The organism is Paenibacillus sp. 1781tsa1, from assembly GCF_024159265.1.
Taxonomy (GTDB): Bacteria; Bacillota; Bacilli; order Paenibacillales; family Paenibacillaceae; genus Paenibacillus.
In genome coordinates this window covers 2,076,170-2,133,840 of sequence record NZ_JAMYWY010000001.1, presented here as the reverse complement: position 1 = coordinate 2,133,840, position 57,671 = coordinate 2,076,170, and the positions used below count along the sequence as shown (strand labels likewise).

55 protein-coding genes (2 of these 55 running past the window's edge) are annotated in these 57,671 nt (G+C 46.4%); 17 read left to right on the top strand and 38 right to left on the bottom strand.

What is annotated here, in order from left to right; all coding sequences use genetic code 11:
• From pnpS to NKT06_RS09630, 3 genes are all read right to left on the bottom strand, one after another.
• A protein-coding gene (gene pnpS / locus NKT06_RS09640) for a two-component system histidine kinase PnpS (protein WP_253433075.1) crosses the window boundary here: on the bottom strand, window positions 1–41 show its start. 1,780 nt of this gene lie to the left of the window's left edge; 41 of the gene's 1,821 nt are visible here — the first part of the coding sequence; the start codon lies at window positions 39–41; its stop codon lies off the left edge, out of view.
• Window positions 42–84: 43 nt separating this feature from the next.
• Complete coding sequence (locus tag NKT06_RS09635) at window positions 85–432, bottom strand: cupin domain-containing protein (protein WP_253433072.1); 348 nt, start codon at window positions 430–432, stop codon at window positions 85–87.
• A 251-nt stretch (window positions 433–683) separates the two neighbouring features.
• Window positions 684–1,553 carry an SDR family oxidoreductase gene (locus tag NKT06_RS09630; RefSeq protein ID WP_253433068.1) on the bottom strand — a complete coding sequence of 290 codons (870 nt, stop codon included), beginning with the start codon at window positions 1,551–1,553 and terminating at the stop codon, window positions 684–686.
• A 390-nt stretch (window positions 1,554–1,943) separates the two neighbouring features.
• On the opposite strand from NKT06_RS09630, the gene NKT06_RS09625 reads away from it, so the two are divergent.
• On the top strand, window positions 1,944–3,503 hold the full coding sequence (locus tag NKT06_RS09625; protein ID WP_253433065.1) for a histidine kinase N-terminal 7TM domain-containing diguanylate cyclase: 1,560 nt from the start codon (window positions 1,944–1,946) through the stop codon (window positions 3,501–3,503).
• Window positions 3,504–3,769: 266 nt separating this feature from the next.
• Here NKT06_RS09625 and NKT06_RS09620 read toward each other — a convergent pair whose 3' ends face one another.
• The 4 genes from NKT06_RS09620 to citZ form a co-directional block, all read right to left on the bottom strand.
• Entirely contained in the window at window positions 3,770–4,195 is a 426-nt protein-coding gene (locus NKT06_RS09620) for a hypothetical protein (protein WP_017689485.1), read from the bottom strand.
• 134 nt (window positions 4,196–4,329) lie between these two features.
• On the bottom strand, window positions 4,330–5,271 hold the full coding sequence (mdh, locus tag NKT06_RS09615; RefSeq protein WP_253433061.1) for a malate dehydrogenase: 942 nt from the start codon (window positions 5,269–5,271) through the stop codon (window positions 4,330–4,332).
• Between the two features lie 15 nt (window positions 5,272–5,286).
• Entirely contained in the window at window positions 5,287–6,579 is a 1,293-nt protein-coding gene (gene icd / locus NKT06_RS09610; protein WP_076330335.1) for an NADP-dependent isocitrate dehydrogenase, read from the bottom strand.
• Window positions 6,580–6,726: 147 nt separating this feature from the next.
• A complete protein-coding gene (citZ, locus tag NKT06_RS09605) occupies window positions 6,727–7,839 on the bottom strand; it encodes a citrate synthase (RefSeq protein WP_017689488.1) in 1,113 nt (370 codons plus the stop codon).
• Window positions 7,840–8,370: 531 nt separating this feature from the next.
• Between citZ and ytvI the strand changes: the two genes are divergently transcribed.
• On the top strand, window positions 8,371–9,489 hold the full coding sequence (gene ytvI, locus NKT06_RS09600) for a sporulation integral membrane protein YtvI (protein WP_253433059.1): 1,119 nt from the start codon (window positions 8,371–8,373) through the stop codon (window positions 9,487–9,489).
• A 102-nt stretch (window positions 9,490–9,591) separates the two neighbouring features.
• Here ytvI and NKT06_RS09595 read toward each other — a convergent pair whose 3' ends face one another.
• From NKT06_RS09595 to NKT06_RS09560, 8 genes are all read right to left on the bottom strand, one after another.
• Window positions 9,592–9,990: an FxsA family protein gene (locus tag NKT06_RS09595; protein ID WP_036609835.1), complete on the bottom strand. Its 399-nt coding sequence runs from the start codon at window positions 9,988–9,990 to the stop codon at window positions 9,592–9,594.
• Window positions 9,991–9,997: 7 nt separating this feature from the next.
• On the bottom strand, window positions 9,998–10,534 hold the full coding sequence (locus NKT06_RS09590; RefSeq protein ID WP_253433056.1) for an acyl-CoA thioesterase: 537 nt from the start codon (window positions 10,532–10,534) through the stop codon (window positions 9,998–10,000).
• A gap of 101 nt (window positions 10,535–10,635) precedes the next feature.
• Window positions 10,636–12,063: a pyruvate kinase gene (pyk, locus tag NKT06_RS09585; RefSeq protein ID WP_062833547.1), complete on the bottom strand. Its 1,428-nt coding sequence runs from the start codon at window positions 12,061–12,063 to the stop codon at window positions 10,636–10,638.
• 105 nt (window positions 12,064–12,168) lie between these two features.
• On the bottom strand, window positions 12,169–13,200 hold the full coding sequence (locus NKT06_RS09580) for an acetyl-CoA carboxylase carboxyltransferase subunit alpha (RefSeq protein ID WP_253433053.1): 1,032 nt from the start codon (window positions 13,198–13,200) through the stop codon (window positions 12,169–12,171).
• Window positions 13,201–14,094, bottom strand: coding sequence for an acetyl-CoA carboxylase, carboxyltransferase subunit beta (gene accD / locus NKT06_RS09575; RefSeq protein WP_036609844.1), 894 nt, complete (start codon window positions 14,092–14,094; stop codon window positions 13,201–13,203).
• Window positions 14,095–14,500: 406 nt separating this feature from the next.
• Window positions 14,501–14,689: a hypothetical protein gene (locus tag NKT06_RS09570; RefSeq protein WP_017689496.1), complete on the bottom strand. Its 189-nt coding sequence runs from the start codon at window positions 14,687–14,689 to the stop codon at window positions 14,501–14,503.
• A gap of 284 nt (window positions 14,690–14,973) precedes the next feature.
• Complete coding sequence (locus tag NKT06_RS09565; RefSeq protein WP_253433050.1) at window positions 14,974–15,465, bottom strand: phosphatidylglycerophosphatase A family protein; 492 nt, start codon at window positions 15,463–15,465, stop codon at window positions 14,974–14,976.
• Between the two features lie 208 nt (window positions 15,466–15,673).
• Window positions 15,674–19,693 carry a DNA polymerase III subunit alpha gene (locus NKT06_RS09560; protein ID WP_253433047.1) on the bottom strand — a complete coding sequence of 1,340 codons (4,020 nt, stop codon included), beginning with the start codon at window positions 19,691–19,693 and terminating at the stop codon, window positions 15,674–15,676.
• Window positions 19,694–19,960: 267 nt separating this feature from the next.
• Here NKT06_RS09560 and NKT06_RS09555 point away from each other — a divergent pair, with 267 nt between their 5' ends.
• The 3 genes from NKT06_RS09555 to NKT06_RS09545 all read left to right on the top strand — a co-directional run bounded on the left by NKT06_RS09555 (window position 19,961) and on the right by NKT06_RS09545 (window position 21,224).
• Window positions 19,961–20,290: a YtrH family sporulation protein gene (locus NKT06_RS09555; RefSeq protein ID WP_026081169.1), complete on the top strand. Its 330-nt coding sequence runs from the start codon at window positions 19,961–19,963 to the stop codon at window positions 20,288–20,290.
• A gap of 21 nt (window positions 20,291–20,311) precedes the next feature.
• Complete coding sequence (locus tag NKT06_RS09550) at window positions 20,312–20,800, top strand: sporulation membrane protein YtrI (RefSeq protein WP_253433044.1); 489 nt, start codon at window positions 20,312–20,314, stop codon at window positions 20,798–20,800.
• 82 nt (window positions 20,801–20,882) lie between these two features.
• Window positions 20,883–21,224, top strand: a complete 342-nt coding sequence (locus NKT06_RS09545; RefSeq protein ID WP_253433042.1) for a YtpI family protein — start codon at window positions 20,883–20,885, stop codon at window positions 21,222–21,224.
• Between the two features lie 143 nt (window positions 21,225–21,367).
• On the opposite strand, the gene NKT06_RS09540 is transcribed toward NKT06_RS09545, so the two are convergent.
• The 3 genes from NKT06_RS09540 to NKT06_RS09530 all read right to left on the bottom strand — a co-directional run bounded on the left by NKT06_RS09540 (window position 21,368) and on the right by NKT06_RS09530 (window position 23,695).
• A complete protein-coding gene (locus NKT06_RS09540; RefSeq protein ID WP_253433039.1) occupies window positions 21,368–22,702 on the bottom strand; it encodes a DRTGG domain-containing protein in 1,335 nt (444 codons plus the stop codon).
• A gap of 210 nt (window positions 22,703–22,912) precedes the next feature.
• Entirely contained in the window at window positions 22,913–23,197 is a 285-nt protein-coding gene (locus NKT06_RS09535; RefSeq protein ID WP_085981456.1) for a hypothetical protein, read from the bottom strand.
• Window positions 23,198–23,347: 150 nt separating this feature from the next.
• On the bottom strand, window positions 23,348–23,695 hold the full coding sequence (locus tag NKT06_RS09530; RefSeq protein ID WP_036609862.1) for a YlbF/YmcA family competence regulator: 348 nt from the start codon (window positions 23,693–23,695) through the stop codon (window positions 23,348–23,350).
• Window positions 23,696–23,931: 236 nt separating this feature from the next.
• Here NKT06_RS09530 and NKT06_RS09525 point away from each other — a divergent pair, with 236 nt between their 5' ends.
• The 5 genes from NKT06_RS09525 to NKT06_RS09505 are packed head-to-tail and all read left to right on the top strand — an operon-like array spanning window position 23,932 to window position 30,295.
• Window positions 23,932–25,299 carry a YheC/YheD family endospore coat-associated protein gene (locus NKT06_RS09525; protein ID WP_253433036.1) on the top strand — a complete coding sequence of 456 codons (1,368 nt, stop codon included), beginning with the start codon at window positions 23,932–23,934 and terminating at the stop codon, window positions 25,297–25,299.
• A 51-nt stretch (window positions 25,300–25,350) separates the two neighbouring features.
• Window positions 25,351–26,541 (top strand): YheC/YheD family endospore coat-associated protein, encoded by a 1,191-nt coding sequence (locus NKT06_RS09520; RefSeq protein WP_253433033.1) that lies wholly within the window; start codon window positions 25,351–25,353, stop codon window positions 26,539–26,541.
• A 60-nt stretch (window positions 26,542–26,601) separates the two neighbouring features.
• Window positions 26,602–27,975 carry a YheC/YheD family endospore coat-associated protein gene (locus NKT06_RS09515; protein ID WP_253433030.1) on the top strand — a complete coding sequence of 458 codons (1,374 nt, stop codon included), beginning with the start codon at window positions 26,602–26,604 and terminating at the stop codon, window positions 27,973–27,975.
• A complete protein-coding gene (locus tag NKT06_RS09510) occupies window positions 27,975–29,081 on the top strand; it encodes a YheC/YheD family endospore coat-associated protein (RefSeq protein WP_253433027.1) in 1,107 nt (368 codons plus the stop codon). Before NKT06_RS09515 ends, NKT06_RS09510 begins: the two co-directional genes overlap by 1 nt.
• 35 nt (window positions 29,082–29,116) lie before the next feature.
• On the top strand, window positions 29,117–30,295 hold the full coding sequence (locus NKT06_RS09505) for a YheC/YheD family endospore coat-associated protein (RefSeq protein ID WP_253433024.1): 1,179 nt from the start codon (window positions 29,117–29,119) through the stop codon (window positions 30,293–30,295).
• 95 nt (window positions 30,296–30,390) lie between these two features.
• Here NKT06_RS09505 and NKT06_RS09500 read toward each other — a convergent pair whose 3' ends face one another.
• Window positions 30,391–31,077, bottom strand: a complete 687-nt coding sequence (locus NKT06_RS09500; protein WP_253433021.1) for an HAD family hydrolase — start codon at window positions 31,075–31,077, stop codon at window positions 30,391–30,393.
• A gap of 294 nt (window positions 31,078–31,371) precedes the next feature.
• On the opposite strand from NKT06_RS09500, the gene NKT06_RS09495 reads away from it, so the two are divergent.
• A complete protein-coding gene (locus tag NKT06_RS09495) occupies window positions 31,372–33,090 on the top strand; it encodes a methyl-accepting chemotaxis protein (RefSeq protein WP_253433018.1) in 1,719 nt (572 codons plus the stop codon).
• A gap of 153 nt (window positions 33,091–33,243) precedes the next feature.
• Here the strand turns inward: NKT06_RS09495 and NKT06_RS09490 are convergent, their stop codons facing one another.
• From NKT06_RS09490 to NKT06_RS09480, 3 genes are all read right to left on the bottom strand, one after another.
• Window positions 33,244–33,693 carry a hypothetical protein gene (locus NKT06_RS09490; RefSeq protein ID WP_253433014.1) on the bottom strand — a complete coding sequence of 150 codons (450 nt, stop codon included), beginning with the start codon at window positions 33,691–33,693 and terminating at the stop codon, window positions 33,244–33,246.
• A gap of 24 nt (window positions 33,694–33,717) precedes the next feature.
• Window positions 33,718–34,617, bottom strand: coding sequence for a hypothetical protein (locus tag NKT06_RS09485; protein WP_253433011.1), 900 nt, complete (start codon window positions 34,615–34,617; stop codon window positions 33,718–33,720).
• A gap of 101 nt (window positions 34,618–34,718) precedes the next feature.
• Window positions 34,719–35,684 carry a Gfo/Idh/MocA family protein gene (locus tag NKT06_RS09480; protein WP_253433008.1) on the bottom strand — a complete coding sequence of 322 codons (966 nt, stop codon included), beginning with the start codon at window positions 35,682–35,684 and terminating at the stop codon, window positions 34,719–34,721.
• A 413-nt stretch (window positions 35,685–36,097) separates the two neighbouring features.
• On the opposite strand from NKT06_RS09480, the gene NKT06_RS31880 reads away from it, so the two are divergent.
• From NKT06_RS31880 to NKT06_RS09460, 4 genes are all read left to right on the top strand, one after another.
• Entirely contained in the window at window positions 36,098–37,729 is a 1,632-nt protein-coding gene (locus NKT06_RS31880; protein ID WP_253433005.1) for a thiamine pyrophosphate-binding protein, read from the top strand.
• Window positions 37,730–37,741: 12 nt separating this feature from the next.
• Window positions 37,742–38,110, top strand: a complete 369-nt coding sequence (locus NKT06_RS09470) for a carboxymuconolactone decarboxylase family protein (RefSeq protein WP_017689521.1) — start codon at window positions 37,742–37,744, stop codon at window positions 38,108–38,110.
• Between the two features lie 187 nt (window positions 38,111–38,297).
• Window positions 38,298–38,648: a hypothetical protein gene (locus NKT06_RS09465; RefSeq protein WP_062833535.1), complete on the top strand. Its 351-nt coding sequence runs from the start codon at window positions 38,298–38,300 to the stop codon at window positions 38,646–38,648.
• Window positions 38,649–38,702: 54 nt separating this feature from the next.
• A complete protein-coding gene (locus NKT06_RS09460; RefSeq protein WP_253433003.1) occupies window positions 38,703–39,695 on the top strand; it encodes a 3-oxoacyl-[acyl-carrier-protein] synthase III C-terminal domain-containing protein in 993 nt (330 codons plus the stop codon).
• 169 nt (window positions 39,696–39,864) lie between these two features.
• Here NKT06_RS09460 and NKT06_RS09455 read toward each other — a convergent pair whose 3' ends face one another.
• The 7 genes from NKT06_RS09455 to NKT06_RS09425 form a co-directional block, all read right to left on the bottom strand.
• A complete protein-coding gene (locus NKT06_RS09455) occupies window positions 39,865–40,434 on the bottom strand; it encodes a manganese catalase family protein (RefSeq protein ID WP_091014606.1) in 570 nt (189 codons plus the stop codon).
• A 92-nt stretch (window positions 40,435–40,526) separates the two neighbouring features.
• Window positions 40,527–40,802 carry a spore coat protein CotJB gene (locus NKT06_RS09450; RefSeq protein WP_253433000.1) on the bottom strand — a complete coding sequence of 92 codons (276 nt, stop codon included), beginning with the start codon at window positions 40,800–40,802 and terminating at the stop codon, window positions 40,527–40,529.
• Window positions 40,792–41,031 (bottom strand): spore coat associated protein CotJA, encoded by a 240-nt coding sequence (locus NKT06_RS09445; protein WP_253432997.1) that lies wholly within the window; start codon window positions 41,029–41,031, stop codon window positions 40,792–40,794. Before NKT06_RS09445 ends, NKT06_RS09450 begins: the two co-directional genes overlap by 11 nt.
• Window positions 41,032–41,199: 168 nt before the next feature.
• A complete protein-coding gene (locus NKT06_RS09440) occupies window positions 41,200–42,555 on the bottom strand; it encodes a hemolysin family protein (RefSeq protein WP_253432994.1) in 1,356 nt (451 codons plus the stop codon).
• Window positions 42,556–42,601: 46 nt separating this feature from the next.
• A complete protein-coding gene (yfkAB, locus tag NKT06_RS09435) occupies window positions 42,602–43,738 on the bottom strand; it encodes a radical SAM/CxCxxxxC motif protein YfkAB (protein ID WP_091032604.1) in 1,137 nt (378 codons plus the stop codon).
• A 220-nt stretch (window positions 43,739–43,958) separates the two neighbouring features.
• Window positions 43,959–45,080 (bottom strand): HD-GYP domain-containing protein, encoded by a 1,122-nt coding sequence (locus NKT06_RS09430; protein ID WP_253432991.1) that lies wholly within the window; start codon window positions 45,078–45,080, stop codon window positions 43,959–43,961.
• 67 nt (window positions 45,081–45,147) lie between these two features.
• Window positions 45,148–46,584: a bifunctional metallophosphatase/5'-nucleotidase gene (locus NKT06_RS09425; protein WP_253432988.1), complete on the bottom strand. Its 1,437-nt coding sequence runs from the start codon at window positions 46,582–46,584 to the stop codon at window positions 45,148–45,150.
• A 120-nt stretch (window positions 46,585–46,704) separates the two neighbouring features.
• On the opposite strand from NKT06_RS09425, the gene NKT06_RS09420 reads away from it, so the two are divergent.
• Both NKT06_RS09420 and NKT06_RS09415 read left to right on the top strand, forming a co-directional pair.
• Window positions 46,705–47,451: a molybdenum cofactor biosynthesis protein gene (locus NKT06_RS09420; RefSeq protein ID WP_253432984.1), complete on the top strand. Its 747-nt coding sequence runs from the start codon at window positions 46,705–46,707 to the stop codon at window positions 47,449–47,451.
• A 125-nt stretch (window positions 47,452–47,576) separates the two neighbouring features.
• Window positions 47,577–48,626 carry an HD-GYP domain-containing protein gene (locus tag NKT06_RS09415; RefSeq protein WP_253432981.1) on the top strand — a complete coding sequence of 350 codons (1,050 nt, stop codon included), beginning with the start codon at window positions 47,577–47,579 and terminating at the stop codon, window positions 48,624–48,626.
• A 133-nt stretch (window positions 48,627–48,759) separates the two neighbouring features.
• Here the strand turns inward: NKT06_RS09415 and NKT06_RS09410 are convergent, their stop codons facing one another.
• The 9 genes from NKT06_RS09410 to NKT06_RS09370 all read right to left on the bottom strand — a co-directional run.
• Window positions 48,760–48,900: a hypothetical protein gene (locus NKT06_RS09410; protein ID WP_017689533.1), complete on the bottom strand. Its 141-nt coding sequence runs from the start codon at window positions 48,898–48,900 to the stop codon at window positions 48,760–48,762.
• 151 nt (window positions 48,901–49,051) lie between these two features.
• Window positions 49,052–49,771: a M23 family metallopeptidase gene (locus NKT06_RS09405; RefSeq protein ID WP_253432979.1), complete on the bottom strand. Its 720-nt coding sequence runs from the start codon at window positions 49,769–49,771 to the stop codon at window positions 49,052–49,054.
• A gap of 208 nt (window positions 49,772–49,979) precedes the next feature.
• Complete coding sequence (locus NKT06_RS09400) at window positions 49,980–51,329, bottom strand: jacalin-like lectin (protein WP_253432976.1); 1,350 nt, start codon at window positions 51,327–51,329, stop codon at window positions 49,980–49,982.
• 284 nt (window positions 51,330–51,613) lie between these two features.
• Entirely contained in the window at window positions 51,614–53,011 is a 1,398-nt protein-coding gene (sufB, locus tag NKT06_RS09395) for a Fe-S cluster assembly protein SufB (protein WP_053780522.1), read from the bottom strand.
• Window positions 53,012–53,031: 20 nt separating this feature from the next.
• Window positions 53,032–53,463 (bottom strand): Fe-S cluster assembly sulfur transfer protein SufU, encoded by a 432-nt coding sequence (gene sufU, locus NKT06_RS09390; RefSeq protein ID WP_017689537.1) that lies wholly within the window; start codon window positions 53,461–53,463, stop codon window positions 53,032–53,034.
• A complete protein-coding gene (locus NKT06_RS09385) occupies window positions 53,453–54,673 on the bottom strand; it encodes a cysteine desulfurase (RefSeq protein WP_091032625.1) in 1,221 nt (406 codons plus the stop codon). Before NKT06_RS09385 ends, sufU begins: the two co-directional genes overlap by 11 nt.
• The gene (gene sufD, locus NKT06_RS09380; RefSeq protein ID WP_091014617.1) at window positions 54,670–55,974 is read right to left on the bottom strand and encodes a Fe-S cluster assembly protein SufD; all 1,305 of its coding nucleotides are present in this window, start codon (window positions 55,972–55,974) and stop codon (window positions 54,670–54,672) included. Before sufD ends, NKT06_RS09385 begins: the two co-directional genes overlap by 4 nt.
• 25 nt (window positions 55,975–55,999) lie before the next feature.
• On the bottom strand, window positions 56,000–56,782 hold the full coding sequence (sufC, locus tag NKT06_RS09375; protein WP_062833524.1) for a Fe-S cluster assembly ATPase SufC: 783 nt from the start codon (window positions 56,780–56,782) through the stop codon (window positions 56,000–56,002).
• 371 nt (window positions 56,783–57,153) lie between these two features.
• Window positions 57,154–57,671, bottom strand: the 3' portion of a protein-coding gene (locus tag NKT06_RS09370) for a DUF1802 family protein (RefSeq protein WP_253432973.1). It continues 58 nt past the right edge of the window; only the last 518 of its 576 coding nucleotides appear in the window; the start codon falls outside the window, past its right edge; its stop codon occupies window positions 57,154–57,156.

Genomic DNA, 57,671 nt, shown 5'->3' with positions numbered 1-57,671 from the left:
ACCATCATAATGATGGCAAGGCGAATTCGGAACGGTCTCATCTATCTCTTCCTTTATGATCAGATTAATATCTAATGACTTGTTCTACATTGAATCCAGTTCAATTCGATCCCCACGGGTACCGGGATTGGAAATAACGAGAAACTCCACTTCTTCGTTGCTCCGATTCATCATCTGATGCGGCCTTCCGGGTGCAATCTCTATTCCTTCATGGGTCTCAAGCATAAACATTTCACCATCAAGTTCCATACATGCTTCACCGCTGAGGATGAAAAAAAACTGACGGCTTACCGAATGGTAATGTCGTGTTTCAGCCGTTCCTGCAGGCATTCGCTCATGAATGATGCTCAATTTATCGTTTTGAACAAGGTGCCAGCCATCGCACTGTCCACCCCATATATAATGCGCTGCATTCTGTTTGCTAATTTTCATATGACTTATCCCTCCGAGTATAATTGCTCGATCTATCATATCACAGATTAGGGAGATTCCAGTCAGGTAAGGCTATTCGTACAATATCATATATGTATCAACGCAGATGCAGACTTTTGTAAACAGGTGCTAAACCCGCATCTTTGACTTACACATTCCCCTGATATCAAAAAGGCGCACCGCTCAGCCATGCTGAAAGCGATACGCCTCTCTATATCTAATAACCCAAACCTGCGTTAACCTTTTACGAATTACCCGTTCACCACTTCGCCGCCGTTCACATGCATCACCTGTCCACTCACATACGATGAGTCATCCGAAGCCAGATACACGTACGCGGGAGCCAGTTCATCCGGTTGCCCCGGCCGCTTCATCGGCTGCGTTGCGCCAAACTCACTTACCTTTTTCTCATCAAATGTGGATGGAATGAGTGGTGTCCAGATTGGTCCCGGTGCAACAGCATTCACACGAATTCCCTTCTCAATCACATTCATCGATAAAGAACGAGTGAACGAAGTTATTGCTCCTTTGGTAGATGAATAGTCAAGCAAGGTCGGGCTGCCGCGGTAAGCTGTGATGGATGTCGTGTTAATAATCGTACTGCCTTTCTTCAGATGTGGCAGAGCCGCCTGCGTCACATAGAACATGCCGAAGATATTGGTACGGAATGTTCGCTCCAGTTGTTCTGGTGTAATATCCTCCAGATTCTGTTGTGGGTGCTGTTCCGCTGCGTTATTCACGACTATGTCCAGTTTACCTAGTTCATCTACGGTCTGCTGAACCGACTTCTTGGCAAAGGTATCGTCACCAATATCTCCGGCTATCAAGATACACTTGCGTCCTTCCTGTTCGACCTGTCGCTTCGTTTCCTTGGCATCTTCGTGCTCGCTCAGGTATACAATCGCGACATCCGCGCCTTCCTTGGCGTATGTAACGGCTACAGCACGACCAATTCCACTGTCACCCCCTGTAATGAGCGCCACCTTTCCCGTCAGTTTACCTGCTGCCTTGTATTCAGGCTTCTCAAATTCGGGTCTGGGATGCATCTCCGACTCGATTCCAGGTCGTTGATCCTGATGCTGCGCTGGCATTGTTTTTTGGTTTTGTGGTGTGGTTGACATCTAACATTCTCCTCTCAAAATGTGAACATATTTGGATTACAGAAGACATGGACCTTAGCTATAACCTTCCTTGTCTTTCGTTCTCTGAAAAAGTCTCATTCTGTAGGATGGCATGAACAGTCCAGATTATTCTTCTGCGATCACAGCAACTCAAATCTCAGCGTGCTGTCTCTATTCGTTATTTACCACTCTCTTTAGATATCAAACAACCTTTCTCCATCAATACTTGTTATACCGAAAATTCGAAATTTATTCGAAATTAGACTGTTTCATGATACAAAGTGTATTCCTATGCCGCTTGGGCTGATGTACAATGTACAGTATACAGATGTGCTTTAACTATCATTTTTCACTGGTTTAACCATCCTAACCTAACATGGAGACCTGACAATGGAATCGCATATTAATTCATATATAACACTCGTAGCCACTTCAGCCGTGCTGAATGTCTTTTTGTGTTTATATACCTATTTCAGAAGATCCGAGATCCCCAGTTCCAAAATATTCATCCTCTACACAGCAGCACTCTCCATATATACTTTTGGATATGCAATTGAGCTGGCCAGCAACACGCTCGAGCAGATGAAGTTTTGGACCACCGTGGAGTATATAGGCATGCCCTTCTCTGCATCTCTTGGCCTCATGTTGATGATAAAGTACACAGGTAAAACGTTATCCAAAAAGGTAACTACCGCTTTGTTTGTAATCCCTTCCATTACACTATGTATGGTAGCAACCAATGATTTTCATCATCTCTTTTATAAGAAAGTATGGCTGAGAGAAAATAGTCCCGTACCTCTGATGGATATCGCAGTGGGTCAATGGTATGTTGTTCACGGCGCATTCACGTTCTCTTGTCTGTTGTGTGCCTGCCTCATTCTAATCGGACAATGGAAACACACCAAGAAGATGTACCGTCGTCAATTACTTACACTGATTACTTCACAGATTATTCCTATGGTCGCAGCTTTTCTGTATTTGCTTGGCTTGACACCTGGCGGGATGGACCCCGTGCCGGTTCTCATGTGTATTACATCTGCCATGTATATCTGGGCCATTCTATCCTCTCGTCTCCTGACCATCGTGCCGATTGCAAAAGACAGTATTTTCGAGAGCATGCGCGAAGGCGTTATTGTACTGGATAGTTCCAATCGCCTGGTTGATTACAATCGATCACTTCGTGACATGTTGCCAGAACTTAATCTGACCATGATTGGACAACCCTTGGATGAGATATGGCTTAATCTTGCCGGAGAGACTTTTCCCGTTCAATACGAGAGGGAAGGATTGCAAACGGATCTGTACTGGCAGTTAGCAGGTGAAACCGTCTGTTATCAGGTCAGAACGTCTTATGTTTATAACAAAGATGCGCAGATCGTGGGTAGTCTCATTATGCTCATTGATATAACAGAACAACGTTTCTTGCAAGAACAGCTAAAACAGCTGGCTTATTTCGATGGTCTGACCAAAATCTATAATCGCACTCATTTTTTGCATAAAGGTCGGGAGATGTTGAGCGAAGCTCATCTTAACCTGCAGCCTGTCTCCTTTATTTTATTTGATATCGATTATTTTAAACGCATTAATGATACCTATGGACATGATGTGGGCGATCAGGCCATTATTCATGTGGTCTCTATATGTAATCGATATTTGAGCCCTGAGATGTTGTTCGCCCGTTATGGAGGAGAAGAATTCGTCATCGCTCTTCCTAATACCTCGCTTCAAGAAGCCGAAGAACTCGCAGAGCAACTGAGAGTTGCCTTGTTGAATCAACCTTTAGATGTTCATGGATTACCTATAACACTGACCTCAAGCTTTGGAATCTCCCAGTACAATGGAGGGATTGATTCGCTGGAGTCCTTGTTGCGCGACGCTGACACGGCTCTGTATGAATCCAAGCGGAATGGTCGAAATAAAGTGCATGTTCATGCTGTGAGTACAACCTAGTCAATGCAGCCCCAATTTGATGAGATATGTACGGTGACATGTAAGTAATTATTCATAGTTCCCATTCGAATAGGCTGAGGACTCCGATCTCAGCTTAGCAACAACAAAAACAGACAGCCAATGAGGCTGTCTGTTTTTGTTATTCTTTATAACGCAATACCATTATACATGTTGACACAGGTCATCCAGCTTGTCCTAATTACGTGTGCAAACGCTTAAACGATGACTATTAATACATCCTCATAGGGATGAATCAACCGGCACAACTAGATAACCTGATTATTCACCATCAGATACACCATAATCAGCAAGAATACAGCAAGCAGTGTGCTAAACATACGGATCTTGCTTTGTTCGGGTCCTACATCACGCTTGTTTTTCACACCTTCTGCAGCGAGTCGCAGCGGTTTGCCCATAATTCCTCCAATAGCGGCAATAGCCAAGAGAAGAACAACAACGACAGCCATCCAAACATGAGAATACTCACCTTTTGTCATCAGGTAACCACCCGTTAGAAGTTGGATTACAAGTCCATACTGCGCGACTTTGTTCAAAGAACGAAGTGACGCAAATGCTCCCTCTTGTGCTGCAGCATTCAAGGTACGGATTTTACCGACCACGAATGGCAGAATCAAATAGAATCCCATCGCCAGTGCTCCAACAATATGGAGCAGATACATAATCATTGTCAAAATTTTCATCCTCCTCAACATTTTCGGTGTGCTATACATCACATCCCATTATACTGGGGATCTTATCCAAAGAAAAGAAAACCTCCGGGTTACCGGAGGTTTTCTTTTAGCTTCTGTTCAAAAAGTTCTCAAACTTACAGGTTTACTACCGAAATGACGTTACGAACCGAATCAGCAGATTTATCCAAGCCTGCTTTTTCTTCCGTTGTCAGCTCAAGTTCAAATATTTTCTCAATGCCGTTACCACCCAGAATGGTTGGTACACCGAGGAACAGATCATGATAGCCATATTCACCTTCAAGATAAGCGATCACTGGAATGATACGTTTCTTGTCCTTCAAAATCGCTTCGGTCATCTGAACAAGTGAAGCCGCCGGTGCATAATATGCACTGCCATTACCAAGCAGATTCACAATCTCACCACCGCCAACACGGGTGCGCTGAACGATGGATTCGATCCGGTCAGCCGGAATCAGTGTATCGATTGGAATGCCCCCCACGCTCGAATAACGAACGAGAGGCACCATATCGTCTCCGTGACCACCAAGAACGAATCCACGAACATCTTCAACAGATACGTTCAACTCTTGCGCAATGAAGGTACAATAACGTGCTGTATCCAGAACACCTGACTGACCAATAACACGGTTTTTAGGAAAACCAAGGGTCTGATAAGCTGCATAAGTCATCGCATCCACCGGGTTGCTTAGAATAATGACGATGGAATCAGGGCAATATTTTTTCACATTTTCACAAACGGACTTCACGATACCCGCATTCGTATTAACCAGATCGTCGCGGCTCATACCCGGTTTACGGGCGATACCAGCGGTGATGATTACAATCTCAGAACCTGCAGTATCTTCGTAGTTGGAAGTACCGACGATATGACTGTCAAATCCTTGAACAGGACTTGCTTCCATCATATCGAGTGCTTTCCCCTTCGTCGGGTTCTCCAGCTGAGGAATATCAACCAGCACAACATCCCCGAGTTCTTTTTGGGCAAGCATTAATGCGGTCGTAGCACCGGTAAAACCGGCGCCGACTACTGTGATTTTTTTGCGCTGAATAGTCAAGATTCACATCTCCCCTTACAGGTTTTTAATGATTTGATCCGCGAATTCAGAACATTTCACTTCAGTAGCGCCATCCATCAGACGTGCAAAGTCATACGTTACTGTTTTATTGTTAATGGATGTTTCCATACCTTTGTAGATCAGGTTAGCTGCTTCTTGCCATCCCAAGTGCTCAAGCAACATTACTCCGGACAGAATAACGGAACCAGGGTTCACGACATCTTTGTCCGCATATTTAGGTGCAGTACCGTGAGTTGCTTCGAAGATGGCATGTCCTGTTACGTAGTTGATGTTCGCTCCAGGAGCGATACCAATTCCGCCAACTTGCGCTGCAAGTGCATCGGACAAATAGTCACCGTTCAGGTTCAAGGTTGCGATAACATCGAATTCGCCTGGACGAGTCAGTACTTGTTGCAGAGCGATATCGGCAATCGCATCTTTTACGATGATTTTACCAGCATCTTCAGCGGCTTTTTGTGCTGCATTCGCTGCATCTGTACCTTCGTTATCTTTGATGATGTCATATTGTGCCCAAGTGAATACTTTGTCAGCGAACTCTTCTTCAGCCACTTCGTATCCCCAGTTTTTGAAGGCACCTTCGGTGAATTTCATGATATTACCTTTGTGTACCAAGGTAACACTCTTACGGTTATGATCAATTGCGTATTGAATTGCTGCACGTACCAAACGTTTCGAACCTTCGGAAGATACTGGTTTGATACCAATACCGGAAGTTTCAGGGAAACGAATTTTGTTAGCACCCATCTCCTGTTGCAGGAACTGGATCACTTTTTTCACTTCTTCAGAACCTTCAGCATACTCGATTCCTGCATAGATATCTTCCGTATTCTCACGGAAAATGACCATGTCTACCAACTCAGGACGTTTAACCGGAGAAGGTACACCGTCGAAATAACGAACAGGACGCAAGCAAGTGTACAGGTCAAGCTCTTGGCGCAGGGCTACGTTCAGGGAACGGATACCGCCACCGATTGGCGTAGTCAAAGGTCCTTTGATCGCTACGATATACTCACGAATGGCTTCCAGTGTATCATTCGGCAACCACTCACCGTATGTATCGAATGCTTTTTGTCCAGCAAACACTTCATACCATGCGATTTTTTTGTTGCCATCATAAGCTTTTTCAACAGCTGCATCCAATACACGTTTGGAAGCTTTCCAGATATCACGGCCTGTACCGTCACCTTCGATAAATGGAATGATCGGATTACTAGGTACTTGAAGTGTACCGTTATCAATTTGAATTTTTTCGCCTTCAGTTGGGTGAGCAAATTTTTCTAATTTCATAGTTAAAATTCCTCCTAGGTTTCATATATGCAGTATTCATCATACCACTAGTCTTGTTGAGAGAAGGGTCCTGAGAGCTTAAGCGAGTAACGCCTCTACTTTCCAACCCTTCACCTCGTCCATATTATTATACTGTTTTTGCGGCTATTAGCGAAGTTCAATAGAAACGTATTTCTGTTCTGTAGGACCAGTGTACTCCGCACGTGGACGAATGATGCGATTGTCCGCAAGCTGTTCCAAAATATGCGCAGTCCATCCAGACACCCGGCTGATGGCAAAGATCGGAGTGAACAATTCCTGTTCGATCTCCAGTTGGGTATATACAGAAGCAGAATAGAAGTCTACGTTAGGCTTCAGTCCTTTTTGTCCTGTTACCAGTTCCTCGATCTTCACAGACATATCATACAAGCGCGTATCATTGTTCATCTCGCCAAGTTCCTTGGACATCTTCTGTAAATGTTTGGCGCGTGGATCACCGTTTTTGTACACTCGATGTCCAAAGCCCATGATCTTTTCACGATTATTCAGTTTTTCCTGAATTGCCGCTTCAAGACGATCAGGCGTGCCAATCTCATTCAACATTTTCATAACGGCTTCGTTAGCACCGCCATGCAGTGGTCCCTTCAGTGCGCCAATGGCAGAAGTTACACCGGAATAGATATCCGACAGCGTAGCAACCGTTACACGTGCTGCAAATGTCGAAGCGTTTAACTCGTGATCCGCATGCAGGACAAGGGCTTGATCCAATGCTTTTACTGCGGTTTCGGATGGTTCTTCACCAGTCATCATATATAAAAAGTTCTCTGCGATGGAAGCGCCTTCTTTTGGAGCCACAGGTTCTTTGCCCTGACGGATACGGGCGATGGCTGCCACAATCGTTGGCAACTGTGCTTGCAACTTAACCGCTTTGTTCTCATTCGCTTCCGTTGTCATCTCATCAGCTTGCTCGTCGTACAGTGCAAGTGCAGAGACAGCGGAACGAAGTGCTGCCATGGTACTGACGTTTTTCGGATACAATTGGATTTGTGCAATCAATTCGCTCGGAATCGGCGCGTAATCGCTCAGGCTTTTGCGAAGGGATTTCAGTTCATCCGTTGTTGGCAATTTACCAAACCACAACAAATAGGCAACTTCTTCAAAGCTAGCATGTTCAGCCAAATCGTCGATATCGTAACCACGGTATGTGAGCACACCGTCTACAATAGAACTGATCGAAGAGGTTGTTGCAACGATGCCTTCCAGACCTTTGGTAGCTGTCATATTACATCTCTCCTTTAATAAGCGAAATCAGGACCCATTCCAGAGTGCCATATAAGTGCCAAAGTGCACCTATCCTATCTTTGTAAACATTTTCATTTTAAAATTAACAAATATTTCAAAATGCTGTTTTCCTACCTGTCAATCGGTATTTACTTATAACATCATACTGGATTTTGTCGTTTATGTGAACATGATGAGAGTTCATTCGCACATCAAACTTCTTTATCGGACCGATAAAGCATTTTTGAAAACCTTTACAAAAACAAGGTTGACATTTAATGTTTTTTAAACAATCCTGTCGTATGAAGAACTTTCTATTGCTATATTCTGTAAGACTAAGGCATACTCTAGGCAAAAGAAAGAATCAAGGCAGAGCATGTTCAAAAGTCAGCTTTTGAACATACTCTGGTAACATCCCGGCGTTTCAAAACATGGTAAATGCTCTATATTAATTAAGATAGCCATCTATTTTTAATACTGTTTTATAGATCATACATAGGTCGGCTTAATTGAAATTAGGAGAGTTGATGCTTGGATAAAATTATACTGAAACGTCTGCTCCGCGGCTTATGGGTTATCATTGCAACCATTCTGATCGCTGTTGCCATATACTTGTTGTTCCCGCTACTGTATCCTTTTGCGATTGCCTGGATCATCGCTTATGCCATGAATCCATTAGTGAAGCTGCTTCAGCATCGAGCACGATTCCCCCGCTGGCTGGCTGTGACTCTTTCCTTAATCCTTTATTTTGGAGCCATCGCGGTGGTGCTGTCAGCGGCGATTACTCGCATGGTAAAAGAAGTCATTTCACTTACGACAAGCTTTGATCTTCATGTTGATGAGATCAAGGACACGTTTGTGCGCTGGACCCAGAATGACACCATTCAGAGTTTGATTGCGCAGATCAATGAATTTTACAAGGAGAATCCCAACTACCAGGAAACCATCAACAGCAATATTAGCAAAACGACCGAAACGGTAGGTACAGCCGTGACCGACCTGGTCACCGGATTTTTCAATATGGTTCTGAGTCTCCTTACTTCCCTGCCGAACATGGGCGCGGTATTAATTGTTGTACTGCTGTCTACATTCTTCATTAGCAAAAGCTGGACCCGGCATAGCATCACCGTATCGGGCTGGGTGCCATCTTCTATTCGCAAGCCAATATCAGACATATGGACTGATTTGAAGAAGGCCTTGTTTGGGTATGTAAGAGCACAATTGATCATGATCTCGATTACAGCACTATTCGTCATGATTGGACTGCTTATATTGCAAGTGAAGTCAGCCTTTACCATCGCTCTGTTTATTGGTCTGGTCGATCTGCTTCCTTACCTGGGTGTGGGTCTGGTCATGGTCCCTTGGGCTGCATACCTGTTTATGAACGGGGATCTGTATCTGGGCATTGGCATTAGTATTATCTATCTGATCTTACTGATCGCCCGTCAGATTATTGAACCGAAGGTACTTGCAAGTAGTGTAGGGCTCGACCCACTCGCCACGCTGGTTGGCATGTTTGTGGGTTTGAAGTTGTTCGGTGTTCTAGGCTTAATTATTGGCCCCGTCAGTCTCGTGATTCTCGATGCGTTCAATCGGGCTAACGTATTACGCGACCTCAGAACGTACATCATTAACGGACGTGTCCGATGAGGCATCATCTTATGAGTACACAGAAAAAATAGAAAAAGGCTTCGTTCAACAGAAATGATCTGCTGAGCGGAGCCTCTTCCATTTTGCATAACAACTGGTTTTTCATTTCGGACGGCGATAAAACGTAATTTTTCCACTTTTCATTTTTTTCTCCAGCCATCCCAGGAAGAACAGACGATAAACCGGACGTGTTAATGGAAATACCAGTGTAAACCCGATCAGATCCGTTACAAAGCCTGGAATCAAAAGCAGGAAACCACCGACAAAAATAAATAGACCATCGACCATTTTTCTGCCAGGTACCTTGCCACGCTCCATCTCGGATTTGGCGTCCACAAGTACTTTTCGTCCTTCAAACTGCAACATTGCTATACCAATCAAGGACGTGAGAATCATGAGAAGCAATGTCTTTCCGGCTCCGATCCAGTCACTCATCAGAATAAAACCAAATAATTCAATCACCGGAATGATTAAGAGTAAAGCCCACATCCATTTTCGCATTGACGTATTACCCCTTTCCCGAAAGCCACACCTTTTCAAGCGCGCTGTATAGCTCAGAGGCTGCCTTATCCAGCCGAACTAGCTTCCAGTCTCCATTTACCCACACATGCTGGGTAGAACCTGTAACTAGCCGTTCTCCGGGGAGCGATTCATCAGCTGACCATACCCGTTCTCCAATCGCCATATGCTCATCAGGTTCTTCAGACATGCGTCTTATGTCGTACTCATAGTTCAGTCGCAGACCACTAAATGCAGCAATACGGGTGAAAATGATAATCTCATCATCATATCGGGCAGGCTTGTGATACTTCACATCCAGTCCGGTTACGGGAAGCAGTAACCCCTGTTCCTCCATTTTACGATATGTATACCCCATTTGGCGAATCATCTCAGTTCGACCGATTTCAAACCAATTCAAATAGTTCGCGTGGTAAACCACGCCCATCTGGTCACTTTCTTGATAGCGTACACGAAGACGTGCCGCATACCAGCTACCATTGATCTGTTCTCGCACGTTATCGGCCTCCTTCGCTCTAAGAATCATACGTGTTACCTCGCTGTAAAGTGTCAATAAGATGGAAAAAAAGCAACGGGACAATAACGCCCCATTGCTTCTTTCCTGTTGCTTCTCCATCCAAGACGCTATTAAGCGTTGTTTGGAATTTGGCTTACTTTAATCAGGTTGGTAGAACCGGAACGACCCAAAGGTACACCTGCTGTGATCACAACCAGGTCTCCTTCTTTAACAAGTCCGGATTTTACGCCGCCTTCAATTGCGTTTTCGAACAAAGCATCCGTGGAATCAACCAGTCTTCCTTTGACAGGAGTTACACCCCAAGCCAGAGCCAAACGACGGGAAGTTCTGTCTTCCGTAGTCACAGCGATGATTGGAGATTCTGGACGATACTTAGAAATCATGCGTGCAGTGTGTCCTGATTCAGTTGAAGTGATGATCGCTTTTGCGTTCAAATCTTGAGCTGAAAGGGCAACCGATTGGCTGATTGCTTCTGTAACTGTTGTTTGTTGAGCAACACGTTGTTTCAGATACAGCTCTTGGTAAGGCAGAGCAGATTCTGCTTTTTCAGCAATACGGGACATGGTCAGAACGGATTCAACCGGGTATTTACCCGCAGCTGTCTCACCAGACAACATGATTGCGTCCGTACCATCAAAGATCGCATTCGCCACGTCACTTGCTTCCGCACGTGTTGGACGCGGGTTACGTTGCATGGAATCCAACATTTGTGTAGCTGTGATAACCGGTTTACCGGCAACGTTACATTTTTCGATCATGCGTTTTTGTACCAATGGTACTTCTTCCGCAGGAATCTCAACACCCAGGTCTCCACGAGCAACCATCAGACCGTCAGACACTTCAAGGATCTCGTCGAGGTTATCGACACCTTGTTGGTTTTCGATTTTGGAGATGATTTGGATATGTCCAGCATTGTGTTTTTCAAGCAATTCACGAATCTCAAGTACGTCACTCGCTTTACGTACAAAAGAAGCCGCGATGAAATCGACACCTTGCTCAATACCAAATACGATATCGTTAGCGTCTTTTTCGGTGATACCCGGCAGAGAAATGGCAACGCCCGGAACGTTAACACCTTTTTTGCTTTTGATCGATCCGCCGTTAACGATACGGCATTTGATCTCGGTGCCTTGCACTTCCACCACAGTCAGTCCGATCAGACCGTCGTCGATCAGAATTGTAGATCCCGGTTCAACATCATTCGGAAGATCTGTATACGTAATGGAAAGACGTTCTTTGGTGCCCAGAATTTCTTCTGTTGTCAAAGTGATGTACTCGTCTTGAACCAATTCGATCGGTTCAACTTCGAGTTTACCTGTCCGAATTTCCGGTCCTTTGGTGTCCAGCAAGATCGCTACTGTTTTGTTCAACTCTTCGCATGCTTGGCGAATCGCAATGATCCGTCCGCCGTGCTCATCGAAATCACCGTGGGAGAAGTTCAGACGGGCCACATTCATACCGGCCATAATCAATTTTTTGGTGTTCTCCAGAGATTCACTGGATGGACCAATGGTACATACAATTTTCGTTTTACGCATTTTGGGTTTCCTCCGATTTTAAAGGTATTACTCTTTATCTATTTTTCTTTTTCCAACTATTAAATTTACTATACTTTTGATCATTTGTATAGGAAATTCGTCACATTATTCAGCATTTCCCGACAAATTACTCGCAACATCGACTTCTACAAGCTCTTGAGGAGCTTCAATGGATGCTTGAGGTTCAAACGTGACCGATCCAATTTTACGGAATTTCTCATAACGATCCTGTTTCAGCTGATCCCCGCTCCAGCCTTTCATCTCGTCGAGATGACGGACCAAAGCTTCACTGATGAAAGCAGCAGACGATTCATAATCCCGATGTGCACCGCCGCGTGGCTCTGGCACGATCTCTTCAATGACCTCCATCTCCAAAAGGTCCTTCGCTGTTATTTTCATCGCTTCAGCCGCCTGATCTGCCTTGGATGCATCCTTCCAGAGAATCGAAGCAGCCCCGTTCGGAGAGATCGCAGAATAGATCGCATGTTCCAGCATCAACACACGATTACCCACAGCCATAGCGAGGGCACCGCCGCTTCCACCTTCGCCGATGACCACAACAATAACAGGAACCGAAAGCTTCGCCATTTCCATCAGGTTGCGAGCGATAGCTTCCGATTGACCTCTCTCTTCTGCAGTATTACCCGGATACGCCCCTTTAGTATCAATAAACGTAATAATAGGGCGGCCAAATTTGTTCGCTTGTTTCATCAGACGAAGTCCTTTTCGGAAACCTTCCGGATGAGCGCTGCCGAAAAAGCGGGCGATGTTATCCTTCGTATCTTTCCCCCGCTGTTGTCCGATTACCGTTACTGTCTTTCCATTCAACTTGGCAAGCCCGCCAACAACCGCAAGATCGTCTCCGAACATGCGATCACCGTGCAGCTCAATGAAGTCTGTAAATATCAACTGAATCAGATCTAGCGCCGTTGGGCGTTGCTGGTGCCGGGCCAGATGCATTTTCTGAGCTGCCGTTATGCCAGTGTAAATCTCTTCTTCAAGTCTATGGTAACGTTCTTCCAGGCGGGCAATCTCGTCCGTAAAGTCGATCCCTTTTTCCTGTCCAAACTGTACGAGTTCATCAATCTTTTTGCGCATCTCAACCAGAGGCGCTTCATATGGCAACTCACCCGCCATTTAGACCCCTCCTTTTTCACTATGCATATCCAGAAGCTTGCCAAGAGTGGCCCGAAGTTCTTTCCGGTGCACAACCATGTCCAACTGACCGTGTTGCATATTAAATTCAGCCGTCTGGAAATCATCAGGTAACTTCTGACGGATGGTCTGTTCAATAACGATTCTGCCGGCAAAACCAAATACAGCGCCAGGTTCGGCAATATTAATATCGCCCAGACTCGCAAAACTTGCCGAGACTCCACCTGTCGTTGGGTCCGTAATGACCGAAATGTACAGCCCGCCCTGTTCATCCAAACGGGATAAAGCTGCGCTTGTTTTGGCCATTTGCATGAGGCTGAGAATACTCTCCTGCATCCGGGCACCACCTGATGTGGAGAAAATAATCAATGGCAAGCGCTTCTCTGTTGCATGCTCAATGGCACGGGTAATTTTCTCCCCTACAACAGAACCCATGCTGCCTGTGAAGAAATCAAAACTCATGACAGCCACAACTACAGGCAGGCCGTCAATGGTTCCTTCCCCTGTAATGACCGCTTCCTTCAGGCCTGATTTCAAACGTTGTTGTTCCAATTTGTTGCTATATCCAGGAAAGCCAAGCGGATCAACTGATATCATATCAGCGTCAAACTCAACAAACCCTTGATCATCAAGTACCATAGCAATGCGCTCCATAGCGTTAAGACGCATATGGTAACCACAAGCAGGACATACTTTAAGATTTTTCTCCAATTCCTTGCTATATTGAATGGTGCCGCATTTGCTGCACTTGTTCATAAGCCCTTCAGGTATTTCACGTTTTGGGCGCTCTAGGACTTCCTGGCCTTCGCCGGGAAGTGCACGCTCGGAAGGTATGGTAGCGTACTTCCGTTTCTTCTGGAATATATCTTTGAACACAACTACACCTCTCCAGCCGTTGATTTGATGGCCGCAACCTGCAGTGCGCTGCTTGTGACAGCTTCATCCGCGTGCTACGGTAAACCGCTTACGACCCACACGCTGCCATGGGCCTTGTCCAGCATTCACAACAAAAAAATCCGCCGGTACAGGGCAAGGATCAGCGGCTTCTGTCAGCACGATTGATGTTACCTGCAATAACCGAAAGATTGTTGCGCCGATGTTTTGAATCTATCTAGGTAGGGTCTCCGGGAGCAACCAGGTCGGTCCTAGTCCTAACAAAAAAAGAAGGAAGGACAGCAGCATACAATACATGCAAGTCGATTCCTCTCTCCGCTTACGCGATTAGTCCCTTATGTACCGATGGTACTTCTTCCTCTGCCAAGGCACGTCAATGTCGAACGAATCAGGAATGCAGAATGGAATTCAACACTTCCTGGACCTCTTCCAATTCCCCAGAAGGGACGCGAATCTCAAATTGCTGCTTGGATAAACTGATGGGACGGGTCTGTACCAGAAAACCTTCTTCCGAAAGCTTGGTCTTAATCTTGTCCGCAACCTTTGCTGTCGGCGCAATGTAAATCACCGTCCACATGCCTTGTCCGCCCCCTAAGCTAATGTTCAGAGCCCGTATATTGGACTAATGATAACATACCTCACTTTTTTTCTGCAAGAAAGGGTTCGGGACCTTTGGGGAGAATTTGGGATCATGAGGGACATTAGTCCCCCACAAATAACTCATATGGTTGACGAAATCTTCTTATTGATACCTCTTCCATAAGCAGCCCTAAGCTTATCAGGGCAGCGTCAGCCGCCCTTGAAGACCTTCATATGAGTCATTAGATTGACCACGGCATACAAGCATGGAAATACAGGGGGTTAAAGGTCTGAGGGGTATTTTTTGGCTTTAATATTTTTGTGTGCAATCCGGGCAGAAGCTGCAGCGGCCACCCCTGCAACCAGATCATCCAAAAAGACATGAATGGCTGTTGCGTGTTCGTTCAAATCATGAATGACACCTATTTTTTCTTTATCCAGATAACCAAAGCTGGTTAAACCGATCATACCATACACATGAGTAATGCCGAGGGCCAGAGTCTCGTCCACTCCATACAGGGATTCATCCGCTTCCATAATAGCTTGTAACGGTTGGGGCAAGAGTCGCTTCTCTGCAAGTTCGTCGAGGGCAATACCCGTATAGAGCGTATATTGTACCTCTCGTTTCTGCAGAACGGATTTCACGCTGGTTACACAGTCGTCCAAGGTCAGTTCGGGGTGGTACCCTTTTTGCAGACGGTATACAATTGCGGCGATTGCATCAATCCGTACCCCCCGCCGGGCCAGCATGGCTTCTACGATTTCATATGACATATCTCGACCTCCCGCATCAATCCCCCGAGGACCACTCGGTCCTTCGGTGTTCTCAAGTGTATGCAGCAACCTGTTAAAATGTTCATAAAATGTGCGGATGGTTGAAATCAGCAACCGCGCTATAACAAACACAAAAAAAACCTGTTCAGCATTTAGCCAAACAGGTTTCATATTGTGGAATAAGAACGATCACTAACGAGATAACCGGTTATTTAATTTTGACCGTACCTTCACCCAGCATCTTCTCCATATCGGAGAACAAGGTTGGTGATGGCTTAATCCGGTAGGCATCACTCAACGCAAGCAGCTTCTGCTGCTGCTCATAGAAGAGCACCGTCGCCACAGGTCCGGGATGCTCCTGAAGCAGCTGCTTCAAACGTGCCAGAAGCTCAGGCTTCTCCGCATGCGGGGCAATCTTCACGAACACCCGCTGCTCCACGGCCCGTGGTTCGCGGCTCTGCGCCGGGCTACCAGCCGCATCAGCGGCACCGCGAGGCCGGGAAGCCGCAGCCGTGGCTGCGCCCGTGCCCGCCGCATCGCTGCGCGTCGCTGCCGAGCCTTGGCTCCCGCTGCTACGCGCAGCAGAAGCATCCCCGCCTGCGCTGCTGCGCTGCGCTTCGGCTCCTGCGCCCGCTGGCCGCCGCGGCGAAGCCGACTGCGCCGGGCGCGAAGAGCTGCCGCTGCCGGGCTTGCCTCGGCGGTCACGGCTGCGCAGCTGCTGCTCCAGTGCCGCCGGTGACAACGGCACCACTTCCTCAGCCAGCAGCTTAAACCCTTCGTCCTGCTGCTGCACTTTGGCACGCACGACGAGCAGTTCACCTTTCCCGACATGCTGCTGGCTACGCCGCCATACCTCGGGAAAGAGAACCACTTCGCAGCGTTCAATCTGGTCTTCCAGCTCCATGAACGCCATAGCCTTGCCCTGTTTCGTCGTGATCGACTTCACAGACACAACCATACCCGCGGCGACGGCCATCGTGTCGTCTGCCGCCTCGGTCAGCTCCATGATCCGGTCAGCCCCACTCGATTCAAGCACATCTTCATAGTCATCCAGCGGATGCCCGGAGAGATACAAGCCTAACAACTCACGCTCCAGCTCCAGTTGCTGCCCTGAGGAATAAGGAGGGATCTCCGGGTATTCAATCTCCCAGTTTGGCGTCTCCACAAAGTCAAACAATTGAATCTGCAGATCCTCACGTTCCTTCCGCCATTTCAGGGCTGCCTCAACGGTCTCATCCAGCATCGCCAGCAATTGGGCCCGGTGTCCAGGTAAGGTGTCAAAAGCTCCGGCCTGGATCAGCGATTCAATCACACGTTTGTTGCATACACGCAGATCCACACGACGACAAAAATCGAGCAGACTGTCGAACGGTCTCTCCTGCCTTACGATCATAATGCTTTCCATTGCCTGGGTACCGACATTTTTCACAGCAGCCAGACCGAAGCGAATTGCCCCCTTTGAGGTAGCCTTCACCAATTCCGGTTCCTTCCGGTTGTCAGATGCTTCAGGCAAGGATGTCGATGACTGCCACTCATATCCGCCACTGTCCTCTTCGGAGCCAGGACCCGGATCATCCGGCAAAGGTGCTTCACCATATTCAGCTTGTCCCGAATGCTCCTCATGCTCATGAACGTGTTCTTCCTTGAAGGAACTTCCGTTACCGTTCGTGGTATGTTCTTCTGCCGCGCTTCCGGTGTCACTCTCTGCATCTGCTCCCGCAGTCTGCTGCGATACAATGCTCTGATCCCCGGTTCCTGCACTGCCGGACGGTACAAATACAGGTGTAAACAGAATACCGCTCTCATTCACATCCGGCGGAAGCACCTCCATATCCATACGCCGACATTCCACCACGTACTCTGCCACTTTCCGATGACTGCCCATCACGGCTGTCAGCATGGACGCCATAAAATGAACCGGATAATGTGCCTTCAGATAAGCCGTCTGGAACGCGAGCACACCATATGCCGCGGCATGAGCACGCGGGAAGCCATAGTTGGCAAACTTGACGATCATATCATAGACCAGGTCTGCCTCTTCCTCGCTATACCCTTGTTTCAGACTACCTTGTACAAAGTGTCCACGCTCCAGATCAAGCACTTCCCGTTTCTTCTTGGAGACCGCTCTGCGAAGCAAATCTGCTTCACCCAGCGAGAAACCCGCCATCCGGGAGGCAATCTGCATGATCTGTTCCTGATACACGATGATGCCATACGTATCTTTCAGGATAGGCTCTAGATCCACATGGGGGTAATCCACTTCAATCTGCCCATGCTTGCCCTGAATGTATTTGGATATGAACTCCATCGGACCCGGACGGTACAAGGCAAGTACCGAGATTACATCTTCAAAGCTACTTGGCTTCAAGTCTTTCAGCACACGGCGTACACCGGCAGATTCCAGTTGGAATATGCCCATCGTGTCACCACGGCCAAGCATCTCGTAGGTTAAAGCATCATCATCGGGAATAAGACGGAAGTCCGGAATTTCTCCATGTTCCCCAATCCAGCGTACACACCGCTCAATGATCGAGAGGGTACGCAGACCGAGAAAGTCCATCTTAAGCAACCCTATCGACTCCAGGTTTTCCATGGAATACTGGGTTAACGCGGTCCCTTCACTGCCCTCCTGAAGCGGCACCACATCGGTCAGCGGGTCACGGGAGATAACCACTCCCGCTGCATGCGTTGAAGCATGACGCGGCATACCTTCGACCTTCATGGCCATATCCAGCAGTTCACGGGTTTTCGGCTTGGTTTCATACAGCGCCTTCAGCTCAGGTGTAGCTTCCATGGCTCGCTCGATGTTAATGCCGAGCTGTGCTGGAATCAGCTTCGCAGCCTTGTCCACTTCACCATAAGGCACATTCAGTGCCCGTCCAACATCACGTACGGCTGCACGGGCAGCCATCGTTCCAAACGTAATAATCTGGGCGACATGGGCTTTGCCATATTTATGTGCAACATAATCAATGACCTCATCCCGCCGTTCATCGCTGAAGTCAATATCAATATCCGGCATGGAGATCCGCTCGGGATTCAGGAACCGTTCGAAGAGCAGGTTGTATTTCATCGGATCAACATCTGTGATGTGCAACGTGTATGCTACCAGACTCCCTGCCGAGGAGCCCCGGCCTGGTCCAGTAACAATGCCTTGTTTATGCGCATAGGCGATAAAGTCCCAGACAATCAAAAAATAATCCGAGAACCCCATACTGTCGATCACACCAAGTTCATACGCCAGTCGTTGTTCAAGTTCGGATCGAAGCTCCTCGTCTGTCCATCGTGTGGACTGCGCGTAACGCTCCTCCATGCCCTCTTCGCACAACTGACGCAGATACGCCGAAGGACTGAGTCCATCAGGAAGTGGTCTATATTCAGGCAAAATCGATTTGCCGAATTCCAGCTTCAATTCACAAGACTCCGCAATGCGGACGGTATTTGCCAGAGCTTCCGGTACATGAGGAAACAAACGAGCCATCTCTTCTTCACTTTTCAGATAGAGCTGATTCGTTCCAATGCGGAGCCGATTCTCATCATCCACGGTCTTGCCCGTTCCGATACAGATCAGCACATCCTGGAGCTCCGCATCTTCTTCCGAAAGATAGTGGGCATCATTCGTCGCTACAAGCGGAATTTCCAGCTCGGCCGCCAGTTTGATCAACTGCGGATTTACCCTTTTTTGCTCGGAAAGCCCATGATCCTGAAGTTCCAGATAGAAGTCTTCACCAAAGATATTTTTATAACGCAACGCTGCACGCCGCGCTTCTTCCTCTCGTCCATGCAATAAGTGCTGAGGAACCTCGCCCCCCAGACACGCACTAAGACAGATAATTCCCTCATGATGGGCAGCCAGACTTTCCATATCGACACGTGGTTTGTAATGAAAACCTTCGAGATGTCCAATCGAGCACAATTTCATCAGATTACGGTATCCGGTCATGTTTTTGGCCAGCAAAATCAAATGATGAATCGGCTGATCCTTGCGGCTGCCCCGCTCTTTGCGGGACCCTGCTGTCATGTATGCCTCGCAACCGATAATCGGCTTGATACCGCGTTCAATACATGCTTTATAAAAAGGAATTGCACCATACATTACGCCATGGTCGGTTAGCGCCAGTGTTGTCATTCCAAGATCTGCAGCCTTATTCACGAGATCCGGAATACGCGCAGCGCCGTCCAGCAAACTGTATTCGCTGTGAACGTGCAAATGCACAAAAGAACTCATGTTTTTTTCTTCCTTTCGCCGCAGATAGTCGCAGCATCGATCTTCTGATCCGTTTGCCGCTCTATCTTCCTCATATATATGAATTAAATAAATAAAAAATGGAATCACCTTTAAAAAAATTCGTAACAACCTCTGAAAAGGAGACTTTATTATTCTATTTTATCATAACGTTCGGGGGCACGCCCATACAATAGAAGTACAAGCCGCTCCCCCTGTGACAGACCGAAGACAGGAGGTGTGCTGCTAGGTCTGAAAGGGGTGTTGCCAGTGAGCACATTTTTGTCCAAAGCCATTCTTGATTTCTTTATTGCGTTTGGAATCGTGCTGGGCGGCGCGATGATCGGAGGTATTGGAGCGGTGATTTCTCTTCAGCCTCCAACACAGACAATGCTCGATATTTCCGGGAAAATAAAGATATGGGCACTCGCAGCCGCTGTGGGCGGCACCATCGATCCCATGCGTGTCATCGAGAGCAATTTCCTGGATGGTAACCTGTCTCCGGCGGTCAAACAAATCCTCTATTTGATCTCTGCTTTTATGGGCGCGCATATGGGAACCGAATTGGTGAAATGGGTGTGCGGCGGAGGCCGGAGCTAATATGAGACAGGAACAGCGTTCATGAGAGTTCCGCCATTCTCCCGTTACCGTCCGCTGATGCGAATGACCGCTGTATTTGTTCTGGGAATGATCGCTGGGTGTGTCGTCTACAATGGGGTATTTCACCTGAGTTACAATGCGTTGTGGCTGAACAATCAGGAGCTGCAGCTTCAGCTGCATCAGAATGAGGAGGATATCAAAACACTGAAAAAATACAGTAAACGCCAAACCGTAATCAAGGAAATCAAAGTCCGTGCAGAAGAATCGGATAAGGGACCCGACGAGGCTTCTCTGAAAGTGATGTTACAGAAGCTCGGAGACGAACTTGAAGTCCTTCGGGGCAGAGATGTATTCAACATCGACGAGTATAGCAAAATGACGCGAATCATGCTGAATCAGAAAGTGTACTCGGTCAGAGAAAAGGAGTACACCGTTCAGGTCAAAACGATGCTGGTTATGGAAGGCGTACTGCAAGTTTGGGTACAGATTCGCATGCATGTTCCTACGTAACAGCAAAAAACTGCCCTTGTCTGCATCTCTGCATGGTACAATAAGGGCAGTAAATGCTTTCCAGAAAAGGAGCTGCGTCTTTGTGTTCATTGATGTACTCAAATATGTTCTAATCGCTATCTTTGCTGTTGCCATGGTTTTGGCAGCGTTGAACAGCATTCGTTCACACAGAAGCTCGGATGCTACCAGCGCCGGTCTGTACCGTTCTTGGACGAATATCTGGATGGGTGGCATGCTTGTTGTTCTTGCGCTGATCCTGATGTTTGTCTTCACGGGGTCCACCTTATCTGTGGTTGTGGAAGCGCTATTTCTGATTATGGGTGCGTACAATGTATTTGCCGGAATACGTAACCGCAGTTATTATGCCCGGCTTCAACAACGGTCCAGTAATGGATCAAGTAAAACTTCCGGACAATCTGCATGATTCGTTGAAGCGCTATGGTTGTGTTTGCAAAAAGAGAGTACTTCCCTTCATCAAGCGAAGCCAGAACCGCGCTACAGCGCAACCCGGCAAAGCTTCTTATGAGGGAGTACTCTCTTTGTCTATGCCTAAGGCTACACAACCTGCTAGGCATGGTCAATGGACTGCAATGTCATTACTGCTTTGCATACCACACTGCCTTCACGTGTAACCACAATGTCCATTTTGCATGTTCGACGACTGGTTTCCAGAATTACAGGTCGAACTAGAATCTGATCCTCAATCTGTACCGGTCGAACAAAATAAGTCGTGACATTATCCACCACATGATCGTTCCCTGTAACATCCCACGCTGCCCGCCGGCCAGCCTGTGTCATCACATTCAACAGAACACCTTCGGAGATCGTACCCAGATCCGTTGCCATCTGAGGAATGATGAATCCGTGAAATAACAGTTCATTCTGATCACCGCGCTCCTCGGCAAACCCGTTCCAGATCAGATGATCAAACGTCTCTCCCAGTTGTGGCTGCTTCTGTGCATCCCGCATGGCCTGCAGCACTTCCTTGCGCGTGACGGACGCAATCAGTTTGCGATTGCGATCCACGATTGGCAGAAAATCGATGCCTTCCCAGGTCATAATTTGCGCAGCGGAAGCAAGAGAGGTTTGTAGCGACGCCGTAATCGGGCGGCGAACGACACATTTCTCAATACTCTGATCTGCCGTCAGCTCACTGACATCCTTCAGACTTACAATGCCAATGACCCGGTTCCATTCATCCACGACTGGAAAGCGATGTTCCCCCGTCTCCGAAACCAGCATATGAAAATCTGCAGCTGAACTGGTGACCTTTAATACCTGCAAGCGAGGTTTCTGACCAATGATATCCTCAACAAGCATAATTTTTTTCTTAATCAGCCGGTCGAAGATCGCACGGTTAATCATGGAAGCCACCGTGAATGTATCATGTCTGGATGATATAATCGGTAGCCCAAGCTCGTCAGCCATAATTCTTACTTCACGGCTTGTCCCAAAACCACCCGTAATCAACACGCCCGCTCCCTGTTCGAGGGCAAGCGAGTGAGCATCCTCACGGTTACCCACAATCAATAGACTCCCAGCGTCAATATAACGGGCCATCGCCTGTTCTTTCATCGCACCAATCACATACTTGTGCAGCGGTTTGGCCAGACCTTCGTTACCACCCAGCACATGGCCCTCGACAATGGTCACAACATCAGCAAAGGTCAACTGTTCCGACATGCCCCGAGGTCTCTTCTCAATCCGTACCGTTCCAATTCGTTCCTTGGTCACGACCAGTCCGAAGTTCTCCGCCTCTTTCACCGCACGATAAGCTGTCCCTTCACTTACACCGAGTTCCCGCGCAAGTCCACGCACCGATATTTTACTGCCAACCTTCAGTTGTTCAATATGTTGAAGTAACTGTTCATGCTTCGTTACGTTCTCTTCCTGTCCGTCCAACTGTACCACCCCCGAAGATGCATCTGTACTATTCTGTACCTATTATAACACGCCTTCAGGAAAATAACCCCACCCCATCCCATTCTCACAGGTAAGGTTTGCCATCTGAATTTAACCGCTCGATTATCCTCTAATCCTGTATGTAGCAAAAAAGACCGGACCCCTTGCTTCAGGGATTCCGGTCTTTCATGTTGGATCTCATACCGTACATTATACAGACTCGCTCCGCTCCTGCTTGTCCAGCAGTTTCATCTCCCACTGCCGCAGCTTCGCCCGGCGAACGGCTTCCAGTGCACGTTTCTTCTCTTCATCCACACCGAGAATAAAATGTAGATGTGCACCAACGATTAATAAGGAGAATAGCACCCATACGATGCCAAAAATATTAACCCAGTCCATTCCTCCAGCAAAGGAAATCCGCGGCAGTGCAATGACCAGCATCGACAACGCAATAAGCAGATAGATTACATGTTTTGCTTTTTTCAACCTCTTCACCATTCACAGCTCCTTCGTTCTTGATCGACTCTATATTCTAGTCTATGAACGGTAAGGAGCTAATATGAAAGGTTCAGGTAAAAAAACAAGACAACCTTTTAGTACGTGTTCATCCTTCGTAATCAAAAGTGGACTTTTTGAACTACCTTTTTACGCTTCAGCGCCACCGTACAGATGACCCAGGCTGTCTGCAATAATTTTGTTCACGTCTTCAATGATGACACTGAGGCGACGCTCCGCATCAAACAAACGGCGGATGTTCAGATTTAAACTCAGTACTTCAAACAGTTTTTCCATTTTCTCCATCTCATCCGGAGCTGGCATATCCCCGCTCATCATGCGTTGTTGCAATTCCATTTGTTGATCACGGAAGTTATCCAGCATTGCTTTTGCATCCGGATCCGCTTCAATCAGCTTCATCGCGGAAGTAATCTCTTCCACCTCGCTGCTTTCTCTCAGTGCTTTGGCCAAATCATTGGCTTTGTCATAAATGTTCACTATTATTCCTCCTCAGATTGGTTTGTTCTTCCGTGTTAATACACGCTTTTCTCCGCTGTCAAACAAAGGCGATCTGAAACAGGCCATCAATAATCTGCCTCAAATCAAATGCATTTAATCCATATGGGTCAATCACCAAGGGTTATATGTCCTCATATGATGAAGCACATGCCATGTTCAGATGCCGTTCAACTTCGAGATCAGACATCAAGTTGCCGCCCGGAAGGAGATCCGTGATGTCCACTAAAAAAGTAACGATTCAGGTTACCGGCTCGGGCATCCTGCAGGACGACGTCATCATGCTGGGCGAAGGGGTGCTCAAGGCACTTAAAATCCCTTCAGGAAGGCCGCTTCAGCTGCAATTTGGCTCTTTCCGCCGAGAAGTCACTGTCATTCCGGTTCCAAGGTATGACGGGCTGCGCATCAACCAGACCGTTGCCAGCAAGACCGGTCTCGTTCCACGTTCGGTCCTGAGGGTATCCTATCGTTCAGCCAGCCGTACGCTTCGCCTTGGACCCTACATCAGTGTACTGGTTAGCCAGGATTATCCCGATCAGCCCGATCGGCCCTTTGGCTCCATCACGATGTTCTGTCAAGAACTGGTGAACGCCTGTCGTAAGCAAGGCGCCTATGTATCCTTTTTCACACCGGAGGATATTGGAGCGGTAACGGGTTATATGAAAGGCTGGGTGTATGATGACGGCTGGAAAAAGACTGTTCTGCCTGTAGCAGACGTCGTCAATAACCGGCTAACGTCCCGCAAGCTTGAGAACAAACCTAGCGTACAGCATTTTATGAAAGAAGTAAAATCGCTCTACGGCACGCAAACCTTCAATGAAAAGTTTCTGGACAAAAACGAAGTATTTGACGCACTCAAGTCCATTTCAACGCTTAAACGAGTTCTTCCCGAGTCCCATTTGCTCAAGACGTCCACCATGCTCAAGACGATGTGTAACCGGCATCCGGTTGTATTTCTGAAGCCCGTACGCGGTTCTTTGGGCAAAGGTATCATCCGGGTCTCACGTCAGACGGACGGAAGTTTCTTGACTCTGGCGACTGGCGTCGGGGGTACCCGGAAACAAACGTATGCTTCTCTGGATAAACTGTATGCCAGTATGTCTGGGAAAATGAAAACAACGCGTTATCAGATCCAACAAGGGCTGACTCTCATTGACAACAGTGGCAGACCCGTGGATTTCCGTGCGCTCGTGCAGAAGAACCGTACAGGTAAATGGAGTGTAACCTCTATCGTCGCACGGATTGCGGGTGGGAGTCACTACGTATCCAATCTGGCACGGGGTGGAAGTCTCAGCACCGTCAAGGATGCTGTTGCCAAAACACAGTTGTCTGGATCGGCGAAAGCTTCCGCATATGCAGGATTGCACACCGCAGCACTAGATATTGCAAAAGGGATCGAGAGTGCCATCCCTGCTCATTTTGGTGAACTCGGTATTGATCTGGCCTTGGACACGACTGGGCGCGTATGGCTGCTCGAAGTTAACTCCAAACCATCCAAGAATGATAATACACCACTGAGTGAGAGCAAGATCCGCCCTTCCGTCAAAGCCATGCTCGAATATTCTACGTACCTGGCGGGTTTTTGAAAAGTCATTCCCTATTTGGAAACAAATCTGATTGAGGAGAGGTGCAGCGCAATGTTTCCATCATCTCAGATCAAAACAATGGCCATTCTGGTACGTGCAACCGAAGGCTCACCTCCCTTCACGGATGAACTTTTCTGCCGTCGTCTCAGTTTGGGGAGTATGCAATACGCTCTTCAGATTATTGTGATCCCGATATCGATTGATGCAGCCCATCTCCCTCTTCAATGGGGATATGCCTATCACCAAGGGAAGTGGAACTCAGTACCTGTTCCTGCAGTTGACCTCATGATGGATCGTTGTCTTCGCCCTCTCCCAAGGAACGTCAGACAACAGCTTAAGGAATGGATACGAACCAACGGCACAGATCAACACCGTTATTGGTCTGCTTCCCTTCCAGGAAAATGGGAGGTACATCGTGTGTTGTCCCGAAATCCTGAATTGCGGTCACAACTTGCCCCCACAACCCGGATCGGATCGCATATTCCTTGGGAAACCTGGCTGAATCGTTGGCCCAGAGGACTGTTCTTCAAACCGATAGCCGGTACTCATGGCAAAAGTACCTTTCGCCTGTCTCGGGGAGCGACTCCATCAACATGGATCGCGGAGGGGCGTAACGAGGACAATGAACCCTTTTACCTTGCATTTAACCATACCCAGGCTGTATCTTCCTGGCTCGCATTACATCAGGCTGAGCGTAAGATGATCGTGCAGCCCTATCTGGAGCTTTGCCATCAGGGAAGAGCGTTCGACATACGGGCTCTTATGCAAAAGAACGGGCAAGGTCGCTGGACACTTACCGGATGTATGGTACGTGAAGGACCCGAAGGTTCACTCACGTCCAATCTTCACGGAGGGGGTAAAGCATATCCTGCCGACGCATATCTGCTCCAGCGATATGGAACGATCCGTACAGAAACTCTGCTGAAGAGCATCCGGCAGACTGCTACTCTTATCCCCACCCTGCTGGAAAGCCGTTTCGGCAGGTTAGCCGAATTGGGGCTTGATTTCGGAGCAGATGCAGAGGGCCAACTCTGGCTAATTGAAGTCAACTCCAAACCAGGCCGCACCTCATTCGCAGAAGCGGGCGACCGACGCATGCATAGCCTGACTTATACCCGGCCGCTTGCCTATGCCCGTTATCTGTTGCAACAACATGTTCTCACGGACGTCTTTCGTCCAATGAAATTGCCGAATACATCCAGCAAAGCTGGCCTGAAACCCATCCCGATTCACGGCGGCTGAGGCCCGCAGCGCCCGCTTGCCATGGAGCCCAAGGATCTTTTCAGGATAGGAGGATAAATCATGAGTTTGACCTTTTGCAATCTGCATTTCACCAAGCAACCGGATAAAGTGGTTTATGTATCCAACGCTTTAATGAAGAGCCTCAACCTGTCCGGCAAAAAAACGGTGCACCTTCGCTTCGGGCGTGACCGGGTACCTGCAACGATCAAACCAATCAAAAAAGCAGGTAAACATCTGTATCTCGCTTCAGGTATCCGTAATTTAATGAACGTTCCCAAACGGGGCAGTATTTATCTCCGAAACTTGCAAAATGATGAGGTTCAGTTAGGTCCACTGATCGGTGTACTCTCTGATGGGCCTTCAACTATCACTAATCCATTCGGTTCCCGTACTGGTTTTATCAAACAGTTACTCCGTGAAGGCAGCCGGAAATCCTATATTTATGCCTTTACTCCCCGGGATATCAATTGGCAGAATGAGACGGTATCCGGTTTTTTTCTGAATGAAAACGGAAGCTTTACCCGTAAAACGGTACCTCTGCCCGATGTGGTATACAACCGGTTACCAAGCCGACGTTCCGATTTCTCACCAGCCATCAACCAACTGCGTGAACGATTTATTCGTCGGAAAATTCCGTTCTTCAACTGGAGCTTTTTCAACAAATCAGATATCTATACATTGCTGGAGAATGAACCGGTAGCAGGACGGTATATCCCTGAATCGATTACCAATCCATCCGTTGAACAGATGAAGGAAATGTTGGAACGCCATCAGTTCGTCTACTATAAACCTACTGCAGGAAGTCTGGGGAACGGGATCTACCGCCTGACGTATTCGCCCAAACGTGGATATTTCGCACGTTATCGCAAAAAAGGTGGTAATGCACTCCTGCGGTTTGGCTCCTTCAACAGTCTGATGCGCATGCTTCAGGGAAGACATGGCAAACAACTTCGCGGATATGTTGTTCAGCAGGGAATACGTCTAATTGAGATTGATGAATGTCCGATTGATTTTCGTTTTCACATGCACAAAAATGGTAACAATCAATGGGTTGTTGTCGGGATTGGAGCCAAAAAGGCAGGACGTGGCAGCGTCACAACACACATCAAAAATGGCGGCTCCCTAATGACTCCTGAGCAGGCGCTCAGTCGCAACTTCGGCGATCGTGCGGGAGAAGTTCTTCAGCATGCCAAATCCGTCGCTATTACACTGGCCCAGGCGATTGAAACCCAGCACCAGCATCTGATTGGTGAGATTGGCTTTGATCTGGGCATTGATCAGGAGGAACATGTATGGATGTTCGAAGCGAACGCCAAACCCGGGCGCTCCATTTTCCGTCACCCTTCACTCCGGGTGGAGGGAAAATCATCGGTGGAGCACATCTTGGAACACTGCCTGTATTTGAGCAAGTTCCGGAAGAAGGAAGAAATTTGATGAGCCTTCATGATGATTTCAAACCTGTCATTGCTGTTTTGACCATGCATGATAATCAGCGCATGTTCAGGGGAAATCATCAAAATTTTCAAGATATCCTACAGACAGGCGAGAGCATGGGATACGTGGTGTACATTGTAACTGTGCGGGATCTGAACGTAAGTGGTCCCACCGTGAAAGGATATACGTACAACAAGGGGAGTGGAAAGTGGGTTTCACAACCTTTCCCCCTTCCCCATGTTCTGTACAATCGTATTCCCAACCGGGAAGACGAAGGAAAACCTTCCGTTCAGCGCAAAATTGACGAATGCATGCAATCAGGAATCGAACTGTATAACCCGTTCTTTTTCAACAAATGGGATCTGTTCGAATGGCTTAAGAAGTCCAAATCAACTCAGCAACTGATTCCTTATACTCGGCGGATGCGAAGTGCTTCTTCTCTGGGTGCCGTTCTACGGAGCTATCCCTATCTGTACCTTAAACCTGAGAGTGGCAAAGCTGGTAAAGGAATCATGATGCTTAAATTTCAGGAAAAAGAACGTCTGCCCTATCGACTCAAAATACAAACCACACGTAAAAGCACGACCTATAAAGCAGCTACACTCGCCAAGTTGTGGGCACGGATTCGCAAAGAAACCGGACATACGCCCTATATCATGCAACAAGGCATTGAACTGGCCTCCTCTCGTAAACGCCCCTTCGATTTGCGTGTTCTGGTACAAAAGAACAGCAAGGGTCAATGGAGTGTAACGGGTGTAGGTGCGAGACTTGCTGGCTCTCGCAGCATTACAACACATGTGCCACGCGGCGGGACCGTAGAAGACCCTGAGAAGCTGCTGACCGAGCTTTTTGGGGAAGAAATGGCAACAGCCCTGATGAAACGTGTGAAATCCACTTCATTAATGATCGCAAGACAGGTAGAACGTGGATCGGGTTTCACACTCGGAGAAATGTCCATGGATCTGGGCATTGATGAACTGGGGGAACTCTGGTTCTTTGAAGCCAATGCCAAACCCATGAAGTTTGATGAACCACAGATCAGACGGAGGTCATTGGAGCGTATATTTCACTACAGCGCTTATCTTGCCCGTCAGTCCAAACGATGATAGACAGGAATACTGCAAAAAGAAGGTGATTGCTTGTGTCCTCACCTGTTCTGGGCATTATGACGTTGTACTTAAATGAACATCGCGCTCTTGAAGAACGAAGCATCTATCGCAGAATGATTCTTGAAGGGCGCAAGCGGGGACTTGATATCTATGTGTTCACACCAGCCGACGTGCACCCCGGCGGCAAAAAAATTGAAGCCATGGTTTATCACGAGGGAAAAGGCTGGTCCAGGGAATGGAGATCATTCCCGGACCTGATCTTTGATCGCTGCCGGATTCAGCGTAACCGAAGGTTTCAGCAACTGCTTGCTTTTCGCGAGAAATATGGCCATCTGCTCTTTCTGAACAGACCTCTTCGCAATAAATGGACCATCCACCAAACCCTTTTGCAAAAAGCCAACTTTCGTGAGCACCTGCCGGAAACCACTCTGTTTCAGGATATGTCCGATGTAAATCGGATGCTGAAAGTTTCTTCTCTGGTCTATCTCAAACCCATTAATGGAACAGGCGGACGTGGTATTCTGCGCATTGAACGCGGCAGCAGCGAGGCGAATACGGTGCTTGTTCAGGGGCGGGATCAGAAACGTCGTATCATCACTCCACGTAAAGTTCATTTATCACGTCTAGGCTCGTTGCTCCAGCACTGGAACATGAAAGACAAGTATCTTGTACAAAAAGGCATTCAACTTCAGCTTCCGAATGGACGTGTGCATGATTACCGCATGCTCGTTCAGAAGAACGGTGAAGGACAATGGGAGCTCACCGGATGTGCCGGACGCATGGGTGCCGAAAAAAGCGTAACCTCCAATCTCCATGGCGGCGGTCAGGCAATAGCGATGAACCGACTCATGAAGCAATGGATCGATGATGATGACCTCCGAGCAGAGATTAACACAACAGCAGAGAAGTTTGGCATTGATGTTGCTTCATTTCTGGAAGATACGTATGGGAACCTCTGTGAGCTGGCACTGGATTTGGCGATTGACAGAAGTGGACGTATCTACCTGCTTGAAGTCAACCCCAAACCTGCACGTGAGGTATTCGCTCGCATCGGTGAGCGGGACATCTATTATAAAGCCATCACTCAACCGCTGGAGTACGCCTTATGGGTATATCGCAACCAGGAAAGTCACCCTGTCAAACCAATAAGAACCACCCGGCTTGCAAGCAACAGACCATCTGCATTGAAAAAGGTACGAAAGAAGAGATGATCTGTTGATCACGAATAAAAGAGCGCCCCACCGTTGATAACATCTCGGGTGGGGCGCTCTCGTATGATGACTGACATTTTCAATTGAAGATTAGCTTATTCCGCTTCATCATACAGGCGCAGCAGCTCTTTAAAATCAGAGATGAGCACATCTGAGCCCGCAAGCTCCTCATCACGGCCAAAACCGGCGTAGGCACAGCCGATGACCGCCTGACCGTTCATTTTACCAGCTTCCACGTCAGAAGAGCGATCCCCTACCATCCATGCGTCCTGAATGCGATGTTTCTCAAGCAGGATCTGCACCAGATTAATCTTGGAGGGAGTCTTGTACTGGCCTGCACTGTATACCCCTTCAAAGAAAGGCATAATCTCATGTGCAAACGCCACCCCCTTCACATAGTCCTCCAGCCCATTACTTGCGACAAAAAGACGCACGCCTTGTTGTTTTAAGGCTTGCAGCGTTTCTTTCACACCCGGATACAATTGAGAACTTCCTTGATCAAGCCCCTCAATCTCCAGCTGAAGCAGCAATTCGTCTGCACGACGATGTGCAGCTTCCGATGCCTCAGGCATAACCACTTTCCATATATCTTCGAGCAACATGCCCAAACTTCCCAGCATCCGTTCCTCGGGTGGAGTTTCTCCTTCAAAATGCCCTTCGGCACGCAATGTATCAAATAGTTGCTGGTAAGCTGGCAGCAACAGGGTCTCTGTCTGGAATAGCGTTCCATCCATGTCAAAAATCATCGCTTCCGGTTTGAGCAATACCTTCTCTTTAGTCATGTCCAATGTTCCTTTCGGATTGGGATATGTATGTGTAATTGGAATCATTCCCTTCCCATGATAAACATAACGTTTGAACGTGTAAACCAACGATTGTAAAACATCGTCAACCCTAACCTTATACACAATCAACCAAACGTTATATTATAGTTAAACAAACTATATACAAAAGAACTTTCTTTACGTATAATACTAAAAAAATAGTGCTTTAGACACCTAATCTAAAGACCTACAATTATCACATTTCCGGTTTTTTCGACAACTACATATACCCCATAGAGAGGAATAACAAACATGAAAAAGCGCAAGACCTTCAAGATTTTTTATAAGATCGGATTAGGATATTTACTCGTGCTGGCTGTGCTGGCTGGCTGCATCCTGCTGATTCAGAACAGCACAAGTCAGTTACAACGGGAGCTGGATTTTCTGGTCGATCACGATATGAGAGTACACGCTCTAACCTATGAACTTGAAAGAAACATGGTAGATATGGAAACAGGTCAACGTGGTTACATCATCACGGGTCAGGACAATTACCTCGATCCCTACATCCAAGGAAAAGAGCAGCTTATTACACTCCGAGATGAACTTGCTGCTTTAATTTCGGACAATCCTGCTCAACTTGCACTTTTGGAAGACATACATACTAGTATGGAGAACTGGGTCCAGGTCGCTGGAGAACCTGTGGTTGCCCTTCGCCAAGCTAATAATACGCAAGCCATTCGAGATTTTTTTGCAGATGATCCAGGTAAAAGAGACATGGACCAGATTCGCACTGCCCTCAATACGTTCCGAACCAACGAGCATACGTTAACCGATAACCGTACAGAAGCGCTGAAGCAAAAAAACACACTACTGAACTTGGAACTATATGGGGCACTTATTGTTGTGGCCATTATCTCGTTCATCACTGCATTGGTCCTTTCACGTGCCATTGTTAGAAACATCCGTACCGTGAAGCAGGCATTGAATGACATTGGTTCTTCCAATGGTGACCTGACACTGAGAATCGCTACGCCAATGAAAGACGAAACTCGTGAACTCGCGGAGGCCGCCAATACAATGCTCGCTGGTCTGCAGCAAATGATGCTGGACGTTCAGAGTAATGCCATGATTCTAAGCACAGCTTCGAATCGATTGGATAAAGGGGTTGCCGATAGCCATCTTGCAGGAAAAGAGGTTGCCACTGCCATGGAACGCGTCGCGGAAGGGGCTGATGAACAGGTTGCTCTTACGCAAACCATGGTAGCTGCGATGCAGCAATCCCTCACCGGGCTTAATCGTGTCGCCTCCTCGGCAGGTGACGTAGCAGAACGTGCTGTGCGTACCGAATCCATTGCCGTGGATGGGCAACAGCGCATTGATAATGCTGTGGGCAAAATGAGTTCCATTGAGCAATCCTTCCTCTCTGTTCAGGAAGCCATTAATGAAATTTCGATGATGTCTGATCAAGTGATCAACATCGCAGATTCAATGTCGGGTATTGCGAGACAAACGAATCTGCTTGCACTTAACGCCGGAATTGAAGCAGCCCGCGCTGGGGAAAATGGACGTGGCTTCGCAGTCGTTGCCTCGGAAATCCGTAATCTTGCAGATCAAAGTGCAACCTCAGCCAAAGAGATTACAAGTATATTGGAAACCGTGGTAGCAGGTGTTCAAAGTACGGTTCAGGTGGTTGATGAGAGCACTCTACATGTGAATGAAGGGTTGCGAACCATTGAGGATGCAGGCAATGCCTTTTCAACCATTACTCAACATATTCATAACCTCAGTGGTGAAGTTTTGGAGGTATCTGCTGTTGTTGAGCAGTTAACTTCCGGTAGTGAGGCCGTGATGAGGTCCATTAACGAAGTATCGGCTGTTGTGGAAGATACTGCTTCAGCCACAGAAGAAGTATCTGCGATGACGGAAGAACAACTGGCTTCTCTGCAGGAAATGTCTGACACGTCCAAGCAATTGAATGAAATGTCCGATGCACTTGATCAACTGGTTAAACGATTCAAACTGGCTTGATCTCTTCTAGTACGGTTGAGTCGAAAGAAAAGATGATTTCTGTAAATACAGAAATCATCTTTTCCATTCCATTTCAGATGTACATAGAAACACCCTCAGAGTGAACGTTACTCAACTCCAAGGGTGTATTTGTACAAGACTACTGGTTATTTTTTATTTTTGCAGAACAAGAAAATCATTAAGCTTGTTATTCGTGCCTGAATCTGCAGGCTTCGTAATCCACTCCGACAACAACCCCTGTAAAGTTTCTACCTCTGACGCAGTCAACTTATGTTGGTAGCGTGGGTAATCTCTAAAAAATCGTTCAAGATTCATAGAAACATTACTTATTAACGGCTGCTCATGGTAAAAAGTTGTTCCTGTAGCTACTGCATTTAATTTGGAAGCTGCCGCTTGATACTGGTAGATCTCTTCCTCCAAACCCCGTTCAGCATTTTTTCGCAAATGATCCTGAATATTCTCCGCATACGTTGTGAAAGATTGATTCATTTTGTCCTGAAGTCGATCATACTGAGTGTTTGAATTCCAGAGCATATAGGTTACAGCCAAATTTGAGAGAATGAGTAGGATGATGATATAGAAAGGCCATTTTTTTGCCCCCATCTGCTTCACTCCCTTGAAAGTATATTATTTATATTGTATTTGAGCGAAACTATCCACTTCTGAAAACTTATCTTGTTGATTTAAAGACAAAGAACCTCCTATTGGAATAGAAACACTAGGCGAAATTGAGAAAACTTTCTCTTGGTGCCTATAGTATCCTAAAGTATCATAAAATGAGTTTAAGGTCCATTTACCACTTTCCCTAGGTTTGACAGTAAAACTAAGATACCCTCTCTCATCCCTGTAATTCATTGCTGGTGAAAACAAATTAAACTGAGCAGTGACGCCGCCAGGATGGTAACGTAATGTTGCATTATTCTCTGTATACTCACGCCAATCCATATTCAGTGGATTATAAGTATCGGTTTTATGAACGAAACTAGCTGTATTATTTAGAGGTGCTACATTGTTACTGAGGCCAATGGCCAAAATATCCTCTTTATTATAATAAGCATTTTTAAGCCATTGAAATCTAACCGAAACCTGACCATTAGTATTGTAATAAGTCATATTTGTTTCAAGTCTTAGCCACGATGTTGTTGTAGTTTTACTGTCCCCAACACTCTGTGTTGAAATTTCACTTTGCATTTCCTTAGCTATTTCATTTAAAGCTTCTTCTCTAGTCACTTTGGTAACTACTGTATTAGTGTTGTCCTCGCTAAAAGACCTCAACATTTGATTATCTTCATTTATTAAGTGTTCTAGCTTAAAATATTCGTCTTTATTAGATTTCATTCTTGGTTCCTTTGCCAGAAGTTTTTCTAAATCATTGTCAGTTAAGTCACTAGCAAATTCAGTTGAAATCCCGTAACTTTGCACAATAAGTTTTTCCTTTTCACTCCGACTGTCTTGATCTGCAAAAATCTGAGTGGGAGCACATAAAAATAAACATAAAGATATTATTAGTTTTTTGCCATTTACCATAATATACCTCCTTTGTAGTATATCTTGATTACCACAAACGAAGAAAAATTAAACATTTAATTCGGACTTAATCCCAAATAATATTAAATTAATTTGGTCACTTAATTTCCCGTGTTTCGTAGCGCTTCAAGTACCAATTGCGCCTGATACCCGTCGTTAAAATCATATATCTTGGCTGGTTGGCCTTGTATGTGGGCAATGACATGTTTAAGTACAGGCAATTCACTGGCGGATTCAAGCACTTTCACTGGAGAAAGTGGCTGTCCCACCAGGCCACTCTTCAATTCTTCCCAATTTTCCAAGGCAATCGTGCCCTTCGTACCGTACACCACCATGGATACACGTTCTTCTCCCGCAAATTGAGACATACCGTTTAGCTGAATTCGAGTCCCGTCTTCCAGTTGCAATGCTGCCTGTACTTCAAGTTCACATTCTCCATTCTCAGGATATTGAACCTGAGTGCTCACTACCCGGATGGCACCAAACACCTTTTGAATCATATGAATCCAGTGAATCCCCACTTCAAGAATAAATCCACCCTGTTCCCGGCTCGTAATCCATGCATTCTGTTGCCATGATCGTGGCCACTGCGGGAATTGCAGAATGAGATCTATTTTGCGAATCGCCCCCACTGTACCCCGCTCAATCATCTCTTGCAACTTCAGCACGGAAGGTTCATGCGGCATAGAGAAGTGGATGGCATGAACAACGCCCGCCTGCTCCGCTGCATCCAGCATCTCTTTGGCTTCTTCTACACTATTGGCAAGTGGTTTCTCGCAGAACACATGAATTTTTCGCTCCAGCGCTTCCATGACAACCTGATAATGAAATTTCGGTGGAACTGCAATATACAACAGATCAATCTGATGTTCATTCATCAATTGCTTGTAATCCGTATACGTTCTAACCCCCCGATGAGAAGCTGCAAAGGACGCCAAGCCTTCCTCATTCGCATCACATACCGCTACAATTTCAATCTTTGTATCCATCTTCGTATTCTCGATTTGATGAACCATATGTAATCCCATTTTACCCAGACCAATCAGAGCCATCTTGATGACCACCATTACATCCCCTCCCAATTCCTTTCCAGTATAGCAGAAAGCAAAGAATTGCGAATGCGATGCGTTGATACGAAAAAAGAAATAAACCTCTAGATTTCATGTCGCTGGTTGAACCTGAAATTCATCATGGTTAGTCATCTTTTTACATTATTTGTAACTAATTACCGATTGGGTAATTCGTTGCAGGGATATATAACCATTTATTTTTACTTTATCTAGCAACACGTAAAGCGTTACCAACTTAAGAATCAGGAATTTAGACTCATAAAAACAGGTTGACAAAAAACCACAAAAAAAGATACTCTTCCTAATAACAAAGAATATTTCCTCTTACAACCTTAGACATTGACTTGCATTCAACAAATGGAATATGCGTATGGTTCTATTAACCTATTTCATGAAGCGAGGTGTCCCGCGTGAGAACAGTTGCGGACTATTTGGCAGAAACTCTGCGTAATCTAGGCGTTACTCATGTCTTTGGTATTATTGGTAAATCCATCTGTCCTGCTGTCCTGAAGATGGTGGATTACGGATTAGAGTTCATTCCAGGCCGTCATGAATCCAGCTCAGGTTTTGCCGCATCCGGTTATGCATTACAGACGGGTAAACTCGGCGTTGCCTTTGCCACATCCGGTCCAGGCGGAACCAATCTGATTACTGCTGCCGCCCATGCAAAGGCCAACAATCTGCCCGTACTATTTATTACGGGTCATCAATCCATTCAGGAACTGGGGCTACCCCAGTGTCAGGACTCCTCTTCCTATCTGGCTGATTTGGCCGAGATGTTCAGGCCTGCTACGCTATTCAGCAAACTGGTTGAGCGTGGAGATCACTTCAGCACACTGCTGAATCATGCCCTTTCCATTGCACTCGGCCCCAATAAAGGCCCTGTTCACCTCTGTCTTCCTTTTGACGTACAGACCGAGTTGTTACCTCAATGCCGGATTGTCATTCCCGAACCGGAACCTCTGCTTAGCGTATCTAACCTGAATCGCATTCTTCCTCTCATTCAACAATCCAACCGTCCCTTAATTATTGCTGGGAAAGGTGTAAGTCGCGCCAGAGCTCATGATGAATTGCTTCATCTGGCCGAATCGTTCAGCATCCCTGTCATTACTACACCTGGTGGAAAAGGAGCGATTGCGTGGGACCATCCCCTGTACCATGGACCTTGTGGTGTTGGAGGTTTCCCGCATGCAGACGACATGCTGAACCAAAGTGACCTTTATATCGTACTTGGCTCACGTCTGAGTGACATGACCATCTGCAATCTGAAACCTGATAACCACCCGGCACACCTCATTCAATTTGACGCCGATCCTACATTTGTAGGCAAGATTCTGAGCGCTCAAACCTTACATATCACCGGTGATTTGAAGGACAACCTGCAATATTGGCTGGGCACATTAGAAGACCTCCCTACTCCTGTGAGAACCACGACACCCATAGATTACACTGTCCCATTACCAGATTTGCCCCGCCTGTCTCTGGCTTCTGTGCTGGACGGGATGAGTGAACTTCTTCCTTACGATCATAAGCTGTTTGTCGATGATGGTAGCCATGGATTTCATGCAGTTCAGCGATATAAAGTCAAGAAACCAGGCAGCTTTGTGTTTGACGCGTACTTTGCATGCATGGGTAACGCCATTGGTATGGCGATAGGCGCAAAGGCCGCTTCACCCGCAGAGACCGTCGTATGCATCACCGGGGACGGTTGTTTCATGATGCTGGGGACGGAGATCAATACCGCGGTATGCAACAATCTGAATGTCATTTTCATTGTTGTTAATAACAAACAACTGGACATGGCACTCAAAGGAATGGAAAAAACAACGGGCAGAATTGATGGCACATTATATGAAGTTCCTATGGATGCAGCCAAATTTGCCGAATCTCTCGGTGCAGTTGCGTTTCGAGCAGAAACCCTTGCTGAGTTCTCATCTGCGCTGAACACAGCCCAGACGTTGAATCAGGTAACTGTTATTGAGCTTCTGACCGATCGAGATGAAATTCCACCCACGGCTCACCGCACCGTAACTTTGAATTAGGAGGAGCAGATCATGAGTGAACATGTAGCTCAGGGACTAGACCGTTTTGCTAAACTTTCAGGGGAGTACGGCGCAAGAGCCCTCGCACCCATCAAAGAGCATTTTCCCGAATTGTCGGAATTTATTATGGGGACGGCATACGGAGATATTTTTCAGCGCACCACGATTACGGATCAATGGAAGGAAGTTGCTATTATCTCTTCATTGATCACCCAAGGGCAGTATGAACAATTGGGAGTACACTACACAATGGCGCTGAGTGTGGGAGTTACAGTGGATCAACTCAAGGGAATACTGCTACATCTGGCACCCTGTGTGGGTGCTCCACGCATTATTAGCGCATTTAATATTTTGCTTGCTACCTTGGACGAAATACAGTAATTCTCTTTTCTACATTTTTATACATGATTCGACTTTTTTATTGATCTTTTTACATTCCTACCTTTATAATATGGTTAAATTATCCTTCAAATCAGCGCTCATCTTAGAAGCTTTCAGCAGCGGTCCTATGGAGCTGTATATTCATTAACAGGATAGCCTTAACTCATTTAAAGGAGAGAGATCAAGCATGGGAAATTTCATTCTTAAGACTGACGTTCCAAACAAGGTGTTAAACATTGAACTGGAGGGTTCTTTCTCTCAAGAAGACGGTTTGCGTTCCATCTCGGCCTATCAGGATACGATCGCTCCTATTAACACCAAGGAGTATGACCTGAACATCGATTGCAAAAAGTTGAATGTTACTGCTCCGGAGATTGTTCCTCTTCTGGAAGGCTGCCTTCAAATGTTCAAAAAAGATGAATATAAAAAAGTCGTGTTGACCCTCGAGAACAACGCGATTCTAAAAATGCAATTGTCCAGACTTGGTCGGTCTGTTGGCCTGGACAATCTCGAAATCATATCTACCGTTACCACTTAATAAACCAGGCGGACAAGCTGTGAATTCACCCTTCCGCTCAAGAGGAGAATGAAGATGGCCGGAATTCGTATTGTAGATATCGATATCTATCATCCAGCAACCAAGGTGCACAATGATTTTTATATTGAACATTTTGATGCACGAGGTGTAGATATTCGTGGATTGTTAAAGGCACTTGGTCGTGATACACGTTATAAAATTGACAACGATGACGAAAACTCACTGAGCATGGCCTTTGAGGCTACCAGCAATCTACTGGAGAAAACCGGACTCACCGGTGCAGATATTGATCTGATTGCTTATGCAAGCCAAACGCCAGAATACATCTTTCCTACGAATTCCTTGATGATTCATCGCCTGATTAACGGAGCTTCTCACACGATCTGTATTGACAGTAACGCCAACTGTGCAGGCATGACTGCTGCTTTCGAACAGGTTAGCCGGCAGATGCTGGGCAATCCCCGAATTCGCCGGGCATTAATCATTGGCTCGGATTACGTAGCTCCTCATGCCAGTCCCGATGATCCTGTATACTTCGCCAATTTCGGTGATGCAGCGGCAGCGGTGATTATAGAGCGGGATGAACATGCTGTTGGTTTCATTGATTCCATCTATCAGACGGATACCTGTGTGTATGGCAATTCTCTTTTTCCTGCAGAAGGCTTGGCTAAGCTGGGCAAAACGGGTGTAGATGCGGGGGCCTTCCATGTGAAATTCATCCCATTTGATGATTCCATCTGTGTGGATGCCGCTTCGGAGTCCATTCGTACCTTGCTGGCACGTAACGAGATTGGACCAGACGAGATCAGAGCTGCCTGCTTCTCCCAGCTATCAATCAGTAACATTCGCGCTGTATCCGAGAACGTTGGCATTGGTGATGATATTGCCGTCTATATCGGAGATGAGTTCGGATATACATCAACCAGCAGTCCGTTCATCGCATTGCATCGAGCGGTTACAACCGGGCAGATTCAGCGTGGCGACAAAGTGTTGTTCTGGACCGTTGGAGCCGGGTGGCAAAATGTTGCCATGGTGGTTGAATACTAGGCCTTAATTCCTCAAAATAATAACCAGGACGATCCCTTTTATTACAAAATGGGTCGTCTTTCTATTAGAGAGCAATCCAAATCTCCGCACATACACTTCTCCTGGCTCTCCATTTCTTCAAAACAAAAAGCAGCCCTCACCGGACTGCCAAGTTCCTATTTACACCTGTTCAAAATATCTTCTTCGTATCCCGATCGTCTTTCAGAATCTCCACGGCTTCCCGGAAACGTAAGGAATGCACGATCTCCCGTTCCCGCAGAAACTTCAGACTATCCTGCAGATCCACGTCATCGGTCAGATCGATTAACCATTGATATGTAGCCCTGGCTTTCTCTTCTGCTGCAATATCCTCGTACAAATCCGCGATCGGATCTCCCTTCGAAGCAATGTATGCTGCAGTAAAAGGTACACCTGAGGAGTTCGTGTAAAATAAGGCAGAATCGCGCTGAGCATAGTTAGGCCCGAGTCCGGCTTCTTCCAGTTGCTCTACCGACGCATCCTTGGTCAACTTGTAGATCATGGTGGCAATCATTTCCAAGTGGGCGAATTCTTCTGTACCAATATCATTTAATAGCCCAATAATTTTATCCGGAATTGTATACCGCTGATTCAAATACCGCAGAGCTGCCGCCAGCTCACCATCCGCTCCTCCATATTGTTCAGCCAGCAGTTTTGCCATATGAGGATCACATTTGCTAACCCGTACAGGATACTGCAATTTTTTCTCATACACCCACATGCAGAGCCCTCCTTTTTGATGAAATTGAAATTGCTGGCATATTCCCCGAGTCCCCGTCGTTACAATTTTGCACGGAAACCCGAGGCGTTATTTCACACTTGCCATGGCCACGGTGTCTGTGACCACTCCCATGGATATTTGGAGAATGCATGACCAAAGTTCATCAGCGGTCCGTACAATTGTTGAAATTCATGTGCAACTCTCATGCGCTCCTGACTGAATTTGTTGTACTGTTCAATACTCTGAAAATCCCCCGGATGGGTGTCCAGGTACAGGTTCAGCTCAACTAATACAAAGTCTAGTGCCTGGAGCTCCTCTAACAGCTCATAATACTTTGCATCACAGGCTTTGGGCACTTCAGGCTCCATCCGATTCCACCTTCCTCCCTTTCGATCTCGCTGGTGTATAAGGGCTGTATAATGCAGGCCACAACGTTCCGATTCTTAAGGCTTCCGCCGGGCTGTACTGCGGCCAGCCCATAGGCTGAAATGGAATAAATAATTGCGGAGGAACCAGATATGTTCGAATCTCTACGGGCGGACAAGGATCAAACGGCCCCACAAACGGGACATAAGCACGAAGCTGCGGATCTTTCACAGAACAACTCTCCTTTCTCAATGTTCACATGTATGCAACATACATTTCAAACGATTGCTTCCCGTCTCTATATCCATATGTTTCAGGTCGGCAAGTTAATCCCCTTTTAACTGACACAACAAAAAAACCTCTGAAAGTCCACCATAAGGCGGTCCTTCAGAGGTCAGTTTATTGTGTTGATTGATCTTCTTCCGAATTCATGTTTTGAGGGACAGATTGCTTGTACACTCGAACCCGGGTAATTCGCAGGCGAGTGGCTTCTTCTACTTCAAAAACGTACCCATTCAGCTCCTGCGTTTTTCCTTTGGTTGGATTGCCCCCAAGCTCTTTAAACAACCATCCACCGATGGTATCCACTTCTTCATCCTCAATGATGGCTCCGGTCCACTTATGAACTTCTTCAATAAGCGAACGACCGTCAACGGAAAACGAATCCCCATTGCGTTCCATATGCGGACGCTCATCTTCGAACTCGTCATACAAGTCTCCAACGATCTCTTCCAGAATTTCTTCCGCAGTCAGCAATCCAGCTGTGCCGCCATATTCATCCACAACCAGCGTCATCTGAGAATGTTTCTTCTGCATCAGACGCAGCACATGGCTGATCTCCATGGATTCAGGAACGTTCAAGATTGGACGTATAAGTGAAGCCAGATCATGTTGTTGCTCCGGCTTAGCCAGCAGCAGATCCGTGATGTGGATAAACCCAATGATCTCATCCTTGTCTTCAACTGCCACAGGATACCGGGAATGTTTGGTTGCATTAATAATCTCCAGATTTTCCTCCAAAGACATATGGGTATACAAACAATCCATATCGGTACGAGGCAGCATGACTTCACGTGCCAGCATATCGGAGAAGTCAAAGATGTTATCCATCAGTTTGATCTCATCCTTATCGATCACACCACTTTTGGCACTCTGCTTCATCAGAATACGTAGCTCATCTTCTGAGTGAGCTTCTCCTTCACTGGCAGGTTCGATACCCGCCAGACGCAGCAATGCATTGGCCGATACATTCAGTACCCAGATGAACGGGAAGAAGATTTTGTAGAACAACAGCAATGGTGCAGATAAGAACAATGCCACTCCGTCTGTTTTTTGAATCGCCAGTGATTTAGGTGCGAGCTCACCCAGCACAATATGCAGAAACGTAATGATACAAAAACCGATAATGACCGACACGGTCGAAATAAGCCCTGTATCTCCTACACCAAGTTTAAACATGAGTGGCTCAACGAGCAATTCGGAGATGGCCGGTTCTCCCAACCACCCAAGTCCAAGCGATGTCAGCGTAATCCCGAACTGAGTTGCCGATAGATAGGAATCCAGTTTACTATTCACCTTCAATGCGTAACCAGCCATACGGTTTCCTTCACTCTGCAATTGAGTTAAGCGTGTCTGCCTTACTTTCACAAGGGAAAATTCTGCTGCAACAAATACGCCATTCAAAAATACGAGCAAAAAGACACAGACCAGATTAAATACTAGCTGCCCAAGATGAAACTCGGTATGAATATCCAAGTTGAAACTCCCCTTTTCTATCTATTTCAGGAATACACCTGGAATATCAACGTGTGATTGCTTTTCTAGATTTGAAATCCACACCTTTGTAGTACATATCCGCTACGAGCAGGTTTGGCCCGCAACAAGAAGCAATATCGCAATGGCAGTTAACCGTCTGATTGAGCGGATGTTCCGCTGACCACTCATGGAACACATCATCCAGCTTACGATCACGAATGTTTCCAAACGCCGGGATATCTGCAAAATCCGTCACATACACATTGCCTGTAAACATGTTGACGTTCACGCGGTTGCGTCCGTCCGGATCGTTACGTACCGTCACATTTGGCTCGCTGTACAGTCGGTTAATCAATTCCCGATCCTGCTCTGCTGCACTGCATGCGAAGAATGGCAATGTCCCGAAGAGCATCCACATATCCTTGTCACGCACATCAAGCAAACGATGAATCGCCGCTCTCATATGGTCCAGTGATAACACGGGCAACGAAGAAGCAAAGTTCGAGTTATACATCGGATGCACTTCATGACGAACACAGCCCATCTCACGAATCAATTGATGAATACCATCCAGCTTGTCGTGCGTACGGAAGTTAATCATCGACTCCGCAGAGATAAACATGCCTGCTTCACTCAGTTTGCGGGAATTTTCAATCATTTTCTCATACATCTTCACCGCTACTTCACGTTTCACAGGTCTGCCACTATTTGCAAATCCAACTTGATGGAAATCGTCAGCATTCAGATAGTTGAATGAGATATGCATAACGTCCAGATACGGTAAAAGTTGCTCATACCGGCTGATATCCAATGTCAAATTGGAATTAATCTGAGATCGAATTCCACGTTCCTTGGCATATTTGAGCAGCGGGATAATCATCTCATCCACTGTTTTCTGGCTAAAGCTTGGCTCGCCACCCGTCAGACTAATCGTCTGCAGATGCTCCACTTCATCCAATCGTTTCAGCATCAGGGGTAACGGAAGAGCCGGTGCTTCACGCATCGTAAGCATATCTCCTACAGCACAATGTTCACACCTCATATTGCACAGATGTGTCACGGTCATTTCTACACTGGTCAGCACATGGCGTCCATATGTACGCAGAGAGCCGATCGGATCCCACGGATCATTGGTCGGCGATAAAGGCATCGGTTGTACCGATCCTGAGTTTAGCATGGTCATTGTTCTTCACCTTATTCCTTTTATTAACCTAAAAAGTTTTATTTAGATCATACCTTGTGTTTCTCTTTTTGGAGTTATCTTTTATCATAGCACAATTTTGAATGCTCCGGCATACGCAGACCCTGTCCATTACATGACAAAAAACGCTCAAGCAACTCTGGACGGCATCACGAAATGGCCCCGAAGTTACGATATGAGCGCTAATCATCTTTCAAGTAGTTCAGCTTTCCACCTGTTCACTTTGGACCGCTGAAGGTGTATCCTCGACACCCTCTACACCTGTGATCATCACAGACAGAGCTGTCAGCAGGTTAATTTCATAAGGCGAAGATAAAGTCTGGCCGTCTGCATCTTTTAGAACACGGATAAGTGGACGTTGAGGAACACGTGAATGAATGGATGCAACTACCCCAACCTCTCCTGTACTGAGTGTTACTGAAAGACCTACCGGGTATATCGCGACACAATCCCTGAACTTCTCCAGCATCCTTTGTTCATACAGGGTCCCTGAACCAGTATACAGCACCTCGACCGCCTGATGTGGCAACAAGGCTTGCTTGTACACCCGATTCGTCGTCATGGCATCATAGGAATCAGCAAGCGCAATCCATTTGGCATATTCATGAATTTCCTTGTCTTTCAAACCAAAGGGGTACCCGCTTCCATCAATTCGTTCATGGTGCTGCAATGCACAATGCGCAGATAGAAGCGGTATGCCTGGTTCATCTTTGAGAATACGGTGTCCATATGTAGTGTGCTGCTGAATGATTTTGAATTCCTCGTCACTCAATCTGGAAGGTTTGTGCAGAATTTCCGGTGCAATCTGTGTCTTGCCAATATCATGCAACAAAGCGCCCAGCCCAATCTCCATTAACTGCTGGCGTGTGTAACCGGAAGCGACACCAAGAACCAGTGTGTACACACATACATTCAGGGAATGATTATACAGGTCAAAATCACTGGAGTTCATGTCCATCAGCATAATCATGGCTTCCTTTTGACTGCCGATGTCTTCCAGAATGGCATTCATCACACCACTAAGCGCTTTACCGAAATGGGGAATCTGATTTTTGGTTTTTAGTCCTGACATACTCTGGAATTGCTGTTTGATCTCTACCAGTGCTTTCCTTTTGGTCGCTTCCTGCAACATATCTGGAACGATGATGTCCTCTGTCGCAGCATCTTTAATATACACATAACCAATCCCGATATCCTTGAGGCGTCCAATTAATCGACTTGTTAGCTCTACATCCTCACTAAGTAATACAAGGCCTTCTTCACTATAAATACGTTTCCCCAGCTTCATGCCAGGCTGCAATAAGTTTATATGTACTAAACGCACAGCCTATCCTCTCCCGCTCCGTAGATGTAATTACCACTAGCCGCCGCTTCAGCAGAAGGCAAGTACTTTAATTTAACTTTGAATGCCAGCGGGCTCGCAGGCTGTCGTCCAGAGCCCCTGGTCGTTTTATTTCCGTTTCCAGCAAATCGCGTATGAATTCCGGAAGATGATAGAGTGTACGGGTTCCATGAGCCAGAGGAGGATACCCCACATTGAACGTAAACATGTCTAGCGTTCCAACGATATACTCACACTGTTCATCCATAGGCTCACCATTAATGGATATGGTCTGGATCTTCTCATAGGCAGGCGCATGTGGATTGTATTGAACTTCCATGCCGTCCATACATAACGTACCTAGAATTTGACCACGAAAACCAAATCCCACAATAGGCTTACCTGAAAAATCGTCCAACAAGGACTGCTCAAGTGCTTCACGAATATGACTTCCACTCAAGCATATTGTACAAGCATTTATAGGAGATGGACATAGGGAATGCAACATTCCTTTTGTAATATTACCTTGTGGAAGATCTCCGAGAAGCTGGCCAGCATTCACCAGAGACAGCTGTGCCCCCGTGAAATGACGAACAGCTTGTGCAAGCAATGTTGCTAACGGGGATTCCCGATCATACGCGATGGGCAGCACCCGGTCTGTTATCACTGCCGTCTGATTGAGTGTCCTTTCGGCTTCCGTACGATTCGTAGCGATTGCCAGCGCCACCTGATCATCCAGTGATAGACTCTTGGCAACCACACAACCGCTACTTACCAGTTGAAGAGGTTCTCCCACGCTTGCTCGTTCCAGAACCACTTTCCCAAGCCATTGCCCGAATTTCCCAGCTGCGCCCAGCACGGTCTGACCAATGACTAATGGTTCTTCGAGAACATGATGGGTATGTCCACCGAGAATAACATCAATTCCAGTAATCTGCTCCGCCAGTCTCCGATCTGTCGAAAGTCCCAGATGTGAAAGAATAACCACCACATCCACTTCATCACGTAACGCCTCCACTTGAGCTCTTAGTGACTCCACAGGGTCCAGTACATCCCACCCAAGCAGTTCGTAAAACGTGGTGAAAGGGGCGGTTGCCCCCAGCAAACCAATGCGAAATGGACCTTTCTCCACAATCAGAGAAGGTTTCATCCACACTGGCGGAAGGCCAGTATCTTGCTCCACAACATTGCCGCAAACCACAGGACACAGAAGTCCAGCGTAGGACTGCGCGAGCTGATCTGGCGTAAAGGTAAGTCCTTCGTTGTTACCGATTGTAATGGCATCGTATCCCGTCAAGTTAATAACATCAACATTAGCCGTACCCAGTGTTCCCTCTGTTTCAACGGCCATCCGGTCCATATGATCGCCGATATCCAATACAAGGAGGTTGCCACCTAGGTCACGTTCCTCATTGATCATAGCGGCGATGGTGCTCATGGAGCCGAAGTGGCTATGAATGTCATTAGTGTGTAGAATCGTTAACGTTTGCTTCTCCCTGGTGCTCATCACACCGCCTCCTTTGCTCTTCAATAAACGTTCATTCTTCTAATGGATAAGCATAACATTTTCCTCGTCGTTATGATATATTTAAAGGGTTTAGAGATCAAAAAGAGGTGAGTCATATCCATGAAATTGACAATTCAACTATTTGCAGGCATTGCAGAACGTTTAAATACATCCCTTCTGGAATTTGAGTATATTGGAGGCATTCCGACTCCTGCCGATTTAAAAGAAAAACTGAGTCTGGCTTACCCAGAGGCAGCTTCCCAGATAAGGACATCCTTTTTGGCAGTTAACCAGCAGTACGCTCCTGCCGATACTATAATTAGATCAGAAGACGAACTAGCCTTGATTCCACCAGTCTCTGGAGGCGATGGTACGGCTATGCCCGATAAAAAGCCTGAGCCTGCCTCTTCTGAGCATCGAACGGAAGATGGGTTATTCCTGATTACAGAGTCCACCTTGTCTGTGGAAGCAACAACGGCGCTAGTGATTACCCCGAATCACGGGGCAGCTCTCACTTTTGTAGGTACGACTCGTGAAATGACTGGTGAACAGCGCACCGTCCATCTTGAATATGAGGCCTATGTGCCGATGGCTCTTTCTCAGATGGCGGCCATTGGTGTGGAAATCTCCGATCGCTGGCCTGGCGTGTTATGTGCAATCAGTCACCGAATCGGCAAAGTGGATGTGGCAGAAATTAGTGTAGTCATTGCCGTTTCCTCACCTCACCGTAACGACTGCTATGATGCAAGCCGCTACGCCATAGAGAGACTCAAACAGACCGTTCCAATCTGGAAAAAGGAAATCTGGGAAGATGGATCTGAATGGAAAGGCCATCAATTAGGACCATGGAACCCCATGGATAACTAAACAATGAGCCTTTACACCTTTTTAGACAGAGTGGGTTAATAGTAAATAAGTCGTTGTCAACCCATTTTTTTCTTGTTATTATAATGTTATGTGTCGATATTAGTCGAGGAAAAGGTGGTTTATACGTGAGAGTGCATGTTACTGATCTTAAACCTGGCGACCTGTTAAAAAATGATGTATACAACAGTTCGGGTCTCCACATCCTGATGAAAGGTTCCTCCCTCAGTGAAGATGATTTGTCCAAGCTGCTGCAACATGGAATCGATTACGCAGATGTAGAACATACAACATCCGACCTACACTCTGATGCACAAACCTTACCTTCCGATCAAACCCGTCTGTTAACTAATCTGTTTAACGATACGATCAAAGGTACTGAATCTCTATTTCAACAAGCGATGGAGAAGGGTTTTATTGATGAGACACAAGTCGATGAGATTTTGATAACCCTAACGGGGCAGCTGGAAAAACAGAAAGATGTTGTCTCCTTGTTGCTTATGCTGGATGGGGATAGCGATTATACGTATAACCATTCATTGCAAGTCGGAATGCTCGCTTTTTATATCGCCGGCTGGATGGGGTATAATCCCGAGGAATGTCTAACGGTAGCCAAAGCAGGATATCTTCATGATATTGGTAAGTCCAAGATTCCTTCGGAAATCTTACATAAACCTGGTAAATTGACCACGGAAGAATTCGACGAAATGAAGAAACACACATTCTATGGGTACGATATTATTAAAGAATCCACGCAGGATGAAATTCTGGCAACGGTTGCACTTCAGCATCATGAGCGCGAAGATGGAAGTGGTTATCCTCATGGACTGCGAAGAGACGAGATCCACCCTTATGCCCGTATAACTGCTGTAGCGGACGTTTACAGCGCCATGACGACCAATCGGGTGTATCAAACCAAACAGGAGCTTATCTCTGTTCTGTGTGAACTGTACAGCCTCAGTTTCGGTCAGCTAAATGGTGAAGCAACGCAAGAACTGATCAAGCACATGCTGCCTAATTTTATCGGTAAAAGGGTTCTGCTCACCACGGGTCAGACGGGACTAATTGTGATGAATAATCCTGCGGATTACTTCCGACCACTCGTTCAGACCTCTACGGCCTTTATCGATTTAGCGAAAGAAAGAGATATTGCTATCGTTGAGATCTATGTACAGTAACTGTTCATTGTACAGAGCATGCATACGAAGAACCAAAAAGAAGTAGCTTATATAACCAACTCATTGTTGGCATATGACAAAAGGGAAGCCGTAATCGGCTTCCCTTTGTTTATTCCGATTCGATCATGTTGGATTACACGCAGAATGCTTTTGTGATGATAACCAACAGAATGAACAGTACCAAGATTGCACCAGTGTTAGTGAACATATTGTATCCACCAACGCCACCTACTCCGCCTACGTTGCCTCCACAGCCATATCCTACTTCGCTCATGTGATTGCCTCCTCTTCATCAGGTATACCCTAACATATGACGTTCACCGACCTAATGAACCGGGCGAAGTGGCAACATTCCACAATTGGTTGCCTGCCTGGTTCTGCCCTGAAGATTCGACCTATTCATAAATCCCGTACTTCTGAATGATCTATATATTCTTATCCGAATGAACCTGGATGCCTTTTTCCTTGCGGTGCATGATAACAAGTAATCTCCAAAAATCATAACTGCCTTTGTCGTTCATAATAAACGGTCGATAATAATCAAACGCTTGCTGCGCCCATGTGGGACAATCCATATTGGAAAGTTGCTCCTGTTGCTGAATCCATTCCCCTTGAATCTCCAGCATTTTCTGCATGGCTTCAAATATTCTCTTCTGCTCCGTGGTCATCGGCAGAGCCTCCTGTTCCTGAGTTGCAGTTCCATATTCGGCCTCTAGATATGCACCCGGTTCCGTCACACCCTCTTCACTGGCTGTATATCCGTAAGATGGTGCACTTGTTTTACGAATCTCATAATGTACATGCGGGCCAGTACTCTGACCCGTGCTTCCCTGATTACCGATCAGCTGACCTCGCTTCACCTGCTGTCCAACAGTTACGGCAATACGCGAAAGGTGAGCATAACAATGCAAATAGCCTCGATGATCTTGAAGGGCAACTGTAAGCCCGTAACCGCCGAATCCGGAGCCTGTAACTCCTTCGGAAGCAAAACGTACCTTGCCTTCCATAAAGGCATAGACGGGGCCATTCCAGGGCTCTGTCACGAGATCAATTCCGCGGTGAAATGTCTGTCCACCATGAATGGGATGAATGCGATAGCCGAATGAACTTGTAATCCGATATCCCTCGAAAGGGTTCACGCTCATACACTCACATCCTTTTCTATCATTAAATGCTTAAATCTATGAAATGGCTTGTGCTATTGGTCTTATTTTATTACAAAAAAGCACCGCTCAGAATATCATTAGGGAAACCTTCTGGTCTCACCAAGGTATATTCCAAGCGGCGCGCGATGCTACTATGATTAAGCTTATCAGTTACATCCTATGTTTTTAGTTCAACCACTACATACTTCTAATTCAGAGGTCTGCATATGACACCTAACTGATCCAATTCCTGTCCTGCTCTTCCATAAAATCCGGCGATATACCACCCTATCGGTGCCTCAAGTTTAATTTGATCTGATGTCTTTTGTCCGCCTTCAATTTTATTTCCAAGGTTGGTCGACAACTCCACGTAAAAGATCCGTTTACCTCCATTTCGTGTCCCCTGACCAATTGTTGCCTGAGTTAAGTACTCTCCGTCTGCCAAGTTAAGTGTAGCAATGTTCGATTGACCACCATGTGCCAGATTTGTTCCATCCCTGTACAACGTTGAGATGCCGTCTACACGATTGCCCGAGTTGAGCACTACTGAGCTAGGTCTGGAATCCGGAATTCGATCTAGGTCATTAAACCCGGTCCCCCCGGATCCTCCAATCGTTGAACTAAGTTGGTACTGAGAAGAAGTACTGTACACGAATTCTGCTGTAATCGGATAATGATCAGAGAGTTGCTTGCCACTCGGATCAACAAACGTTTGATTTTCTAAACGATAGCTCTGTGCATTAAGGGACAACGCTTTACTTCCTCGATACAAAATTTTGTCGACAATTTCATAGTTCGGACCATGTATATCGCTTGCATCCATAAGAGCATCCCCATCAGCGGGAATGTTTCCACCTCGAATCAAATCGATCCACGGATCGCTTAATCCATTCTCAGTCATGAGCAACTCTATATTGTCAGCCGCACGGGTGTAGCGTGTATTGGTATCCCCGAATACGATAACCGCATTTCCGTCCGAGTGCTCCTTTATGTAATTGGAGAGTTGTTTAATATTATCTCGTCTGGCCTCAAGCGATTTTTCATCGCTCCCTGCGTCTGCATGCAAGTTGTACACGTCCACTTTCACCTGAGGTGCGATCTCATATGTAGCTGCTGTAAACCCTTTTGGAGTCAATTCATCACTTCCATTGTCAAAAAGACCGGATCGCTTATCCCAGGTAATACGCTTCAAGTCACGGAATGGATATTTGGACAGACTGTTCAACCCACTACCAAAACCCGCAATTCCGCTTGTTGTCGTTAAATACGGCAGAGTGACCTGGGATATCAACTCATTATGATAATTAAAATCCTCTTGCACATTAATGATGTCATAGTCATTTAATTTGGGAGATATCTGAACAGTGTACTCCTTAGGATTGGAACTGGATACCAGATCCGGAAGACCACCTACATTGTAACTAAGTACGTTGAATGAACCGGATACCATTACAGCATCTTCTGCACTTGCCGTTGATGAAAATAACGGAAAACTCGTAAAGGCAACAACAGCAGACAATACCAAGGCTGCTCCCTTTTTAACTATACTTCTTCGCATCATATACCTCCTCATATTAGAATCTATTCAAATATATGTAACATTCGTTAATGGAAGAATAAATCTGTTCTATTCATTTGTATAATCTAATATTTCAGTCAGAAATATCTGACCAATTGATCCCACATACCACTTTCTCATCATCTTGTTTGGGCAACAAAAAAAGATCAAGGGAATATCTCCCTTGATCTTTCTTATATTCATATGCGAACACCTGAGCCTTACTGCCGCTTAACATCAACAGTAAGGTTCAACTTCACGGTATCAAAAGGCGCTGTATTGGATTAACCAATAGAGCCTTCCATTTCGAATTTGATCAATCTATTCATCTCAACGGCGTATTCCATTGGCAATTCCTTCGTGAATGGCTCAATGAATCCCATGATGATCATCTGTGTAGCTTCAGCATCCGTCAAACCGCGGCTCATCAGGTAGAAGAGTTGATCCTCAGACACTTTGGATACCGTAGCTTCATGCTCCAGCATGATGTTATCATTCATGATTTCATTGTAAGGAATTGTATCTGATGTGGACTCATTATCGAGAATGAGTGTATCACACTTGATATTGGATTTCGCGCCCTCAGCTTGACGTCCAAAGGAAGCCAAACCACGGTACGTTACTTTACCACCATGTTTACTGATGGACTTGGATACGATTGTAGATGTTGTATCCGGAGCCAAGTGGATCATTTTCGCACCTGCATCTTGGTGCTGGTTTTTACCAGCAACAGCGATGGAGAGTACGGAACCTTTAGCTCCACGGCCTTTCAGTACAACCGCTGGATATTTCATCGTCAGTTTGGAACCGATGTTACCATCGACCCATTCCATCGTTGCATTTTCTTCTGCAACCGCACGTTTCGTAACGAGGTTGTAGATGTTTGGTGCCCAGTTTTGAATCGTTGTGTAACGAACACGGGCATTTTTCTTACAAATGATCTCAACGACCGCACTGTGCAGTGAGTTCGTGCTGTAGATCGGAGCTGTACAGCCCTCTACATAGTGAACAAAACTGTCTTCGTCCGCAATGATGAGTGTACGCTCGAATTGTCCCATATTCTCGGAGTTAATCCGGAAGTAGGCTTGCAGAGGCACTTCACATTTAACGCCCTTAGGCACGTAGATGAAGCTTCCTCCGGACCATACCGCACTATTCAATGCAGCAAATTTGTTATCTGCTGGCGGAATAACTGTTGCAAAATATTCACGCAGGATTTCCGGATGCTCTCTGAGAGCCGTATCCGTATCCATGAAGATTACACCTTGATCTTCCAATTCCTTTTGCATGTTGTGGTATACAACCTCAGACTCATACTGAGCCGATACCCCTGCAAGGAACTTTTGCTCTGCTTCAGGGATACCCAATTTGTCAAAGGTTTCCTTAATTTCAGAAGGAACCTCTTCCCATGTTTTCCCTTGTTTTTCAGAAGCACGAACGTAGTACTGAATTTCATTGAAATCCAATCCGTCGAGATCTCCGCCCCATTTCGGCATTGGCATCTTTTCGAATTGTTTCAAGGATTTCAGTCGGAATTCCAACATCCATTCCGGTTCGTTCTTGATCCGGGAAATCTCGGTAACTACCTCTGCAGTAAGACCTTTACCGGTTTGAAAGATGGATTTGTGCTCGTCGCGAAAACCATATTTATACTCTTCCATTTCTGGTGCTTTTTTAGCCATCTTGCTCTACCTCCCTATCGTTATTGTACTTTGTTCTCTTCGTCAATCCCTTTGCGTAATGCATTCCAGGCCAGAGTGGCACATTTGATGCGTGCAGGGAACTTGTTCACACCGGATAGGGCTTCGAGATCTTCATAATCGTCGAAATCGACTTCTTCACCTTTCATCAGTGAGGAAAAACGGTTAGCGATATCGAGTGCCTGTTCCATCGTTTTGCCTTTGACGGCCTCCGTCATCATTGATGCAGAGGACATGCTGATGGAGCAGCCTTCACCCGTATATTTGGCTTCCTGAACGATTCCGTCTTTCAGCAAAATTTGCAGTGAAATCCGGTCGCCGCACGTTGGATTGTTCAAATTCACCGTGACAGCGTCATTATCAAATGTTCCGCGGTTACGCGGGTTTTTGTAGTGGTCCATTATAACACGTCTGTACAGATCATCAAGTTGCATCGCCAAAGTACTCCTTTGTCTGGATTAAGGCGCTGACAAGCCGATCTACATCTTGTTCGTTATTGTATAGATAGAAGCTGGCGCGAGCTGTTGAGCTAACTTCAAGCCAGCGCATTAGCGGTTGACAGCAATGGTGTCCGGCACGAATGGCTACGCCACTCGCATCCAGTACGGTTGCCACATCATGCGGATGAACATCCCCCAGATTAAAGGTAACCACACCCACATGCCGCTTCGCTGGGCCATAGATGGTTAACCCATCGATCTCGGCCAGACGTTCCGTTGCATAAGCTGCCAGCACGCTCTCATGATGTGCAATCTCATCCATACCAATCTGTTCCAGGAAATCAATGGCAGCTCCCAAACCTACCGCACCTGCGATAATCGGGGTTCCGCCTTCGAACTTCCAAGGAAGCTCTTTCCAGTTAGATTCGTATAGACCTACATCATCGATCATTTCACCGCCGAACTCAATGGGTTCCATGGACTCCAGCAGCGCCTTTTTGCCGTAGAGTGCACCGATTCCGGTTGGTCCGCACATTTTATGACCGGATAATGCATAGAAATCACAGTCCAGATCCTGCACGTCCACCTTCATATGAGGTGTGCTTTGTGCGCCATCAACAACGATGACAGCACCATTGCGGTGTGCAATTTCAGCAATTTGTTTCACGGGATGGATCAGACCCATAACATTGGATACATATGCGATTGCTACAATTTTAGTATTGTTCGTAATCGTCTTCTCGACATCAGCCAATTCAATATGACCGTCAGGCTGAAGCGGGATGTATTTCAATGTTGCACCTGTCTCCTTGGCAACCTGCTGCCAAGGAATCAGATTACTATGGTGCTCCATTTGTGTGATAACAATTTCATCGCCTTCTTTGCAATTGGCGCGGGCGTATGATGAAGCCACCAGATTCAGGGCTGTCGTTGTCCCGCGGGTAAAGATAATCTCCTGGGTACTACGGGCATTGATAAACTTGGCTACCTTCTCACGTGCGCCTTCGTAAGCGTCGGTTGCACGGCTTCCAAGGGTATGAACACCACGATGTACGTTGGAGTTCTCATACTCATAATAATGTTTGACTGCTTCGATCACAGCACGAGGCTTCTGTGAAGTTGCAGCACTATCTAAATATACGAGCGGGTGTCCGTTAATTTCCTGGTGGAGGATCGGGAACTGCTCGCGAATGGACGGGTTCATTGTCCCAGCTTCTTCTCAATCAGGGACTGCAATTGGGTGCGCAGTGCTTCCAGAGGAATATCCGCCACCACCGGAGCCAGGAAGCCATAGATGATCAGGCGTTCGGCATCCGTACGGTTAATTCCGCGCGACATCAAGTAATGAATCTGCTCGGCATTGACTTGACCAACAGAAGCCGCGTGACCTGCTGTTACATCATCCTCATCAATCAGAAGGATTGGGTTGGCGTCTCCACGTGCTTTAGGGCTCAGCATCAACACTTTCTCTGTCTGCTGTCCATCAGCTTTGGTAGCGCCTTTCTCAATCTTCGTGATGCCGTTGATGATTGCAGAAGCTTCTTCACGCATAACTGCACGTGTAATCATCTGACTTGGCGTATTCTTGCCGAAGTGACGAGCTTCTGTGGTGTAGTTAATTTTCTGGGAACCGGAACCTACAGCAATAACTTTGGAATCAGAACTTGATCCATTGCCTTTCAGCACGGTCATCGTGTTGCTCGCTGTGTCGCCATTGTTCATTTCGCCTACAATCCACTCGATGGAAGCATCATTCTCCAACACTGCACGACGGAATGAAACATCAGTTACATTCACACTCAGTTGATGAACCGATGCAAAACGTACTTTAGCACCGGATTTTGCGAATACTTCCACAACACCATTATGGAAAACAGGTGCGGACAGTTCGCCAGATACATAGTTGTCAACATAAGTTACTGAACTGTTTGCTTCTGCAACTACGAGCACGTGAGGTGCAAACGTTGCAGATGCATCATCGGTAAGCAACACTGCTTGCAGTGGTACTTCGATTTCAACATTTTTCGGAACATACAGGAAGACCCCACCATTCCAAAGTGCCGCATGCAATGCAGCGAGAGAATGCTCATCGGCTTTCACCGCTGTGTTCAGATATGATTTTACCAAATCGCCGTGTTCGCGAACCGCTGTAGCCAGATCCGTAAAGATAACTCCTTTTGCTGCCAGATCTGCAGACACCTTGGAGTATACTGTACCGGAATTGCGCTGGATAACCAGACTGCCTTCAGCTTGATCCTGAACCAGATCTTTGATAGAAGCAGGTACTTCTGTCAAAGAAGAAATAGCTTCACTTGTTTTATATGTTCCGTACTCGCTGACATTCCAGCGTTCGATTTTTTGTTTTTCCAGTTTAGGAAGCGCAAGCCCACTCGCAAGCTTCAAAGCTTCGAGTCGCTGTTCGGTCAACCAGCCGGGTTCATTGTTGCTTTCCGACAAGGCGCGAAGCGCTTCAGATTCAACCGGAAGAATTGTTTGTGTAGTCATTAATTAATCCTCCTCCGTTTTGTCTTTACGCTTCTTGACCTACAGTTTCGTCTGTAATTCCCAGCTCTTCCTTAACCCAGTCATATCCTTCAGCTTCCAGACGGTGTGCCAGTTCAGGTCCGCCAGATTTCACGATACGACCTTGCATCATAACGTGTACGTAGTCAGGAGTAATGTAGTTAAGCAGGCGTTGATAGTGAGTGATGATCAAGAAACCACGATCTTCGCTCTTCATTGCATTTACACCGTTTGCCACAATTTTCAGAGCATCGATGTCCAGACCGGAGTCAATTTCATCGAGTACTACGATTTTCGGATCAAGCAGCATCATTTGCAGAATCTCGTTACGTTTTTTCTCACCACCGGAGAAACCTTCATTCAAATAACGGTGAGCGAACTCAGGGTTCATGTCGAGTTCTTTCATTTTACCTTCCATTTGACGAATGAACTTGATCAGGGAGATCTCGTTACCTTCGCCGCGACGTGCGTTAATTGCACTACGCAAGAAGTCGGAGTTAGTCACACCAGCGATTTCACTTGGATATTGCATAGCCAGGAAGAGACCTGCACGTGCACGCTCATCTACTGCCATATCCAATACATCTTCACCATCAAGTGTAATTGTACCGTCAGTTACTTCATATTTCGGATGACCCATCAATGCAGAAGCCAGAGTTGATTTACCTGTTCCGTTCGGACCCATGATTGCGTGGATTTCTCCACCTTTCATTTCCAGGTTGATGCCTTTCAGGATTTCCTTACCTTCGATCGTCGCTTTCAGACCTTCAATGACGAAATTCGTAGCCATGTGTATTGTTTCCCTCCATTGATTAAATTGATGTTTACTGTCGAAAACGAAAAAGCGCCTATTATATCTGAACAGGGCTTCCCCTGAATTTCTCTTGTACTCGAATCTTCAAAGCAAGAACACTTTAGAATAATTCTAAACTGATTCTCAATGATAATCAAGCTATTTCCTAACAGTGTTTATTCCTTGCAGGAAACATTATTCTTTCTGATTCTATAATAAATACCAGATTGAATCAAATGAGAAAACATCTCCCGCCGAGATGGACAGTGAGAAAAATCACAGAAAATCAAGCTTTCATCATATCTGCTACACACTAATCTAAAAAAAGGACTTATCCATATTATGGACAAGCCCCTTCATTAATAATATTACAATTTGAGCATCTCGTTAATCTTCTGTACCTGTTCGTCAAAATCCGCAACGTCCACCACCGGCGTCATTTCGCGCGGCACCGGACCATTCGGAATAGAAATCCATGAACGACAGCCATTATATTCAGGCAAAACGGGGATTTCCATCGGTTCTTTCAAAAGGTACACACGTAAAATCAATACATGGAGCGGATCTTTCCGTTTCCATTTCAAACGGTCTTCGGCAAAATCCGCTGTCCACATATGAAAGTCAAGAAGTCGATCCAGCATCTCCTGATCTCGTATCTCCAGATCCTGTGTTACTTCGGCATATGCAGTAATACGGATTGTCGAAGCTTCGGGCACCCATTCGGCCAATGATTCTTCAACATAGGATTGATCCGAGGACTTAATCAGTTCTTTACGCTGATGTTCATAAGTCGGATACAGGTAAAACGCCGGACTTTTCAGCTCAAAATGTCGGGTTTCCTCTACAATCCCACCTTTGCGCATCACCATAATTTGGCGACCCGATT

Bases quoted from the DNA above. Each gene is read 5' to 3' on its own strand.
- NKT06_RS09635 (WP_253433072.1), bottom strand. From the start codon at position 432: ATGAAAATTAGCAAACAGAATGCAGCGCATTATATATGGGGTGGACAG.
- NKT06_RS09630 (WP_253433068.1), bottom strand. From the start codon at position 1,553: ATGTCAACCACACCACAAAACCAAAAAACAATGCCAGCGCAGCATCAG.
- NKT06_RS09625 (WP_253433065.1), top strand. From the start codon at position 1,944: ATGGAATCGCATATTAATTCATATATAACACTCGTAGCCACTTCAGCC.
- icd (WP_076330335.1), bottom strand. From the start codon at position 6,579: ATGAAATTAGAAAAATTTGCTCACCCAACTGAAGGCGAAAAAATTCAA.
- citZ (WP_017689488.1), bottom strand. From the start codon at position 7,839: ATGACAGCTACCAAAGGTCTGGAAGGCATCGTTGCAACAACCTCTTCG.
- NKT06_RS09595 (WP_036609835.1), bottom strand. From the start codon at position 9,990: ATGCGAAAATGGATGTGGGCTTTACTCTTAATCATTCCGGTGATTGAA.
- NKT06_RS09590 (WP_253433056.1), bottom strand. From the start codon at position 10,534: ATGATTCTTAGAGCGAAGGAGGCCGATAACGTGCGAGAACAGATCAAT.
- pyk (WP_062833547.1), bottom strand. From the start codon at position 12,063: ATGCGTAAAACGAAAATTGTATGTACCATTGGTCCATCCAGTGAATCT.
- NKT06_RS09580 (WP_253433053.1), bottom strand. From the start codon at position 13,200: ATGGCGGGTGAGTTGCCATATGAAGCGCCTCTGGTTGAGATGCGCAAA.
- NKT06_RS09570 (WP_017689496.1), bottom strand. From the start codon at position 14,689: ATGTGGACGGTGATTTACATTGCGCCGACAGCAAAGGTTGCGGACAAG.
- NKT06_RS09565 (WP_253433050.1), bottom strand. From the start codon at position 15,465: ATGTCATATGAAATCGTAGAAGCCATGCTGGCCCGGCGGGGGGTACGG.
- NKT06_RS09560 (WP_253433047.1), bottom strand. From the start codon at position 19,693: ATGAGTTCTTTTGTGCATTTGCACGTTCACAGCGAATACAGTTTGCTG.
- NKT06_RS09550 (WP_253433044.1), top strand. From the start codon at position 20,312: ATGAGAGTTCCGCCATTCTCCCGTTACCGTCCGCTGATGCGAATGACC.
- NKT06_RS09525 (WP_253433036.1), top strand. From the start codon at position 23,932: ATGTCCACTAAAAAAGTAACGATTCAGGTTACCGGCTCGGGCATCCTG.
- NKT06_RS09520 (WP_253433033.1), top strand. From the start codon at position 25,351: ATGTTTCCATCATCTCAGATCAAAACAATGGCCATTCTGGTACGTGCA.
- NKT06_RS09515 (WP_253433030.1), top strand. From the start codon at position 26,602: ATGAGTTTGACCTTTTGCAATCTGCATTTCACCAAGCAACCGGATAAA.
- NKT06_RS09510 (WP_253433027.1), top strand. From the start codon at position 27,975: ATGAGCCTTCATGATGATTTCAAACCTGTCATTGCTGTTTTGACCATG.
- NKT06_RS09500 (WP_253433021.1), bottom strand. From the start codon at position 31,077: ATGACTAAAGAGAAGGTATTGCTCAAACCGGAAGCGATGATTTTTGAC.
- NKT06_RS09495 (WP_253433018.1), top strand. From the start codon at position 31,372: ATGAAAAAGCGCAAGACCTTCAAGATTTTTTATAAGATCGGATTAGGA.
- NKT06_RS09490 (WP_253433014.1), bottom strand. From the start codon at position 33,693: ATGGGGGCAAAAAAATGGCCTTTCTATATCATCATCCTACTCATTCTC.
- NKT06_RS09485 (WP_253433011.1), bottom strand. From the start codon at position 34,617: ATGGTAAATGGCAAAAAACTAATAATATCTTTATGTTTATTTTTATGT.
- NKT06_RS09480 (WP_253433008.1), bottom strand. From the start codon at position 35,684: ATGGTGGTCATCAAGATGGCTCTGATTGGTCTGGGTAAAATGGGATTA.
- NKT06_RS09470 (WP_017689521.1), top strand. From the start codon at position 37,742: ATGAGTGAACATGTAGCTCAGGGACTAGACCGTTTTGCTAAACTTTCA.
- NKT06_RS09465 (WP_062833535.1), top strand. From the start codon at position 38,298: ATGGGAAATTTCATTCTTAAGACTGACGTTCCAAACAAGGTGTTAAAC.
- NKT06_RS09460 (WP_253433003.1), top strand. From the start codon at position 38,703: ATGGCCGGAATTCGTATTGTAGATATCGATATCTATCATCCAGCAACC.
- NKT06_RS09455 (WP_091014606.1), bottom strand. From the start codon at position 40,434: ATGTGGGTGTATGAGAAAAAATTGCAGTATCCTGTACGGGTTAGCAAA.
- NKT06_RS09450 (WP_253433000.1), bottom strand. From the start codon at position 40,802: ATGGAGCCTGAAGTGCCCAAAGCCTGTGATGCAAAGTATTATGAGCTG.
- yfkAB (WP_091032604.1), bottom strand. From the start codon at position 43,738: ATGACCATGCTAAACTCAGGATCGGTACAACCGATGCCTTTATCGCCG.
- NKT06_RS09425 (WP_253432988.1), bottom strand. From the start codon at position 46,584: ATGAGCACCAGGGAGAAGCAAACGTTAACGATTCTACACACTAATGAC.
- NKT06_RS09420 (WP_253432984.1), top strand. From the start codon at position 46,705: ATGAAATTGACAATTCAACTATTTGCAGGCATTGCAGAACGTTTAAAT.
- NKT06_RS09410 (WP_017689533.1), bottom strand. From the start codon at position 48,900: ATGAGCGAAGTAGGATATGGCTGTGGAGGCAACGTAGGCGGAGTAGGT.
- NKT06_RS09405 (WP_253432979.1), bottom strand. From the start codon at position 49,771: ATGAGCGTGAACCCTTTCGAGGGATATCGGATTACAAGTTCATTCGGC.
- NKT06_RS09400 (WP_253432976.1), bottom strand. From the start codon at position 51,329: ATGCGAAGAAGTATAGTTAAAAAGGGAGCAGCCTTGGTATTGTCTGCT.
- sufB (WP_053780522.1), bottom strand. From the start codon at position 53,011: ATGGCTAAAAAAGCACCAGAAATGGAAGAGTATAAATATGGTTTTCGC.
- sufU (WP_017689537.1), bottom strand. From the start codon at position 53,463: ATGCAACTTGATGATCTGTACAGACGTGTTATAATGGACCACTACAAA.
- NKT06_RS09385 (WP_091032625.1), bottom strand. From the start codon at position 54,673: ATGAACCCGTCCATTCGCGAGCAGTTCCCGATCCTCCACCAGGAAATT.
- sufD (WP_091014617.1), bottom strand. From the start codon at position 55,974: ATGACTACACAAACAATTCTTCCGGTTGAATCTGAAGCGCTTCGCGCC.
- sufC (WP_062833524.1), bottom strand. From the start codon at position 56,782: ATGGCTACGAATTTCGTCATTGAAGGTCTGAAAGCGACGATCGAAGGT.